The following is a 56,602-nucleotide window of genomic DNA, read 5'->3' on the forward strand; positions in this document are numbered from 1 at the left end:
TCCAGGGAGATCAGGACGTTCGGCGTACGCAGCGCCAGCAGCAGCTCGTGGCCCGGCAGGGTCAGGTGCAGCGGGTCGGAACCGTGGCCGTACAGCACACCCGGAACCTTGTTCTCACGGCGGATGCGGCGAGCCGCACCCTTGCCGAACTCGCTGCGGGACTCAGCGGCGATCTTCACCTCGGACATGTGAATCACTCCTCGTAGTAACTGGGGAACGGACGTGGTCACCCGGCCACGAACGGCCTGCTACGAAGAGCGCGTCGATAACGGACCGCCGTACGCACGCGTACGGCCTCCCTCGCCGAGCAACGCCAGAAGCTTACCCGGACCCGGAGGCCGTACCAAAAGGATCTTCGGCTAGCCGCGACGGCCCGCCCGCAGAAACCTCACTGCTCGTCGAAGAGGCTCGTCACCGAACCGTCCTCGAACACCTCACGCACCGCACGCGCGATCGTCGGAGCGATCGACAGCACCGTGATCTTGTCCTGCTCCCGGCCCAGCTCCGCCGGCGTCGGCAGCGTGTTCGTGAACACGAACTCGCTCACCCGCGAGTTCTTCAGCCGGTCCGCCGCCGGACCCGACAGCACACCGTGCGTCGCCGTCACGATGACATCCTCCGCACCATGCGCGAACAGCGCGTCCGCCGCCGCACAGATCGTGCCACCGGTGTCGATCATGTCGTCCACCAGCACACACACCCGGCCCTCGACCTCACCCACGACCTCGTGGACGGTCACCTGGTTCGCCACGTCCTTGTCCCGGCGCTTGTGCACGATCGCCAGCGGCGCACCCAGCCGGTCGCACCAACGGTCCGCCACCCGCACCCGGCCCGCGTCCGGCGACACCACCGTCAGCTTGTTCCGGTCCACCTGCTCACCCACGTAGTCCGCCAGCAGCGGCAGCGCGAACAGATGGTCCACCGGCCCGTCGAAGAAGCCCTGGATCTGATCCGTGTGCAGATCCACGGTCAGGATCCGGTCGGCACCCGCCGTCTTCATCAGATCCGCGATCAGACGCGCCGAGATCGGTTCACGACCCCGGTGCTTCTTGTCCTGACGCGCGTAACCGTAGAACGGCACGATCACCGTGATGGAGCGGGCCGACGCACGCTTCAGCGCGTCGATCATGATCAGCTGCTCCATGATCCACTTGTTGATCGGAGCCGTGTGGCTCTGGATCAGGAAGCAGTCCGCACCACGCGCCGACTCCTGGTAACGAACGTAGATCTCACCGTTGGCGAAATCGAAGGCCTTCGTCGGGACGACCCCGACACCCAGCTGCTGGGCGACCTCCTCGGCAAGCTCGGGGTGGGCGCGGCCGGAGAAGAACATCATCTTCTTCTCGCCGGTCGTCTTGATCCCGGTCACAGCACAGTCTCCTCAGAGGTTGTCTCAACCCAGCCGACCGCTCGATGGCCTCCCGTCCGAGCGTGAGAGGCCGAATCAGCTGGTAGGGGTGCGGGTGCACACGTGCGGATGTGCACTTATCACGGTACGCCGACTTCGACGCACCCGTTTCCGGTCAGTCCTCGCCACCGCCCTGCCGGGAAGCCTCCTCGGCAGCCCTCGCCGCCGCACTCCCCGGCCGCTTCCGAGCCACCCAACCCTCGATATTCCGCTGCTGACCACGGGCCACGGCCAGCGAACCGGGCGGCACGTCCTTCGTGATCACGGACCCGGCGGCGGTGTACGCCCCGTCCCCGACCGTGACAGGTGCCACAAACATGTTGTCCGAACCCGTACGGCAATGCGACCCGATCGTGGTGTGATGCTTGTCCTGACCGTCGTAGTTCACGAACACACTCGCCGCGCCGATGTTCGTGTGCTCACCGATCGTCGCATCGCCCACGTACGACAGATGCGGCACCTTCGTGCCCTCGCCGATCCGCGCGTTCTTCGTCTCGACGTACGTCCCGATCTTGCCCTTCGCGCCGAGCCGCGTCCCCGGACGCAGATACGCGTACGGCCCCACGCTCGCCTCCGCGCCCACCACCGCGCCGTCCGACACCGTGTTGTCCACCCGCGCCCCCGCGCCCACCTTGGTGTCCCTCAGCCGGCTGTTCGGACCGACCTCCGCACCCTGGGCGAGATGCGTGGCACCCATCAGCTGCGTGCCCGGATGCACCACCGCGTCCTGCTCGAACGTCACCGTCACGTCCACCCACGTGGTCGCCGGGTCCACCACGGTCACACCGTCCAGCATCGCCCGCGTCAGCAGCCGGTCGTTCAGGATCCGGCGCGCCTCGGCCAGCTGCACCCGGTTGTTGATCCCCGCGATCTCCCGGTGATCACCCGCCACCGACGCCCCGACCCGGTGCCCCGCCTCGCGCAGGATCCCCAGCACGTCGGTCAGGTACTCCTCGCCCTGGCTGTTGTTCTTGCGCACCTTCGTCAGCGCGTCCGCCAGCAGCGGGCCGTCGAACGCGAACACCCCGCTGTTGATCTCCCGGATCGCCCGCTGGGCCGCGCTCGCGTCCTTGTGCTCCACGATCGCGGTCACCGCGCCCGTCGCCTCGTCCCGCACGATCCGCCCGTACCCGGTGGCGTCCGGGACCTCGGCGGTCAGCACGGTCACGGCGTTGCCGTCGGCGTGATGGGTCTCGGCGAGCCGCTGGAGGGTCTCGGCGGTGAGCAGCGGGGTGTCCCCGCAGACCACGACGACGGTCCCGGTCACCGCCCCGCCCAGCTCCTCCAGACCCATCCGTACGGCGTGGCCGGTGCCGTTCTGCCGCTCCTGCACGGCGGTGCGCACGGCCGGGTCGGTCTCCGCGAGGTGCGCGGTGACCTGCTCGCGGGCGTGGCCGACGACGACGACCAGGTTCTCGGGCTTCAACTCACGGGCGGCGGCGAGCACATGGCCCACGAGGGAGCGGCCGCAGATCTGGTGCAGCACCTTGGGTGTGGCCGACTTCATACGGGTGCCCTCACCCGCTGCGAGAACGACGACGGCTGCCGGGCGGATGGCACTCACGGTTTGCCCTTCGGCTCTGAGGGTGGGAACAGCCGCAGGATACCGGGGCGGGGTTTGGGGGATATGGGGGCGGGCCCTGACGGGGGTTGCCGGTCAGGACCCGAACCGAGGATTTGTGTGCTGTAGCTCCCGGGAGAGGATTCGAACCCCTATGAGCGGTACCAAAAACCGCCGTCTTGCCCTTAGACGACCCGGGATTACCGTTATGTCCGATTTCCTGGATCGGGGTCGGACACAGCCCCTACTATGCCGTACCAGGCGCCTTCGATGCGACGGTACAGCTCGGCTCCTTGTCGAACTTTGATGCCGAGGCACCCCCGGTAGGCGGCACCGGTGTTCTTGCGGACGGTCGTCGGGTTGTGCTTCTTGAGGATGGTCTGGCCGAAGCGCGCCTTGTCGATGCCGACGAGGTCGGACCAGTAATGCTCGGCTGCGCCGACGTCCGCGGATTGGTGGATCATGACTCGACAGTGCAGCCGGTCGCGGGTCACCTCCAGTAGGTCCAGCCAGGCGAGGAAGACGCGGATGATCCCCGGGTCGCTGTTGACGAACTCCACACTTTCGCGGCGGACATGGGGCTTGTCCTTCGTTCCCTCCGCCCAGTACAGGCCGACACCGAGTAGGAACAGTTCCCGGTCGGAGAGGTGGCCGATGGCGGCTGCCGCCTCTTGTTTGGTTGCCGCCCTCTCTCGGTCCTGGGACGCGCGCAGTCTTGCCAGCCCCGCGTTCATCCGGGCCTGCTGTTCTTCCGGCGTGCGCTTCGGTCCGGGGTGCGGCAGGTCTCGTACCCACAGGGAGATCGAACTCTTGGAGCATCCGAGCTCGGCCTGGATCTCGTTGTAGGTCCAGCCCTGGAGCCGCAGTCCCCGGGCCCGCTCCCGGAGGTCGTCCCTGGCGTTCGGGCGCTTCGTCCAGGCGGGCGGGGGCTCGCCCTTGACCAGTTGGTTGAGGAGGTCGTTGTTGAAGATCTTCAGTTGGTCGCGGATCTGGCGGAGGCTGTGTCCCGCCCGCCGCAGGGCCACCGCCTGTCGTCGTAGCCCCTCGAAGTCGGCGTATTTGCCGTGGGTGTGTGCCATAGGCATACCGTCCGGGCGGAATGAGAGGTTCCGGGGTCGAACGCCGAGGGTTCACCAGTTCGAGGGAAAAGGGGAGGTTTCGATGCCGATCGGTTACGCAGCGTGGTGTGTGGAGGTAGGCGAAAGTCACCGGAAAAGCCGCACCTGCCGCCCGTAGGCTGGACGCATGACCATGACGGGGGAAGAGCACACCAGGGCGCTGACCGGCCCTTGGTGGTGGCCGCGCCGGCGCAGCGCGGTGTTCGACGGCGCGCTGGCGCTGGCGTCCGCGCTGGAGAGCGGCGCGGAGGGGATCGGTTTCGCCCGCGACGCGGGGATCCCGGTCTGGGCGGGTGTCCTGTTCGGTGTGGCGGCCGGCGCGGTGCTGCTGGTGCGGCGCAAGTGGCCGGTCGCCGTGGTGCTGGTGGCGATCGCGGTGATCCCGGCGCAGATGGGTTTCCTGCTGGGCATCGTCGGCCTGTACACGCTGGCCGCGGCGGAGGTGCCGCGGCGGGTGATCGGTGCGCTGGCGGGGATGTCGCTGGCGGGTACGGCGGTGGTGACGTTCGTCCGGGTCCGGCAGGACATGGCGCGGGGCGATCTGACGCTCGGTGACTGGTTCGTGCCGTTCGCCGCGGTGGCGACGGCGCTGGGGCTGACGGCTCCGCCGGTGCTGCTGGGGCTGTATGTGGGCGCGCGGCGGCGGTTGATGGAGAGCCTGCGGGAGCGGGCGGACAGTCTGGAGCGGGAGCTTCAGCTGCTCGCGGAGCGGGCGGAGGAGCGGGCCGAGTGGGCGCGCAGCGAGGAGCGGACGCGGATCGCGCGGGAGATGCATGACGTGGTCGCGCACCGGGTGAGTCTGATGGTGGTGCACGCGGCGGCGGTGCAGGCGGTGGCGCGGAAGGATCCGGAGAAGGCGGTGCGCAATGCCGCGCTGGTGGGGGACATGGGCCGGCAGGCGTTGACGGAGTTGCGGGAGATGCTCGGGGTGCTGCGGGCGGGGGAGGCGGACCAGGGCGCGGGCCGGGCGGCGGCGGGGGTGCCGTTGGCGGCGGTGGGCGAGGCGGCCGCGGCGGCCGCTGCGGCGGCTTCGCGGGTGGTCGAGGAGCCGGGTGAGGGGCCGTGTCTGTCGGAGCTTGAGGAGTTGGTGGGGCAGTCGGCGGCCGCGGGGATGGTGGTGGAGCTGTCGGTGCAGGGGGAGGCGCGGTCGTACGCGCCGGAGGTGGAGCAGACGGCGTACCGGGTGGTGCAGGAGGCGCTGACGAACGTGCACAAGCATGCGGCGGGGGCGAAGACGCATGTGCGGTTGGCGCACCGGGTGTCGGAGATCGCGATGCAGGTGGAGAACGAGCCGCCGGGGGAGCCGGGTTCGGCGTCGGCGGCGGGGTTGCCGTCGGGTGGCAATGGCCTGGTGGGGATGCGGGAGCGGGTGCTGGCGCTGGGCGGGGTGTTCGTGTCGGGTCCGACGGAGGAGGGGGGCTTCCGGGTGTCGGCGGTGATTCCGGCGGCGTAGGGGGCCGTACGGTTCCTCTTCCCGGGGCCCCGCCTTTCTCCGGTCGCCCCAGCCCTTCCCGTGGTCAGCCTGCCGTGAGCCGTACCGGTTCTATTCCGGTGATGAGGGTGGCCAGGGCGTGGTCGATGTCGGGGCCGAGGTACCAGTCGCCGGTGTGGTCGAGGGCGTAGACGCGGCCTTCGGTGTCGATGGCGAGGGCGGCGGCGGTGTCGGTCTCGGTGCCGAGGGGGCAGAGTTCGGTGCCGAGGGCGCGGCCGAGGTCGCCGAGGGTGCGGGCGAGGTGGCGGCCGTGCAGGGGGTCGAGGTGGAGGGTGGCGGGGGCGATCTGGCGTCCGCTGCCGCCGGGGGCGATGTGCAGGCCGCCGAATTCGGCCCAGGCTTCGACGGCGGCGGGGAAGACGGTGTGCCGGTGGCCGGCGGGTGAGGTGTGTTCGCGCAGGGTGTCGGCCCAGATCTCGGCCTGTTTTATGTCCCAGCGTCCGGGTTGCCAGCCGGCGGCGCGCAGGGCGGCGTCGACGGGGACGGGGAAGCGCGTGGTGGAGGTGCGGTCGGGGTGCATCTGCCCTTTGTTCGTCGTGTCGTTGGTCGTGTCGTTCGTCGTGCTGACGGGTGGTGCGGGGTGGCGCGCGGTGGCCGGGTGGTCAGTCCTTGGTGGTGGGGTCGACGACGCGGACGCCGAAGTGGGAGGTGAGGGCGGTGCACGCGCGGCAGGGGGTGGCGAAGCTGCCGTGCAGGGGGTCGCCGTCCTCGCGTATGCGGCGGGCGGTGAGTTTGGCGTGTTTGAGGGCTTTGCGGGCTTCGCCGTTGGTCATGGGTCTGCGGGAGGCGCGTTTGCTGCGGGTGGCGTCGGCGGCGGCGAGGTGCCGGGAGATGAGGATGGTTTCGGCGCAGCGTCCGGTGAAGCGGTCGCGCTGGGCGCTGGGGAGGGTGTCGAGGAAGTCCTGGACGAGGGGGTGCAGGGCGGGGGGTTCCTCGCCGCGGGCGGCGGTGCCGGTGAGGGTGGTGCCGTGGACGGAGAGGGCGGCGGCGACGGTGGGCAGGATGCCGTCGCGGCGTTGCCGGAGGGTGGGTGCGGGGGGTGTGTCGGTGCCGCTCCAGTCGATGCGCGGGTCGCCGGCGCGCACGTCGGTACCTCCGGTCTGCAAGGTGTTCATGTCGGTTTTCCCTCCCCGTGCTGTCCCCCGAAGGACACAGGGTGCCAAATGCCGTGGGTGGTGCGGAAGCTGGGGCGGTGCGACACGCCCGTGATGGGTGGGGTCGGTCACGGTGGGGTGACGGCTGGTCACGGAGGTGGGGGTGGGGGTGGCGGGTGTGGACCGCGGGGGGTGCGGTGGACCGGTGACCGGGGTGCGGGTACCGCTTAGGCTGTCGGCATCCGCGATCGACATCGCCGTTCAGGCCTAAGAGAACGCCTCAGGGGGCAACCGCCATGACGACAGGTCGGCTCGGGCTGGGGGCTCCTCCCGGCCGCCAGGAGGGACAGGCCGTGCCGCCGAACGCGGCGTACGCGGGGCAGGTCGTGCATTTCCCGGATCCGGTGCGGGCGGCGCGGCACCCTGGTGGGGTGCGGGTCGACGAGCGTGGTTTCCCGGATTTCTCGCCGTACGCGCGGGTGGCGGTGGAGATCGCGGAGCCGCCGGAGGGTTTCGGTGTCGACGAGTTGCGGCTGACGGACTATGTGTCGGCGAACGCGGCGCTGGCGGCGGCGGGGCACGAGTGGTGGGACACGGTGCCGGATGTGGCGACGCCGCATGGCTGGACGTGGCATCACGTGGCGGGTACGCGGCGTCTCGAACTGGTGCCGGTCGATGTGAAGGCGCTGCTGCGGCATCACGGCGGGCTGGCGACGGCTCCGGTGGACCACGGCAAGCGGGGGACGCGGCCGTTGCAGGAGACGCGGCCCGCGCATTTCGGTCTGCCGAAGTCGGGGGTGGCGGTGACCGAGGCGCAGGTGCAGGGGGTCGAGGAGGATCTGGGGTACCGGTTGCCGGGTGCCTACCGTGACTTCCTGAAGGCGGCGGGCGGTTGTGCTCCGGTGGGTACGGCGCTCCTCGCCGAGCTGGGGCTGCTGCTGGACCAGCCGTTCTTCACGGTGCGGGACGAGGCCGCGGTCAACGACCTGGTCTATGTGAACAAGTGTCTGCGTGACCATCTGACGAAGGACTACCTCGGGGTGTCGTTCGTGCAGGGCGGGTTGCTCGCGGTGAAGGTGCGGGGCGAGCGGCTCGGTTCGGTGTGGTTCTGCGCGTACGACGATGTGCGGGACGTGGATCCCTCGTGGCCGCCGGCGGAGCGGGTGGAGCGTCTGCTGCTGCCGTGCGGCGACGACTTCGACGCGTTCCTGTCCCGTCTGGCGGGCAGTCCGCCGGAGTTGGAGACGGTGGCGAATCTGATGGTGGACGGCGGTTTCGCGCGGGTCGTCCCGGTGTCTTCCGGCCCGGTGGGGGAGTGAGCTGACGGCGATGGTGACGTACGCGCAGGCGCAGGAGCGCGCCGAGGAGTGGATCAACGGCGATGTGCCCGCGTACCAGCACCGTGAGGTGCGGGTGCGGGAGTTCGAGCTGGGGTTCGTGGTGTGGGGCGAGGACCGGGCGGAGGGGCCGCGGTCGGACGCGGGCGCGCAGCGGCTGGTGATCGCGCGGGACAGCGGTGAGGCCACGTTGTGGCCGGCGCTGCCGGTGGGTGAGGTGATCCGCCGGTACGAGGAGGAGTACGGCGGTTCCGACGGTCCCGTGGACGCGGCGCCGGCGCCGGCGGCGCGGTTGGATCTGAATCAGACGTCGTTCCTGCTGACTCCGCCGGAATGGTTGCAGGAGGCGGCGGACAAGCTGGGGATAGGGGAGCGGCGGCAGGCGTCGGCGGATTCCGGTGCGTCGGACGGCTCCGGTGCGTCGGAGGGTGCCGGGGTGCCGGTCGCGGACGCCGGTGCCGCCGAGGGTGCGGGGCTTTTGGGCGGGGCGGCGGGGACGCCGGCCGGTCCGGTGGCGGCTCCCGCGGCGTCGTCGGCTCCTGCAACTCCTGCAACTCCTACGGCTGCTGCTCTCACGGATCCCTCCGCTCCCGTTCCGGCGGACGTGCCGGTGGGGGCGACTCCGTGGGCGGGTACGGACACGAACGGGGGCGCGGGTGAGGACGACGACCGTTCGGTGCCGTTGCCCGCGACGGTGTTCGCGCCGCCGCTGAGCGGTGCCGACGAGGACGCGCCGCCGGTCTCCGTACCGGACGCGAAGACGGCGCTGATGTCGGGCGGCAGCCAGCTGCCGCGCACGGCGGTCGCACCGGCGCTGGACCTGACGAACGAGCCGGGCGCACCGGGTGGTTCGCCGGTTCCGGGTGGTGCGCCGGGCGCGCCGCTGGGCAGTACGCCGCCTCTGCCGCCTCCGGGCGCCCCACTGGGAAGTACGCCTCCGCCGCCGTCTCCGGGCGCCCGGGCCTACGGCTATCCGCAGGGGCCCGCCGCGCCGGTGCCTGAGGGCAGCACGCCGCCGCCGGCCGCCCCGTCGGGGGGTTATCCGCCGGCGCCGGCGGGACAGGCTGCGCCGGGTTCGCCCGGTGTTCCGGCCGGGCGTCCGCTCGCGCCGAACGCCGGGGACATCGCGGACGCCGCGACGAGCAAGGCGGCGCCGCCGAAGAAGGCGCGCGGCGGGGTGAGTGCGCCGCCTCCGCCGCCGGATGCGCCGGGCGCGCGTCCGGGGAGCGTGCCGCCTCCGCCCGCGCCGGGCGCGTCGCCGGGCGGCGGGTACGTGCCGACGCGTCTCGTGTCCGCGGTCGTCCCGGAGAGCCCGGACAGCCCGGAGAGCGCGGAGGGGCAGGACAGTGCGGCGGGTGTGCCCAGGCCGCCCGCGGCGCCTGCGGGCGACGTACACCACGCGGCCACGATGCTGGCCGGCCCCGGTCCGCTGGGCCCCGGCGTCCCGCAGCCTCCGGCGGCTCCGGGGATGCCGGGTGCGCCGGGTGTTCCGCACGCGCCGGGTATGCCTGGCGCTCCGGGTGCGCAGGGCGGTCCGGGTGGCTCCGGCATGCCCCCCGTCCCCGGCGCGGCCCAGCCCCCGGCGGCCCCCGGCATGCCCCCGGTTCCCGGTGCCCCGCAGCCCCCTGGCGCTCCCGGTATGCCCGGTGCCCCCGTGGCGCCGGGTGCGCGGGGTGCCGTACACCAGGCGGAGACCATGCTGGCGGCGCCTCCCGTGGGCGGGCCCGGTGTGCCCCCGCCCCCGCCGCCGGCCGCGCCCGGTGTTCCGGGCATGCCCGCGGGGGCGCCCGGTGCCCCGCCGCCGGTGGCCCCGCCCCGGCCGGGCGTCCCCGTGCCGGGGCAGCCCGCGGCGTACGGGTATCCGCAGGCCGGGCAGCCGACGGTGGGCCCCGGTTACCAGGCCGTGCTGCGGTACCGGGCGCAGGACGGTTCGGAGCAGCAGCTGATCCGGCGTTCGGCGCCGGGCACGCCACACCCGGAGTGGCAGATCTTCCACGAGCTGCGGTCGATGAACGTGCCGCCGGGCCAGGTGCTGGAGCTGCACACGGAGCTGGAGTCGTGCGAGCTGCCGGGTGCCTACTGTGCGCGGATGATCCGGGAGCAGTGGCCGCAGGCGCGGATCACGAGCATCGCGCCGTACGGCACGGACCACGCGAGCCGGCAGCAGGGGATGGCGCAACTGCTGGCGCACCAGGGTGAGTTGCATCAGGTGGCGGACGGCCCCGCGCGGCCCGCGCCGGTGCGTGCGCCGTTGCCGCCGGTGCAGGCCGCGCCGCCGGTGCCGCCGGAGGCCGCCGGGCAGGAGCTGGCGGCGGCGTTCGGGCCGGGGGTCTTCCGGTTCGAGCAGCAGGCGGTGTCCCGGCAGGGGGTGCCGCCGGTCGTGGCGCACACCCTGGTGGTGGCCGGGCTGCCGGTGGACATGGGCCCGTTCTTCTGGGCGCAGGCGCAGCCGGGCCGTCCGGTGCCGACGCTGGCGGAGCTGGCGGCGGAGCGCGGGGTGCAGCCGGCGGCGGACGCGGGGTCGTACCTGGTGATGGGCACGGACTTCGGCAAGGCGCTGTGTGTGCAGTACGGGACGGCGAACATCGTGGCCGTGCCGGTGGAGGCCGGTCCGGGTGGTGCGCCGGTGCCGCCGCAGTTCGTGAACACCGGGCTGCCGGAGTTCGTGCGCTGCCTTGCGCTGCTGGGCCGGATGTGGCGGCTGCGGTACGGGCTGAACCAGGAGCAGGCGGGCCGCTGGACCGTCGATTTCCAGGCGCAGCTGGCCGCGCTGGACCCGGCGGCGCTGGGTTCGCCGGAGAGCTGGTGGTCGGTGCTGCTGGAGCAGATGTGGGACGGGCTGCTGTAGCCGGGCCCGCGGGAACCCGCCGGGGGTGGTGAACCGCGGCACTCCGCCTGTGACACGGCGGCGGAGTGTCGCGTTATGAACAGTTGAGCCCGATCCGTCACGATGTGCGCGAACTCTGCTGTCGTGCATGTCGGTCGGAGAGGGGTTCCCGAGGTGAGCTGCGCATGGATGCCGCCGAACGGCTTCACGACCGTCCGGGGACGCGGTTACCGGCCCGAGCAGGTCCATGCGTACCTGGAGACGCTGTCCGAGGAGCGGGACGCGGCGTGGGAGCGCGCGGCGCGGCTGACCGTGCTGGCCAAGGACATGGCGGCGGAGGCCGCACGGCTGCGCGAGGTGGTCTCCGGGCTCGGGCCGCAGGAGTACGACTCGCTCGACGAGGGCGCGCGCAGGTTGTTCCAGCTCGCGCTGGAGGAGGCGCGGCAGCTGCGGGAGCGTGCGCGGTGCGAGGCGCGTGAGCTGGTCGCGCGGGCGGCGGCGGACGCGGAGGGCGTGCGCCTGGCCGCGCAGGAGGCGGCGGACTCGGTGCGCGCGGAGGCCGACGAACACGCCCGTCAGGTCCTGCTCGCCGCCCGCGCGGAGGCCGACGAGCTGCGCATCGGCGCGCGGCGGGCGGTGAAGGCGGGCCGCAAGGAGTCCCTGGAGGAGCTGCGCGAGGTACGGCGGCGCACCGGCGACCTGCTGGCCGGGCAGTCCCGCGAACAGGCCGAGCGCTTGGCCGCGGTGGAGCGCGCGGAGGCGGAGGCGGTGGTGGCCGCGGACGCGCGCGAGGCGGGGCTGGTGGCCCTCGCGGAGGAGAAAGTGGCCACTGCGCAGCGGGCGTTGGGGGAGGCGGAGGAGTACGGCCACCGGTGCGAGGAGGAGGCCCGTGCCCGCGCGGCCGCGATCGTCGCCGAGGCCCATGCCCGCGCCGACCTGATCGCCCACGAGACGGAACGGGTCCTGCGCGAACACAGTGCGACCTGGGACGACGTGCAGGCTCACATGGACCATGTGCGCAGCAAGCTGATGGCGCTGACCGGTCAGGCGGTCGTGGAGTAGCGGCCGGGGTGGAGACGGGCCCGCCTGTGGGTGGAGGCGAACCCTGAGAAGGGGGCCGGCCGGGGGTGGGGGTCCCCTAGGGGTATCTCCGTATCAGGGCTCGGGGAGGGGTCGTCCCGGCGGAGGACGAGCCGGGGCAGGGGGCTTCCTTAAGCTGGCTTTACGCCGCTGGGGGGCGGCCGGCCCGAACGGAGGGGTGGGGTTTTCCCCCTGCCGAAGAGGGGGTTGTGCACCAGCGCGCCGCACCCTCCTCGGGCGCGAGACTCATGGACGTAGCCGCGACCACGCATGACGCGGACAGCACCGTGTACGAGGCGGACAGCCCGCCTGCGACGCGGACAGCACCGCTTATCGCGTGGCCGGAACCCGCACGCACCGGAACTCCGGGGCGCCGCACACGCACTTGCCGACCGATATAGGAGACATACCGTGACATCGGCTGTGACCATTCCCAGGCACGGGGGCACTGGAGGGCTGACGGCCGTTGCCGCGCGGGCGCGGCAGGTCGTGAAGGCGTACGGATCCGGGGAGACCCGTGTCGTCGCGCTGGACCACGTCGACGTGGACATCGCCGGCGGCCAGTTCACCGCGATCATGGGCCCCTCGGGGTCCGGCAAGTCCACGCTGATGCACTGCCTCGCGGGCCTGGACACGGTGACGAGCGGTCGGATCCATCTGGCGGACACCGAGATCACCGGCCTGAAGGACAAGAAGCTCACCCAGCTGCGCCGGGACCGGATCGGCTTCATCTTCCAGGCGTTCAACCTGCTGCCGACGCTGAACGCGCTGGAGAACATCACGCTGCCGATGGACATAGCCGGCCGCAAGCCCGACCGCGCCTGGCTCGACCGGGTCGTGGAGACCGTCGGCCTCGCCGGGCGGCTCAAGCACCGGCCGACGCAGCTGTCCGGCGGCCAGCAGCAGCGCGTCGCCGTGGCCCGCGCGCTCGCCGCCCGCCCGGAGATCATCTTCGGTGACGAGCCGACCGGAAACCTGGACTCGCGCGCGGGTGCCGAGGTGCTGGGCTTCCTGCGCCGCTCGGTGGACGAACTCGGCCAGACCATCGTCATGGTGACCCACGACCCGGTGGCCGCCTCGTACGCGGACCGGGTGCTGTATCTGGCCGACGGCCGGATCGTGGACGAGATGTACCAGCCGACGGCCGATCAGGTCCTGGACCGCATGAAGGACTTCGACGCGCGGGGGCGTACGTCATGACCGTGCTGAGAACCTCGATGCGCAACTTCTTCGCGCACAAGGGCCGCATGGCGCTCTCGGCGGTCGCGGTCCTGCTGTCGGTCGCCTTCGTGTGCGGCACGCTGGTGTTCACCGACACCATGAACACCACCTTCGACAAGCTGTTCCAGGCGACCGCCGCGGACGTCACGGTCAGCGCCCGGGGTGCCTCCGACACCGGCCAGACCACCTCCCGCACCGGCAAGCCGCCGGTCATGCCGGCCTCCGTCGTCTCCGCCGTCCAGGGGGCGCGCGGCGTGCGGTCGGCCGAGGGCACGGTGTTCTCCACCTCGGTGACCGTGATCGACGGCAGGAAGGACAAGCTGTCGCCGACCAGCGGCGGCCCGACCATCGTGGGCAGCTGGAACGGCAACGACGCCCGCACCATGGAGATCACCACGGGTACGGCGCCCAAGGGCCCCGGCCAGGTGATGGTCGACAAGGACACCGCCGCCAAGCACCACCTGAGGCTGGGCGACGACATCGGCATGATCTCGGTCGTGGGCACGCACCACGCCCGCGTGTCCGGAATCGTCGCCTTCAAGGTGACCAACCCCGGCGCGGCGGTCTTCTACCTGGACACCAGGACCGCCCAGCGGACCCTGATCGGGCGCACCGGTGTCTACACGGACGTCAATGTCACGGCCGCCCGCGGTGTGACGGATGACCAGCTGAAGAAGGACGTCACGGCCGCCCTCGGCCACGGCTACAAGGTGCGCACCGCCAAGGAGGTCGCCGACGCCAACCAGAAGAGTGTCGAGAGCTTCCTGAACGTCATGAAGTACGCGATGCTCGGCTTCGCCGGGATCGCCTTCCTGGTCGGCATCTTCCTGATCATCAACACCTTCTCCATGCTGGTCGCCCAGCGCACCCGTGAGATCGGTCTGATGCGCGCCATCGGCTCCTCCCGCGAGCAGGTCAACCGCTCGGTGCTGGTCGAGGCGCTGCTGCTCGGGGTGATCGGCTCCGCGCTCGGCGTCGGCGCGGGCGTCGGCATCGCGATCGGCCTGATGAAGCTCATGAGCGGCATGGGCATGGAGCTGTCCACCGACGACCTGACGATCGCCTGGACCACACCGGCGCTCGGCCTGCTGCTGGGTGTCGTGGTCACCGTCCTCGCGGCCTATCTGCCCGCCCGCCGGGCCGGGAAGGTCTCCCCGATGGCGGCCCTGCGCGACGCCGGCACCCCGGCCGACGCGAAGTCCGGCGCGGTGCGCGCCGTGCTCGGTCTGGTGCTCACGGGCGCCGGCGGCTGGAGCCTGTACGCCGCCGCGACCGCCGACGAGGCCAAGCCCGGCTCGGGGCTGCTGGGCCTCGGTGTGCTGCTCACCCTGGTCGGCTTCGTGGTGATCGGCCCGCTGCTCGCCGGTGGTGTGGTCCGGGTCCTCGGCCCGATCATCCTGCGGGTCTTCGGCCCGGTCGGCCGGATGGCGGAGCGCAACGCGCTGCGCAACCCGCGCCGCACCGGTGCCACCGGTGCCGCCCTGATGATCGGCCTCGCCCTGGTGGCCTGCCTGTCCGTGGTCGGCTCCTCGATGGTGGCCTCGGCCACCGACCAGCTGGACAAGACCGTCGGCGCGGACTTCATCGTCCAGGGCGACCAGGAGTTCAGCTTCGTCAAGCCGCAGATGGTGCGGCAGATCAAGGCCACCCCCGGCCTGGAGCGGGTCACCGAGTACAAGCTCCTCGACGCGACGCTGAGCACGCCGGACGGCAAGGTCTCCAAGGGGGAGACGATCAACGCGGCCGACGCCGGCTACGCGAAGGACGTGCGCACCAAGACGGTCGCCGGTGATCTCGCCGACGCCTACCGGCCCGACTCCATGTCCGTCTTCGAGGGCTTCGCCAAGGAGCACGGCATCAAGCTGGGCTCCACGGTCACGGTCGGTTTCAAGGACGGCAGGGCCGCCAGGCTGACGGTCCGCGCCATCACCAGCGACGACGCGGTGATCGACAAGGGGGCGATGTACGCGTCCATCCCGACCGTCGCGAAGTATGTGCCGGCCGACCGGATGCCGCTGGACCAGCTGGTCTTCGCCACCGCCGAGCACGGGAAGGAGGCGGTCGCCTACGCGTCGCTGAAGCGGACGCTGCGCGCCGACCCGGCGCTGACCGTGCGCGACCAGACCGACTACAAGAAGGCGCTCAAGGACCAGATAGGCCAGCTGCTCAACATGATCTACGGCCTGCTGGCCCTGGCGATCATCGTCGCGGTCCTCGGTGTGGTGAACACCCTGGCCCTGTCGGTGGTGGAGCGGACACGGGAGATCGGCCTGATGCGGGCCATCGGCCTCTCCCGCCGCCAGCTGCGGCGCATGATCCGCCTGGAGTCCGTGGTGATCGCCGTCTTCGGCGCCCTGCTCGGCCTGGGCCTCGGCATGGGCTGGGGCGCGACCGCCCAGCAGCTCCTCGCCCTCCAGGGGCTCGACGTGCTGGACATCCCCTGGCCGACGATCATCGCCGTCTTCATCGGCTCCGCCTTCGTGGGCCTGTTCGCCGCCCTCGTCCCGGCCTTCCGCGCGGGCCGCATGAACGTCCTGAACGCCATCGCCACGGACTAGCCGCCGCCGGCCCGGCCGACGACCACCGCATACGGGGGTTGCGGGGGAGCGCCCGGTACCGAGGAGTCCTGAGGACTTCCCGGTACCGGGTGTCCGTCCGTCCGGGATGGCGGGGTTGTCCACAGGCACCGGCGTCAACCCCGGCGGCGACGTAGGCTGGACACCCCCGGTCGCGCCCCGCGCCGGGCCGCTTGCGTTGCCCACCCCGGACGGAAAGCCCCCATGAGCCTGCACGGTCTGCTCGACGCCGTCGTCAAGGACCCCGCCCTCGCGGAAGCGATCACGGCGGCCGCGGACGGCAACCGTACGCACGTCGACCTCGTCGGCCCCCCGGCGGCCCGCCCCTTCGCGGTGGCCGGCCTCGCCCGCGAGAGCGGCCGTACGGTCCTCGCGGTCACGGCGACCGGCCGTGAGGCGGAGGACCTGGCGGCGGCGCTGCGCTCGCTGCTGCCCCCCGAGGGCGTCGTGGAGTACCCCTCCTGGGAGACGCTGCCGCACGAGCGCCTCAGCCCCCGCAGCGACACCGTCGGCCGGCGCCTCGCCGTGCTGCGCCGCCTCGCCCACCCTCGCGCGGACGACCCCGAGACCGGCCCGGTCTCCGTCGTCGTCGCGCCCGTGCGCTCCGTGCTCCAGCCGCAGGTCAAGGGCCTCGGCGACCTGGAGCCTGTGGCCCTGCGCACCGGCCAGAACGCCGATCTGAACGAGGTCGTCCAGGCCCTCGCGGCGGCCGCCTACGCGCGCGTGGAGCTGGTGGAGAAGCGCGGCGAGTTCGCGGTGCGCGGCGGCATCCTGGACGTGTTCCCGCCCACCGAGGAACACCCCCTGCGCATCGAGTTCTGGGGCGACGACGTCGAGGAAATCCGCTACTTCAAGGTCGCCGACCAGCGCTCCCTCGAAATCGCCGAGCACGGCCTGTGGGCGCCGCCCTGCCGCGAGCTGCTGCTCACCGACCAGGTGCGCGAGCGGGCGCGGGCGCTCGCCGAGGAGCACCCGGAGCTGGGCGAACTGCTGAACAAGATCGCCGAGGGCATCGCGGTCGAGGGCATGGAGTCCCTCGCCCCGGTCCTGGTGGACGACATGGAGCTGCTCCTGGACGTGCTCCCCCAGGGTTCGATGGCCGTGGTCTGCGACCCGGAGCGGGTCCGTACCCGCGCCGCCGACCTGGTGGCCACCAGCCAGGAGTTCCTCCAGGCGTCCTGGGCGGCCACGGCGGGCGGCGGCGAAGCCCCGATCGACGTCGACGCGGCCTCCCTGTGGTCCATCGCCGACGTCCGCGACCGGGCGCGCGAGCTGGACATGATGTGGTGGTCCGTCTCGCCCTTCGCCGCCGACGAGGAACTCGACGCGGACACCCTCAAGCTGGGGATGCACGCGCCCGACGCCTACCGCGGTGACACCGCCAGGGCGCTCGCGGACACCAAGGGCTGGCTCGCCGACGGCTGGCGCATGGCGTTCCTCACCGAGGGCCACGGTCCGGCCTCCCGCACCGTCGAGGTGCTCGGCGGCGAGGGCATCGCCGCCCGCCTGGACACCGACCTCGGCGAGCTGAGCCCCTCCGTGGTGCACGTCTCCTGCGGCTCGATCGAGTACGGCCTGGTCGATCCGGGGCTCAAGCTCGCCGTGCTCACCGAGACCGACCTGTCCGGGCAGCGCACCGCGAGCCGCGACGGCGCCCGGATGCCCGCCCGGCGCCGCAAGACCATCGACCCGCTCACCCTGGAGCCGGGCGACTACATCGTCCACGAACAGCACGGCGTGGGCCGCTACATCGAGATGGTGCAGCGCACCGTGCAGGGCGCCACCCGCGAGTACCTGGTCGTGGAGTACGCCCCCGCCAAGCGCGGCCAGCCGGGCGACCGCCTCTACATCCCCACCGACCAGCTGGAGCAGATCACCAAGTACGTCGGCGGCGAGGCGCCCACCCTGCACCGCCTGGGCGGCGCCGACTGGACGAAGACCAAGGCGCGCGCCAAGAAGGCGGTCAAGGAGATCGCCGCCGACCTGATCAAGCTCTACAGCGCCCGCATGGCCGCCCCCGGCCACGCCTTCGGTGCCGACACGCCCTGGCAGCGCGAGCTGGAGGACGCCTTCCCCTACGCCGAGACCCCGGACCAGCTCACCACCATCGCCGAGGTCAAGGAGGACATGGAGAAGTCGATCCCCATGGACCGCCTCGTCTGCGGCGACGTCGGCTACGGCAAGACCGAGATCGCGGTGCGGGCCGCCTTCAAGGCCGTACAGGACGGCAAGCAGGTCGCGGTCCTGGTGCCGACGACGCTGCTGGTGCAGCAGCACTTCGGGACGTTCTCCGAGCGGTACGCGCAGTTCCCGGTCAATGTGCGGGCGCTGTCCCGGTTCCAGACCGACACCGAGGCCAAGGCCGTCCTGGAGGGGCTGCGCGAGGGCGCGGTGGACGTCGTCATCGGCACCCACCGCCTGTTCTCCTCCGAGACCAAGTTCAAGGACCTGGGCCTGGTCATCGTGGACGAGGAGCAGCGCTTCGGCGTCGAGCACAAGGAGCAGCTGAAGAAGCTGCGCGCCAACGTGGACGTGCTCACCATGTCCGCCACCCCCATCCCGCGCACCCTGGAGATGGCGGTCACCGGCATCCGCGAGATGTCGACCATCACCACCCCGCCCGAGGAGCGCCACCCGGTGCTCACCTTCGTGGGGCCGTACGAGGAGAAGCAGATCGGCGCCGCGATCCGCCGTGAACTGCTGCGCGAGGGCCAGGTCTTCTACATCCACAACCGGGTGGAGTCCATCGACCGGGCGGCGGCCCGGCTGCGCGACATCGTGCCCGAGGCCCGTATCGCCACCGCGCACGGGCAGATGTCGGAGGCGGCCCTGGAGCAGGTCGTGGTCGACTTCTGGGAGAAGAAGTTCGACGTGCTCGTCTCCACCACCATCGTGGAGTCCGGCATCGACATCTCCAACGCCAACACCCTGATCGTGGAGCGCGGCGACACCTTCGGCCTCTCCCAGCTGCACCAGCTGCGCGGCCGGGTCGGGCGTGGCCGTGAGCGCGGGTACGCGTACTTCCTGTACCCGCCGGAGAAGCCGCTCACCGAGACGGCCCACGAGCGGCTCGCGACCATCGCCCAGCACACCGAGATGGGCGCGGGCATGTACGTGGCCATGAAGGACCTGGAGATCCGCGGCGCGGGCAACCTGCTCGGCGGCGAGCAGTCCGGGCACATCGCGGGCGTCGGCTTCGACCTGTACGTGCGCATGGTCGGCGAGGCCGTCGCGGACTACCGGCGGCAGCTGGAGAGCGGGGAGCCTTCGGCGGGAGGTGCGGAGGAGGCCCCACTGGAGGTCAAGATCGAGCTGCCCGTCGACGCGCACGTCCCGCACGAGTACGCGCCCGGCGAGCGGCTGCGCCTCCAGGCCTACCGCGCCATCGCCTCCGCCAACTCCGAGGAGGACATCAAGGCCGTCCGCGAGGAACTCACCGACCGCTACGGCAAGCTGCCCGAGCCGGTGGAGAACCTGCTGCTGGTGGCCGGGCTGCGGATGCTGGCGCGGGCCTGCGGCGTCGGCGAGATCGTCCTGCAGGGCACCAATATCCGCTTCGCCCCCGTCGAGCTGCGCGAGTCGCAGGAGCTGCGCCTCAAGCGGCTGTACCCCGGTACGGTCGTCAAGGCGGCCGCGCACCAGCTGCTGGTGCCCCGCCCGAAGACCGCGAAGGTGGGCGGCAAGCCGCTGGTCGGCCGCGAACTGCTCGCCTGGGTGGGGGAATTCCTGGCCTCGGTCCTGGGCTCCTGACCTCGTAGGACCCCAGGGTGTGAGCCGGCGTACGGACGGACGGTCCGTACGCCGGTCTTCGGCCGCCGTGTGCCCCACCTCACGCCCTGCTTGCCCCTGAATCCTCCCTTTGGGACCCATCTGCCGCTCTGGAACGGGCAGTTACCGTAAGGGGCGGAACGATCCGCCCCGCTTCCGAGGGCGGACCCACAGGGCGAGCGAGGGGGGCGCAGCATGACGCGTCTGAAAAGCGGTGCGATCGGTGCGGTGGTGGTGCTGGCCGCGGTGGCCGGCTGCACGTCGGGTCAGGACAAGGGGGCTTCGGGCCCCGAGGAGAGAAGCGGTGGCGGCGCCGCGCTGACCGCGGCCGAGGCGCTGCCCGTCAAGGGCCGTGCCCCGAAGACCGGTTACTCCCGTGAGCGGTTCGGCAGCGCGTGGGCGGACACGGACTCCAACTCCTGCGACACGCGGGACGACATCCTCAAACGCGACCTGAAGGACGTGAAGTTCACCGGCGGCACCTGCAAGGTCTCCTACGGGCTGCTGGACCCGGACCCGTACTCGGGCAAGGAGATCACCTACCGGCGCGGCGCCAGCAAGGTCGACATCGACCATGTCGTCGCCCTCTCGGACGCCTGGCAGAAGGGCGCCAAGTACTGGGACGCGAAGAAGCGGATCGCGCTGGCCAACGACCCGCTCAACCTGATCGCGGTGGACGCGAGCGCCAACCGCGGCAAGGGCGACGGCGACACGGCCACCTGGCTGCCGCCGGACAAGGACTACCGCTGCACCTATGTGGCGACGCAGGTGGCGGTGAAGAAGAAGTACGGCCTGTGGGTCACCTCCGGCGAGAAGGCGGCGATGGAGAAGGTCCTCACCGCCTGCCCGAACCAGAAGCTGCCCTCCGGCGGCAACCCGACCGAGGCCCCGGCCCGCTTCACGGCGCGCTAGACCAGGCCCAAGGCCCGCCGGGACCAGGGGCGTTCGTCAGCGCACGCGCGACGGCGGAGCGGGGCGGCCCGCCTTCTCCCAGCCGACGAAGGTGTTGGTACGGGCGTACACGAACGCCTTGACCGGATCGGCGGAGTACGTCCACGGCACGCTGCCGGCGTACCCGCCGACCGCCCGGAACTGCTCCGCCGCCTCCGCGTACCGCTTCCTCTCGAACAGCATCTTGGCCAGCAGGTGCCGCACCAGGGGCAGCCGGTGGTGCCCGACCGGGACCCGGTCCACGGCGTCCAGGGTGGCGTCGATGGCCGAGTCCACGAACGGCTGGTCGTACACGGGCCCCCTGGCCTCCCGGCAGGCGTGCTCGAACAGCGCGTACAGGCGCAGTACGGGCAGCAGGCTGCCGGGCGGGGCGGTGGCCGCGGCCTGCTCGGCGAACGCGTACATCAGCTCGTGCGAGCCGCGCCATTTGGCGCACCAGTACTGGAGCGCGCTGACATGGGCGCCGAAATGGTGCGGGTCCCGTGCGGTGATCTCGGCCCACAGCGCCCGGAAGTCGTCGTGCGACCAGCCGAGCCCGAGGGCGATGGTGATCTGGGCGATCCACGGGCAGGGGTCCTCGGGAGCCATCCGCGCGGCCTCCCGGCAGGCGGGCAGCGCCTCGGCCAGCAGCCGGTGGAAGCCCTCGAACTGCTCGGCCGTGGTGTGCTTCGCGAGCTGCGCGCCGCGTACCTCGCCCGCGAGGGAGACGAGCGCGTCGGCGTGCACGAGCGCGGCCGACGGGTCGCCGGGGTACTCCGCGCGCCAGGCCCTGAGCCAGGCGTCGTCCCGCACGGCGGCCTTCACCAGGATGCCGAGCCGGTACCAGCGCAGGTCCCCGTCGCGGCCCGCGCCGGCGAGGTAGCCGGCGGCCCGCCGCCAGTCGCCGGCGAGCGCGGCGGCGGCCACCGCGTCGGCCTCCGGGTCGGGGCCCGCGTGCCCCTTGTCGAGCTGTGCGGCGGGCACCAGGCCGTACGCGGCCGCGTCGATGGTGACCGGCGCCTTGGCCCGCTCCTCGGCCTTCTGGGCGCGCGCCTTGCGGGCGTTGCGCGGGATGGTGACGGCCGCGTAGGCGAGGACGCCGACGCCGGCTATGTCGATCAGGACGTTCATGGGCGGGTCTTCCGGGTGATCGTGGCCGCCTGGGGAGGTGGCCGGGGAGAGCGGGGCGAGCGGCCGTCAGGCCGGGGTGTGCGGTGCCGGCCCGGCGCCGTCGCGCGATCCGTGGCCGCTGCCGCGCAGCAGCAGGGTACGCAGGGGCGCGGTCACGGCCGGTTCGGCGACCGCCCGGTCCAGCGCCTTGGGCAGGTCCTCGGTGAACCACACGGGCGCCGACTGCCGCACCGGGGGCCCCGACCAGCACAGCTCCCACCGGCACAGCCCCGTCTCCAGCGCGGCGAGCAGGGCCAGCCGGCGCAGGGCCGAGCGGAAGGCCGTACGGGCGAACTCGCGGGCCGCGCGGCCACTGCTGCCGGCGGCCTGCGCGGATCGCGGCAACCGGGCGGCCAGGTCGTGCAGCAGACCGCGGTCGAGCAGGTCCAGGAGGCGGTGCAGGGCGCCGGCGCCAGGGGCGGTCGCGGCACCGGTCAGCTCGGCCATGGCGGCGAGCAGCGGCTCCACCTCCCGCGCGAAGATCTCCCGGTGTGCCTGGCGGGGCAGTTCGGCCCAGGGAACCCGGCGTCTGGCCAGTGCCTCGGTGCTGAGGGTGGCCTGCTCCAGGTCGGCCAGGAGCCGGTCCGGCGCGCACAGCAGGGCGGCGGCCGGACGATGTACGAGGGCGCGACCGTCGACGGGAAGCGCCGCGAGCGCCCTGACGCGGTCGGCCGTGGGCGGGTGGGAGGCGTACGGGGAGCGTTCCCCGGCGGCCTGTGGCAGCGGTTCGGCTGCCGGCGCCGCCAGTTCCGCGCGCCGGGTGCCGTCCGCGAGCAGCAGGGCGAACCCGCCGTAGAACTGGCCCTCCGGGGGCAGCAGTCCGGCGTCCCAGCCCATCAGGGCGTACTGGTTCAGGTACAGCTCGCCGGCCGCTTCCAGTGCGGGTATGCGGCGCAGGGCGGCTGCGGTGGCGGCCGGTCCGGCGATCCGGGCGGCGACCAGGTCGGCCGCGTACTCCTGGCGGCGGCTGACGGCTTCGGTCAGGCGCAGGCACAGCTTCGTGTACGCGGTGAAGACGAGGGCCAGGTAGTGGTCCGGGCCGCGCGTGCCGGCCCGCTTCAGCGGCGGCGGCCTGCCCTCCGCCCGGCGCCGGGCGGCCTTCGCGGCGAACTCCGCCCGCTCCTCGGCCGCTTCGCGCGCCGCCCGCTCCTCCAGGGTGGCGACGGTGTGCGCCAGCCGGCCGCGCAGCGCCGCCACCAGGTTGCCCAGCCGGGTGTCCTGGTGGGCGTAATGGCCCAGCTCGTGCCCGAGTACGGCGTCCAGCTCGGCCTCGGGCAGGCCCAGCAGCAGGGCCACGCCGAGGAAAAGCCGCCGCTCGCCCGGAATCAGCCCGAGCCACCGGGCGTCCTCCCGCACCATGGCGACGGCGCCCGGCACGATCCGTATCTCCGCGGGCGGCCGGGTGGGCACCTGTCCGGCCAGCTCCCGCACGTGCCGCCACAGCTCCGGCTGCTCCCGCGGTGTCACCGAGAGGCCCGGCGGCCCCGCCCGCTCCTCGCCGGGCCGCCGACTGAGCAGGACGACCCGCAGCACGCACGAGGCGACGGCCAGCGAGCCGAGCCAGCCCTCGACGGTGACCACGGTGAACGTGCCCCGCGCCAGGACGGCATCGAGGACCGCCACGGCGACGAGGAGGAGCAGGGCCAGCAGATAGAACCCGAGCAGCAGGCCGAGGGCGAGCGCGGCACGCGGGGCGGCACCCGGACCGGCGGGACGGGGAGGCATAGGCATTCTTCGCGGAGAACGGCGGACGGTCCTAGGGAACGGCGGACGGTCCTACTTCTTGAGCCCGGCCAGCAGCGTCGTCGTCAGCTTCTTCGCGGAGGCGGCGCCGTTGTCGGTGCCCGCCGTGGACAGCACGGTGACCACGGAGCCGCCGGAGCGGGCCGCGATCAGGGTGGTGCCGTTCTGCCACTTGCCGCTGGTCTGCGTCATCGTGTACGCCTCGTCGCCGAGCCCGGTGGTGGCCTTGCCGGTGACCTTCACCTTGGTGCGCTCGCTGGTGTCCGTGTACGTCGCGCACTCGGCGGCGACGGCCGTGAGCTGCTTCATGACGGCCTTCCCCTGGGCGACGGGAAACTCGTCGATCTCCTGGGCGATCTCCGCGGTCTTCTGTGCGTTCACGTAGTCGTTCTGCGCGAACGCGGAGCTGTCCTCGTATCCGGTCACCTGGATCCAGGACGTGCCCTCCAGCTTGGTGCAGTCGGGCTTGGCGGTCTTCCGGGCGGACGGGGTGAGCAACTGGGCGCCGCTGTCGGCGGTGTTGTCGCCCTCGACGGCGTACCCGGCCGGGAAGGCGGAGGCGGGCGCCAGGAGCTTCTTCAGCTGCGTGCCGGTGCGCAGGCCGGCGTTCGGGTCCTTCGCCGCGGTGCGCTTCGCGCTCGGGGCGGAGGCGTCCGTGGAGCCGCTGGAGCAGGCGGTGAGGGCCAGGGGCAGGGCCGCGGTGACGGCGAGCAGCGTGGCGGCACGGGACGAGAGGCGCATGACAGTCCTTCAGGGCTGATGAACGGAGAAGTGCGTACGGCGCGGGGCGTGCCGTATCGCGTCCGGCACGGAGCCGGACGGGCGTTCGCCTGGTCAATAACAGCAGAGCCTGTGAACCGAGTCAACATCGTTTTCGTGCTTGAGATACGAACACGTCGTGAATGCAGGGATCTTGTGCACGCCGGTATGCTCGGCGCAAACGGGACGAGGGGAGCGGGGCCGGTGCAGGATCAGGCGACAGAGGTGACCGCGGCCGGCATCGCGCGGCTCGCCGGAGTGGGCCGGGCCGCCGTCAGCAACTGGCGCCGCCGGCACGCCGATTTCCCCAAGCCCGTCGGGGGGACCGAGACCAGTCCCTCCTTCGCGCTCGCCGAGGTCGAGGCATGGCTGCGCAAGCAGGGGAAACTGGCCGAAGTCCCGTTGCGTGAAAGGGTCTGGCAGCAGCTCGCGGGGCATCCCGAGGGCCCGCTCACCGCACTGGTGCACGCCGGGTGCGCGCTGCTGCTGATCCACGAGCGGCCCACCGTTTGGCTGGCGGCGAGCGCGGGCTCCGACGAGCGGCTGGCCCGGCTGCTGCCGGGGGCGCTGACGCAGGCGCTGACCCCGCGGCTCGGGGAGCTGACGGGGGCGCTGCTGCCCGGTGTGGGGGCGCCGGATGATGTGAACACGCCGGACGACTCTCAGGCGGCGGACAGGGGGCCCACCGCTGCGGGTGTGAACACCGAGCCGACGACGCCGGGTGTGAATACCACGCCAGGCGGCCCCGACTCTGGGGCGAGTACCGGCGACACCGCCACGCACACCGGCGCTCCCGCGGCGACCACCGGCGCCCCCGCCGCGCACACCGGCACCCCCGCCGCCGACACCCCGCCCCCGCTCCTCCCCTCCGTCCCCCTCCTGCGCGGCGCCGCCGAACTCGCCGCCGAGGCGGGGGCGCGGCAGGCGTTCGAGTTCCTGCTGGGCCGGCACCTGGACGCCAACCCCCGTCAGTACACGCTCACCCCCTCTGAACTCGCCGCCCTCATGGCCGACCTGGCCGGTCCGGCCCGCACCGTCCTGGACCCGGCGTGCGGCACCGGCGCCCTGCTGCGGGCCGTGGACACCCGCCCCGAGCAGTGGCTGTACGCGCAGGACAGCGCCCCCGACCTCGCCGTACTCACCGCGCTGCGGCTCGCGCTGCACTCGCGCGCCGGCGTGCGCACCGCCGCCGGGGACACCCTGCGCGCCGACGCCTTCCCGGAGCTGCGCGCCGACGCCGTGCTGTGCCACCCGCCGTTCAACGAGCGCAACTGGGGCCATGACGAACTCGCCTACGACCCCCGCTGGGAGTACGGCTTCCCGGCCCGCACCGAGTCCGAGCTGGCCTGGGTGCAGCACGCCCTGGCCCGGCTCACCGACGGCGGCACCGCCGTCCTGCTGATGCCCCCGGCCGCCGCCTCCCGCCGCTCCGGCCGCCGGATCCGCGCCGACCTGCTGCGCCGGGGCGCGCTGCGGGCGGTGCTGGCGCTGCCGGTCGGGGCGGCACCGCCGTACAACATCCCCCTCCACCTCTGGGTGCTGCGCCGGCCCGAGCGGAATCCGGCCTCGCCCGAGGTGCTGCTCATGGACACCGGACGGTTCGCCGGGGAAGGGCGTGGCGGCCCGGACTGGGCGGCGGTGCGCGACGCCGTCCTGGACGCCTGGCGCGCCTTCACGCGCGCGGGACGGCTGGCGGAGCGGCCGGGTCTCGCCCGTTCGGTGCCGGTCATCGAACTCCTCGACGACGACGTGGACCTGGCGCCCGCCCGCCATCTGCCGCCGCCCGCCGTGGCCGACGGCGCCGAGCAGCTCGCCGCGGTGCGCGAACGCCTCGGCGAGACCCTGCGCCTGACCGCCGACCTCACCCCGCCGGCCGCCGCGCCGGCCCCGCCCGTGCGCCGGCCGCTCACCACCATCGGCGAACTGGCGCGCGCCGGCGCCCTGGTGATGCGCGCCGGTGGCAACGGCGGCCACGCGCGCCTGCCCGTGCTCACCGACACCGACGTCCTCTCGGCGTCCGCGCCCTCGGGCACGCTGCCGGAGAGCGACGAGGAGGCCGTGCTGACCGAGCCGGGCGACGTCGTCGTACCGGTGCTCGGCGGCGGCTCGGTGGCGCGCGTGATCGAGGAGGCGACCGCGGGCGCCGCCCTGGGGCGCAACCTCGTCCTGCTGCGCCCCGATCCCACGGCGCTCGACCCCTGGTTCCTCGCCGGCTTCCTGCGCGGCACCGCCAACAACCGGCAGGCCAGCAGCTACGCCTCCACCGCCACCCGGCTCGATGTGCGCCGCCTCCAGCTGCCCCGGCTGCCGCTGGCCGAACAGCGGCGCTACGGCGCCCGGTTCCACGCCCTGGACGAGTTCGAGCGGGCGCTGCGCCTCGCGAGCCGGCTCGGCGACCATCTGGTGCGCGGGATGTACGACGGCCTCACGGACGGCACCGTCGCTCCCGACTGAGCGCTGACAACGGTTTGATACACCCCGGATGTGTTGTCGGTGCCGGGCCATATGCTCGATCCACACGTCACTTCCAGGGACTTCGGGCGATCAGGAGCAGCCATGCAGGGCCACGGCCACGGACAGCCGGCCACGAAGCCGCCGCACCCCGCGGTGCTGGTCCTGCTGCGTGTGCTGTTCGTGGCGATCGGCTTCCTCAGCGTCGGCTTCCTGTCCTGGGCGATGCTGCTGCGCCTGGCCGCCGTCACCCGCCGGGTCCTGGACTGGTGGCTGTTCGCGGCCGCGATGACCGCCGATGTCGTCAGCTTCGCCCTGGTGGGCAGCGATCCGTCCGACGACGCGTCAGGCGCCCGCGGCACCGGGGGCATGTGCCTGGTGCTCATCACGCTGGTCGCCGTGACCACGTACTACCTCATCGCGGAGATACGCCATTACGCGCGCCGCCGCGGGGAGTTCGAGGCCCGGCCGATACCGGCGTACGGATATCCGCGCCCGGCGGCCTCGCCCTACCCCACGCCCGCCGCCCCCGTGCTGTCCGGCCTGCCCACCCCGCCCCCGACGGCCCCGCACACCCCCGTCCCCGGCCCGCCGCCGGTCGTCCCGCCCCCGCACCGCCCGGCCCCCGCGCGCATCGACCAGGTACGAGCCGAGCTGGACGAACTCAGCGACTACCTGCGCAAGCACGACGGCCGCCCCGACGAGCGGCACACGGACGGAAGCGGAAGGTGAGCGTGGCGACAGGACGCGTGGTCGCCGACCGCTACGAAATGTCCACCCTGATCGGCCAGGGCGGCATGGGCCAGGTGTGGACGGCGTACGACCGGCGGCTCGACCGGCGCGTGGCCGTGAAGCTGCTGCGCCCCGACAAGGTGGCGGGCCAGGAGGCCGACGAGCTGCGCCGCCGCTTCGAGCGCGAGTGCCGGGTGACCGCACAGGTCGACCACCCCGGCCTGGTCACCGTGCACGACGCGGGCAGCGAGGGCGAGGAGCTGTTCCTCGTCATGCAGTACGTCGACGGCGCCGACCTCGCCGACCACCTCGCCGAGCACGACCCGTACCCCTGGCCGTGGGCGGTCGCGGTGGCCGCGCAGCTGTGCGCCGTGCTCAGCGCCGTACACGCCGTGCCGATCGTGCACCGCGACCTCAAGCCGCGCAATGTGATGGTCAAACAGGACGGCCTGGTCACGGTCCTCGACCTGGGCGTGGCCTCCGTCATGGACACCGACACCACCCGGCTCACCCACACCGGCTCCCCGATCGGCTCGCCCGCCTACATGGCGCCCGAGCAGGCGATGGGCGGCGCGGTCGGCCCGTACACCGACCTGTACGCGCTCGGGGTGCTGCTGCACGAACTGCTCAGCGGGGACGTGCCGTTCACCGGCGCCACCGCGCTCGGCGTGCTGCACCGCCACCTGTACGAGCCGCCGCTGCCCGTGCGCCGGATCCGCCCCGAGGTCCCGGAGGCGTTGGAGACACTGGTGCTGCGCCTGCTCGCCAAGGACCCGCAGCACCGGCCGGCCTCCGCGCAGGAGGTGTACGAGCACCTGGTGCCGCTGCTGCCCGCGCGCGGCGCACCCAGCGGTGCGCCCCTGGACCCCACGCGCCCCTTCCTGCGCCCGCACGCCCCCTGGCCCGACCGCGCCCGCACCCCCGCGCCCCGGCCCGCCCCCGCCGCACCGGCGGCCGGCAAACCCGATGTCGCCGCCGCCGTGGACGAGGTCAAACGCCTGCTGGGAGAGGGCCGTATCACCCAGGCCGTCGACATCCTGGGCGCGATCCTGCCCGCCGCGGCCGAACAGCACGGCGAGCACTCCCCGGTGGTGCGCACCCTGCGCAAGCAGTACGCGGCGACCCTCATGGACGACGGCCAGTACCGGCGCGCGCTGCCCGAACTGCGCCGCCTCGCCGACGAACGCGCCGCCGAGGCCGGCCAGGCCGATCCGGCGTCCCTGCGCTTCCGCTACGAGGCCGCGCAATGCCTCGAACAGCTCGGCGAACCGGCGGCGGCGCTCGCCGAGTACCGCGCCCTGCTGCCGTACTACGAGAACCAGTACGTCTCCGGCGACCCGCGGCAGGCCCACGAGGTGCGCCGGCGCATCGGCCATCTGCTGCTCGCCCTCGGCGACCGGCCCGCCGCACACGACACGCTCGCCCGCCTGGTACTGGACGTGGAACGCCTCGGCGGTCCCGGTCATCCGATGGCCGTCGAGATCCGCCGCACCCTGCACTGGCTGGGCCAGGTGGGCGGCTAGAGTCATCCGGCGGCCTACGGCTGTTCGAACACGGAAATCGCACCGAGGACCATCAGGGGTGGGCACCATGGCCGGACACCGGCAGTCCAGGAAGCGCAGACACATCACCTGGGCGGTGGCGGGCGCCGCCGTCGTCGCCGGGGCCGGCCTCGCCGCGCAGACCTCCATGGCCGCCACCACCTGGCCGGCCCAGAAGACCTTCACCGGCCGGGCGTTCGACACCTGCACCGCGCCCTCGCTGCCCACCATGAAGGCCTGGCACACCGGCTTCTACGGCGCCGCCGCCATCTACGTGGGCGGCAAGAACCGCGGCTGCGCCCAGCCCAGCCTCACCGCGTCCTGGGTGAAGTCCGTCAGCTCCCTCGGCTGGAAGCTCGTCCCGCTCTACGTCGGCGCCCAGCCGCCCTGCCGGTCCGGCGCCAACCCGGAGAAGATGACCGCCGCCAACGCCGCCGTCCTCGGCAAGCAGGACGCCACCGACGCCGTCACCAGGGCCGCCGCCCTCGGCATGAAGGCGGGCAGCCCGGTCTACCTCGACATGGAGGGGTATGACAGCACGAACACGTCGTGCAACACGGCCGTGCTGACGTACGTGCGCGCGTTCGACAAGCAGTTGCACGCCAAGACGTACCGGACCGGGTTCTACGGCTTCACCAGCTCCAGCGCCAAGGCGATCGCCACCGCCTCCGACAAGACGGATCTGCCGGGCAACCTCTGGTACGCGCTGTACGACAAGCAGAACACGACGACCACCGACTGGCCGTGGGGCGCCACGCAGTACACCGGGCACAGCCGCGGCCACCAGTACATGGTCAACAGCAAGGAGACGCACGGCGGCGTGACGCTCACCGTGGACCGCGACGCCTGGGACGGGCCGGTGGCGATCACCGGCTGAGCGGTGAACCCGCGGGGGCGTGCCGGTGCCCGAAGTCGCGGTGAATCGTTGGTCGAATGGGTTGGCCGGAGCAGTGCCACTGCCTACCATCGATCACCGCAAGACTTTGTGCACCGTCGCACAAACTCCCCTTGGAGGTCTCCTTGCACCGCCGCCGTCGCACCGCGCTCGTCCTCACCGCCGCGATCGCCGCCGCGGCCCCCCTCCTGACCGCCTGCGGAAACGACGCGCATCCGGGTGCGGCGGCCGTCGTCGGCGGGCAGCGGATCACCGTCGCGCAGCTGGAGAGCCGGGTCGACGAGGTCCGCGACGCCCAGCGGGCCGCGGTGCCCGACCAGGGCCAGTACCAGCAGGTGGTCGCCCAGACCAGCGGCCTGACCCGCGACACCCTGCACAACATGGTCCTGGACCGGGTGATCCACCGCGCCGCGCGGGACGCCGGCGTCTCGGTCACCCCCAAGGAGGTCCAGCAGCTGCGTGCCGGCCTGGAGCAGCAGGCGGGCGGCTCCAAGGGCCTCCAGAACGCCTGGCTCCAGAAGTACGGCATCGCCCCCGCGCACCTGGACGAGAACCTCCGCCTCCAGCTGGAGGCGCAGAAGCTCGCGGCCCGGCTCGGCACCGACACCAGCCGGCCCGCCTTCTGGAAGGCCCTCGCCAAGGCGTCCGGGGAACTGCACATCGACGTCAACCCGCGCTACGGCACCTGGGACGTGCAAAAGAGCAGCCGGGTGGACGCGAAGACGCCGTGGGTACGGGAGGTCACGTCGGTGTCGGCCGGCACGCCGGTGACGGCGTAGGCGGTGTCGGCGGTGTCGGCGGTCCTGGCGTAGGCGGTGCGACCGCGGGGACCGGCGGCCTGGCAGGCATACGATCACACGACTCCCTCGCCCCTGTGGACAACCGGACCCGCTCGTCGGGGCGGTGGGTTACTTTCGGATCGTGAACGCATCCAACCCCGCCGCCGGCCCCGGCCGCATCGTCCTCCTCACCACCAGCCACCGCGTCGCCCCCGGCCTGCTCTCCTGGCCCGCCTGGCAGGCGCTGCGCGCCGCCGACGCCGTGCTGTGCGCGGACGGCGCCCATCCGCAGCTGCCGTATCTGCGGGAGGCCGGTATAGCGGTGTCCGAGGCGGCGCCCACGGCTCAGGAGCTGGTCGACAGCTGTGCCGGGGGGCGGGCGGTGGTGGTCGTGGCGACGGGTGAGGGGGAGCCCGCCCTCACCGACGGCCTGGCCCGGCTGGCCGGCTCCGGCCGGGTCGCCATGCCCGAGCTGGAGCTGCTGCCCGCCTCGTACGACCTGCCCGGCGCCCGCCTGCTGGACCTCGTCCAGGTCATGGACCGCATCCGCGTCGAGTGCCCCTGGTCCTCCCGGCAGACCCACGAGGGCCTCGCCAAGTACGGCATCGAGGAGGCGTACGAACTGGTCGAGGCGATCGAGACCGGCGACCGTGAGGAGCTGCGCGAGGAGCTGGGCGACGTCCTCCTCCAGGTCGTCTTCCACTCCCGGATCGCCGAGGAGCACCCGCAGACCCCGTTCTCCATCGACGACGTGGCCGGCGGCATCGTCGCCAAGCTCATCCACCGCCACCCCCATGTCTTCGGCGACGCGACGGCACAGACCCCGGAGGACGTCAAGGCGCACTGGCTGCGCACCAAGGCCGAGGAGAAGCGCCGCACCTCCGTCACCGAGGGCATCCCGCTCGGCCAGCCCGGCCTCGCCCTCGCCGCCAAGCTCGCCTCCCGCGCCCGCACCGCCGGCCTCGACGTCCCCCTGCCCCAGGGCGACGACATCGGCTACGCCCTGCTCGCCCTCGCCGCCCGGGCCGAAGCCGCCGGCACGGACCCGGAAACCGCCCTGCGCGCCGCGGCCCGGACGTACCGGGACGCGATACGGAAGGCCGAGGGGCTGCCGGATACCGTCGAGGAGTGACCGACCAGCTTCGCCCCGATGACCCCGCGCCCGCCGCTCCCGAGCTGTTCACCTGGGAGTTCGCGGCCGACCCCTACCCGGCGTACGCATGGCTGCGCGAGCACGCGCCCGTGCGGCGGACGCGGTTGCCCAGCGGGGTGGAGGCATGGCTGGTCACGCGGTACGCGGACGCCCGGCAGGCACTGGCCGACCAGCGGCTGAGCAAGAACCCGGCGCATCACGACGAACCCGAGCACGCCAAGGGCAAGACCGGCATTCCGGGCGAGCGCAAGGCCGAGCTGATGACGCACCTGCTGAACATCGACCCGCCGGACCACACCCGGCTGCGCCGGCTGGTCAGCAAGGCGTTCACCCCCCGCCGGGTCGCCGAGTTCGCGGACCGGGTGCAGGAGCTGACCGACCAGCTCATCGACCGGTTCGCCGAGTGCGGCTGTGCCGACCTCATCCACGAGTTCGCCTTCCCGCTCCCCATCTACGCCATCTGCGACCTGCTCGGCGTCCCGCGCGAGGACCAGGACGACTTCCGGGACTGGGCGGGCATGATGATCCGGCACGGAGGAGGCCCCCGCGGCGGCGTCGCCCGGTCGGTGAAGAAGATGCGCGGCTACCTCGCCGAGCTGATCCACAAGAAGCGCGAGGCGCTGCCCGCCGAGCCCGCGCCAGGCGAGGACCTGATCTCCGGCCTCATCCGCGCCTCGGACCACGGCGAGCACCTCACCGAGAACGAGGCCGCGGCGATGGCCTTCATCCTCCTGTTCGCCGGCTTCGAGACCACCGTCAACCTCATCGGCAACGGCACCTACGCCCTGCTCACCCACCCCGAGCAGCGCCACCGCCTCCAGGCGGCCCTCGCCCGCGGCGACGAGGAACTGCTGGCCACCGGGGTGGAGGAACTGCTGCGCTACGACGGCCCGGTGGAGCTGGCCACCTGGCGGTTCGCCACCGAGCCGCTCACCATCGGCGGACAGCGGATCGAGCCCGGCGACCCGGTGCTCGTCGTCCTGGCCGCCGCCGACCGGGACCCGGAGCGGTTCGAGGACCCGGACACGCTGGACCTCGGCCGCCGGGACAACCAGCACCTCGGGTACGGCCACGGCATCCACTACTGCCTGGGTGCCCCGCTCGCCCGCCTGGAGGGGCAGAAGGCGCTGGCCACGCTGCTGACCCGGCTGCCCGACCTGCGGCTCGCCGCCGACCCGGCCGACCTGCGCTGGCGCGGCGGACTCATCATGCGGGGACTGCGCACCCTCCCGGTGGAGTTCACCCCGCCCGCCCGGTAGTCCAGACCCGCCGAGCAGTCGGGGCGCGCCGAGTAGCCGGGGCCGCGCTCGGGAGCCCCGGCCCGCTCAGTAGTCCAGGCCCGCTCAGTAGTCCAGGCCCGCGAACCAGTCGCCCCGGCCGCCCGGCGTCAGGTCGAGCAGATGCCAGACGGGATTGAGGAGATCGAGGCCGCGCTGGTCGATGTCCTCGGCCATCCGGGGGCGCGCGGAGTAGAAGTGCCGGACCGCGCCGTCCGCGTCCCGGCTGAAGACCGAGACGGTCGAGTCCTGGCCGCCGTCCTCGTCCTCGCTGCCCAGGTCGTACTTGAAGGTGCTGTCCCCGGCGCTGAGCAGCCGCAGCCGGGACCAGCCGCGGGCGCGCGCGTGCCGGCGCAGGTCGGCCGGATCGGCGGCGGCCACCACCACCAGGTCGGCGTTCCGCGCCACATGGTGGGCGACGCCGTCGAAGCCGTCGAGCCACAGGGTGCACATCGGGCAGGGGGAGGTCTGCCGCTTGCCGTACATGAAGTGGTAGACGAGCAGAGGCCGCTGCGGACCGCCGGTGAACAGCTCCCGCAGACGGACCTCGCGCACCGGCGTGTCGCCCGCCTCCAGGTCGGCGGGGCCCTCCAGGAAGACGTAGTCGCCGACCTCGGCCCCCGGCGGCAGCGACCGGCGCAGCGCCGCGACCCGCTCGCGCTGCCGCATCAGCTCGATCTCGGCGCCGCGCAGCTCCTCGCGGGCGGCGAGGTACTCCGCGGACTCACCGTGCAACCGGGTGTGCCGCATCATGTGTCCTCCTGGGTGAACAGCCCCCCGGAATCAGGTCGGTTCCATGGTTCCGGCGCCGCGCGCCCCGGAGCCGAGGCGTCGCCGTGCCCGACGGGTGATGCGGAAGATGACGCAGCGGAGGGACGAACGTTCACCTCTGTGATCTTCGCGTGATCTCCGCGGCATGAACTTGTGACAAGTGATCGTGTGCCGATACCTTCACCCCTCAGCGCGGCGGGCCCGCATCATCCGCCGCGCCGGTCCCCGCCGTCGCTCGAAAGGCTCCCGCATGATCTCCGGGAACGGTCGTCACCGCCGCCCCCGTCAGGCCCCGGCCCTCCTCGTCGCGGCCGGCGTGACCGGCTCCGCCATCGCCATCCCGCTGCTCGGCGCCGCGAGTGCCCACGCGGCCGACGGCACCACCTGGGACAAGGTCGCCAACTGCGAGAGCGGCGGCGCCTGGAGCGCCGACACCGGCAACGGGTACTACGGCGGCCTCCAGATATCCCAGGACGACTGGGCCGCGTACGGCGGGACGCAGTACGCCTCCTCCGCCGACCAGGCCAGCCGCTCGCAGCAGATCGCCGTGGCCGAGAAGATCCTCAAGGACAAGGGCACCACGCCCTGGGCCACCTGCGCCCTGCTGTCCGGACTGACCTCGAACTCCGGTTCGGTGAGCGTCGATCCGGGTGTCGGCGACGGTGACAGCGGCAACGGCAGCGGCCAGACCGGCGGCACGACCGACCCGTCCGGGCTGCCCGACCCCTCTTCCCCGGCCGGCACGCCGAGCGGCGACCAGGACGGCTCCGGCTCCGGTTCCGGTTCCGGCAAGGCGTCCACCGGCTCGTCCGGCTCGTCCGACCCCTCCTCTTCGCCGAGCCACGGCTCAGGCACCGGCGCCGGCTCCGGCAAGCAGACCGGCAAGCACGCGAGCCCGCAGCCGGGCAAGCACACCGGCACGCCCGGCCCGGACCCTGCCGACCCGTCCGGCCCGTCCTCCTCGGACCCCTCCGCCTCCACCCCGCCGTCCGCGCCGGCCCACGGCTCCGGAACGCCGGCACCCTCCACCGGTACCCCCGCCAACCCCCAGCAGGCCGCCGGTACTTGGAACCTGGTCGACACCGGGGCCCTCGGCGGCGGGCGCCACCGCGGTGGCCACGCGGACGAAGGCACGGCAAACGGGCAGAACGGCTCCACCTCGGGCCAGCACGCGACCCACGGGCCGGACAGCTACACCGTCCGCCAGGGCGACTCGCTGAGCGCCATCGCCGACTCCCTTGACGTCGACGGCGGATGGCATGCGCTCTACGCCGCGAACAAGAAGGTCGTGGGCGCCGACCCGAACCACATCACCGCCGGTCAGACCCTGAAAGTCGGTGACGAAACGGGCGCGGGCCAGGGCTAGTTGACGCCCCACTTGATCGCTAAATGTCCGGTTTGGCGAAAGTGTGGGATGAGTCTCAGAAGCCCTGATCGTCTTTGAAATTCCGCGGATCACCTGGCTACGGTCAAGGCCGCTCGTCACCACGAGCCCCGGCGGCCGCAACGCCGAATCCTGCCAGCGGCTGCCCGGGAACAGTCGTCGCGTCAAGCGCCGCAGGCAGGAGCGGGGGACCCAAGGTAGGCGCCGGGCCCGGCAGTTGTTGCCGGACCGGCTTGGGGTGAAGCCACGCCTCCGGAAGGAGGGGTGGCCGGGCAACTCAACCGGCCCGAACCCGACAGCTCACCTCGCAGGCGTCGGTGAGGGGATCGTTCCATGCTGTTTTCCGGCAAGGGCAAGCACCGTCGTCCGTCCAAGGCCGTCCGCGCCGTCACGCTCGCCGGTGTCACCGGTGCCGCCGTGGCCGCTCCGCTGATGGCGGCCGGCAGCGCCTCCGCCGCCACCGCTTCCCAGTGGGACACCGTCGCCCAGTGCGAGTCCGGCGGCAACTGGGCCATCAACACCGGCAACGGTTACTACGGCGGCCTCCAGTTCTCCGCCTCCACCTGGGCCGCGTACGGCGGCACCGCCTACGCGCCGACCGCCGACAAGGCCAGCAAGTCGCAGCAGATCTCCGTCGCCGAGAAGGTCCTGGCCGCGCAGGGCAAGGGCGCCTGGCCGGTCTGCGGCACGGGCCTGACCGGCACCCCGTACAACGGCTCCGCCCCGACGACCACGTCGTCGTCCGGCACCGCCACCCGCTCCACGGACCAGCAGGCCGCCACCCGCTCCACCGAGCGCACCGCCCCGGCCCCGTCCAAGTCCACGAGCACGTCCACCGGCTCGTCCACGGGCAAGACCGTCACCACCCCGACCGGCAAGAAGGTCAAGAAGGGCGACGGCGAGTACAAGGTGGTCACGGGTGACACCCTCAGCTCCATCGCGGCCGCGCACCACGTGGCCGGCGGCTGGAAGAAGCTGTTCGACCTGAACAAGGACATCATCGACAACGCCGACCTGATCTACCCGGGTCAGCAGCTCCACCTGAAGTAACCCGGCCCGGCCACGGCCGCGGCGAGCTCCGCAGGGGGCTCGCCCGGCGGCCCGGCCGCGGGGTGCTTCCCCGGACGCCCGGACCCGGCCGGCGGACCGGGGCGCCCGACTCCGCTCACCCCGCCCGGCTCCGCTCACCCCGCCCGGCTCCGCTCACCCCGCCCGGCTCCGCTCACCGGCCCGGTTCCGCTCACCCGGCCCGACGGGCCCCTCGCAGGGGGTAGCCCCCGACGTCGTACGCCCGGTGTCGTACCCCCGACGCCCTCGACGCCGCGCTCCCGATAGGCCCCGACGGCCCGCCCCCGGTGGCCCCGAGGGGCCTCGCCCCTGGCGACCCGCCCCAACGGTCCAGGGGCCACCCACCCCCGGCGGGTCCCCCGGGCCCCAGGCCCCCCCCGGCGGGCCCCAGGCTCCATGCCCCAGGCCCACCCCCAGCGGGCCCCCAGGCTCCATGCCTCAGGCCCACCCCCGGCGGACCCCACGCCCCATCCCAAGGCGGGTCCCCCAAGCCCCCCCCGGCGGGCCCCCCAAGCCCCCCCCCGGCGGGCCCCCCAAGCCCCAGGCCCCGCCCCCGTCCCCCCAACCCCCCCACCCCGGCGCGATTCCCCCGTTCGCGCAGGGGTGGGGTCTTGCGTTCTGCCAGTCCAGCCGGGCCTCCTCCGGGCCCCCTTTGTTCCGGTGGTGAACAATGGGTACCGTCTGCGTGTCCCCGTCGCTCACCAGACGGTCGGTCGGTGGTCCGCGACGCCGGGACGGTTAGGCTCTAGTCGCAAGGGCGCAGCCGCACGGCCGCCTCCCGCACTTCCAGCGTCACATCCAAGAAGGAGATGCTCGTGCCGTCCATCGACGTCGTCGTAGCCCGGGAAATCCTGGACTCCCGAGGCAACCCCACGGTCGAGGTCGAGGTCGGCCTCGACGATGGCAGCACCGGTCGTGCCGCCGTCCCGTCCGGCGCCTCCACCGGCGCCTTCGAGGCCATCGAGCTGCGCGACGGTGACCCCAACCGCTACCAGGGCAAGGGTGTCGAGAAGGCCGTCCTCGCCGTCATCGAGCAGATCGGCCCGGAGCTGGTCGGCTACGACGCCACCGAGCAGCGTCTGATCGACCAGGCCATGTTCGACCTGGACGCCACCGACAACAAGGGCTCGCTCGGCGCCAACGCCATCCTCGGCGTCTCCCTGGCCGTCGCGCACGCCGCCTCCGAGGCGTCCGACCTGCCCCTCTTCCGCTACCTGGGCGGCCCCAACGCGCACCTGCTGCCGGTGCCGATGATGAACATCCTGAACGGCGGCTCGCACGCCGACTCCAACGTGGACATCCAGGAGTTCATGATCGCCCCGATCGGCGCGGAGTCCTTCTCCGAGGCGCTGCGCTGGGGTGCCGAGGTCTACCACACCCTCAAGAAGGTCCTGAAGGGCAAGGGCCTGGCCACCGGTCTCGGTGACGAGGGCGGCTTCGCCCCGAACCTCGGCTCCAACCGCGAGGCCCTGGACCTGATCCTGGAGGCCATCAAGGAAGCCGGGTACGCGCCCGGCGAGCAGATCGCCCTCGCCCTCGACGTCGCCGCCTCCGAGTTCTACAAGGACGGCAAGTACCTCTTCGAGGGCAAGGAGCGCTCCGCCGCCGAGATGACGGAGTACTACGAGGAGCTGGTGGCGGCCTACCCGCTGGTCTCCATCGAGGACCCGCTGTTCGAGGACGACTGGGCCGGCTGGAAGATCATCACCGACAAGCTCGGCGACAAGGTCCAGCTCGTCGGCGACGACCTGTTCGTCACCAACCCCGAGCGCCTGGCCCGGGGCATCGAGGAGGGCACCGCCAACGCCCTGCTCGTCAAGGTCAACCAGATCGGCTCGCTGACCGAGACCCTGGACGCCGTCGAGCTGGCCCAGCGCAACGGCTTCAAGTGCATGATGTCCCACCGCTCCGGCGAGACCGAGGACGTCACCATCGCCGACCTGGCCGTCGCCACCAACTGCGGCCAGATCAAGACCGGCGCCCCGGCCCGCTCCGAGCGCGTCGCCAAGTACAACCAGCTGCTGCGCATCGAGGAGATCCTGGACGACGCCGCGGTGTACGCCGGCCGCAGCGCCTTCCCGCGCTTCAAGGGCTGAGCCGACCCCGCCGGGCCGCCCGCCGGGCCGCCCCCCGGGCCACCTCTTGGCCAGTCGTACGTACGTCCCCGTACCCGGTCCCGTACCGTGTCCGGGGACGTACGCACGTGTGCGACCGCCGGACAACGGCGTGAAAGGGGAGGCGGAGAGCCGACATGGCCGCAAGGGACCGGGACCGTTTCTCCACCGCGACCAGGCTGCGGCTGCTCGGCGAGCAGACCGCGGCCCGCGTCTACCGCTCGCAGACCAAGCGGCAGGCGCGCCGCTCCCGGCTGACCGGCCGCGCCGCGCTGCTCGCGCTGGTGCTGTGCTCGCTGGTGGTCGCGCTCGCCTACCCGATGCGGCAGTACGTCTCCCAGCGCGCCCAGATCTCCGACCTCCAGCGGCAGCAGGCCGAGGCCCGCGAACGCGTCGAACAACTGCGCGACCTCAAGGCGCGCTGGCAGGACGACGCCTATGCCGAGCAGCAGATCCGCAAACGTCTGCACTATGTGATGCCCGGCGAGACCGGGTACGTGGTGGTCGATCCGGGCGCGGCCCGGCAGTCCCGCACCGATCTCCGGGCCGCCCACCGGCCCTGGTACACCAACATCTGGGACGGGGTCGACAAGTCCGACGCCTCCGCCCAGTGACCGGCCCCCCGCCGGTGACCCACAGAAAGCCACTCTGAAAGCAGTCATGGAAACCCCTCCGCCGCCCACCCCGCGCACCGAGCCCACCGACGCGGACGTCGAGGCCTTCAAGCAGCAGCTCGGCCGTCCCCCGCGGGGCCTGCGCGCCATCGCGCACCGCTGCCCGTGCGGTCAGCCGGACGTCGTGGAGACGGCGCCGCGCCTGCCCGACGGCACGCCCTTCCCGACGCTGTACTACCTGACGTGCCCCAAGGCCGCCTCGGCCATCGGCACGCTGGAGGCGAACGGCGTCATGAAGGAGATGACCGAACGCCTGAAGACCGACCCGGAGCTGGCCGCCGCCTACCGGGCCGCGCACGAGGACTACATCCGGCGCCGGGACGAGATCGAGGTCCTGGCCGGCTTCCCGAGCGCGGGCGGCATGCCGGACCGGGTGAAGTGCCTGCACGTCCTGGTCGGCCACTCGCTGGCCGCGGGCCCCGGCGTCAACCCGCTCGGCGACGAGGCGATCGCGATGCTGCCGGAGTGGTGGCGCAAGGGCGCGTGCGTGACGCTCGCGCAGGACCCGAAGGAGGAGGCGCGGTGACCAGGGTCGCGGCGATCGACTGCGGTACGAACTCCATCCGGCTGCTGGTCGCGGACGCGGACCCGGCGACCGGCGAACTGACCGACCTGGACCGCCGGATGACCATCGTGCGGCTCGGCCAGGGCGTCGACCGCACCGGCAGGCTCGCCCCGGAGGCGCTGGAGCGCACCTTCGCCGCGTGCCGGGAGTACGCCGAGATCATCAAGGAGCACGGCGCCGAGCGGCTGCGCTTCGTCGCCACCTCCGCGTCCCGCGACGCCGAGAACCGCGACGACTTCGTGCGCGGCGTGCTGGACATCCTCGGTGTGGAGCCGGAGGTCATCACCGGCGACCAGGAGGCCGAGTTCTCCTTCACCGGCGCGACCAGGGAGCTGGCGGGCCGTACGGATCTCGCCAGGCCCTATCTGGTGGTGGACATCGGCGGCGGCTCCACCGAGTTCGTCGTCGGCGACGACCGGGTGCGGGCCGCGCGTTCCGTGGACATCGGCTGTGTGCGGATGACCGAACGGCACCTGGTGCACGGCGGCGAGGTCTCCGACCCGCCCACCGGAGAGCAGATCACCGCGATCCGCGCCGACGTCGAGGCCGCGCTGGACCTCGCCGAGCGGACGGTCCCGCTGCGCGAGGCGCGCACCCTGGTCGGTCTGGCCGGCTCGGTCACCACCGTCTCGGCCATCGCCCAGGACCTGCCGGAGTACGACTCCGCGCGCATCCACCACTCCCGGATCCCGTACGCCCGCGTCCGCGAGATCACCGAGCGCCTGCTGCACTCCACACACGCCGAACGCGCCGCCATCCCCTCCATGCATCCGGGGCGCGTCGACGTCATCGGCGCCGGCTCCCTGATCCTCCTCGCGATCATGGAGCGCACGGGCGCCGAGGAGGTCGTCGTCAGCGAACACGACATCCTCGACGGCATCGCCTGGTCTTTGACCTGATCGCCTACAGATCGCGGTACACGTCCCGCCGGTCGCCCACCTTGACGACGAGGATGACGAGTTCACCATCGTCGACCTGGTAGGCGACCCTGTAGCTTCCGACCCGGAGCCGGTAGAGCCCGGACGGGCCGGTGAGCTTCTTGACGTCGGCGTCCTCGCGATACGGGTCGTCACCGAGCACGGTCAGCGCGGTCAGGATGCGCATGGCGTCGGGTCGGCTGACGGCCCGGAGCTGCCGCTGCGCCGCCGTGGTGAATCGGAAGGCGTACTTCACGCCGCCTCGCCGTCCTGCTCGGTGAACAGGTCGGCCAGCAGTTCCGCCATCGTCACGGTGGGGCCGCCCTCGGCCAGGATCGCTTCGGCTTCGCGGGCCAGCATGACGTCAGCCGCTTCCTCCAGCGCTTCGAAGTCCGCGATCGGAACCACTGCCGCCACCGGAGCGCCGTTGCGCGTGATGACGGTAGGAACGCCTTCCTCGGCCCGATTGATGTGGTCGGCAAGGTGCGCGCGGGCTTCCCGTACGGTCACAGTGTTCTCAGTCATGAAGCGAGTGTACGCGTCACCGTGTACACGCCGCGGGGCTTCAGAGTCGCGTGCGCGAGCCCTCCTCGCGAGACCGCCCGGCGCCGCGGGGCCGCCCGTTCTTACCGGCCAGTAGCATCCGCCTGAGCAGGTCCGATAACGTTTGAGCGCCTTCGGGGGGTCCCGCGGGGCCCCTCGTTCACACCCCCGTGGAAACCTTCGTGAAGTTCTTCACAAGGAAATGGGCCCCGATCGTCGCCCGGAGGGGGCCGCTTGGCCCTTCCGGGGGGTCAAAACCCGTTTGAACATGTTCAGATGAGGCGCGCAAAGATGGCCGGAAGGAGGGGTTCCGCGGACCGCTCCGGAGTCCCTACGATCACCTCGCGGGATCGGAGCAGCAGCTCACACGGCCTTGACAACGGTACGAACCGCCTCGCGGTTCCCCCTGCCCGACATGATCTGCGTCACGCGGGCCGCGGAGTTTAGCACAGCCCCTCCAGAAGCTTGTGAAGGGGCGCACGAGGCACCCCCCTTGAGCGGGTGGATACTCGATGCCATGAGCACCACGGAGCGTCCCAGGATCCTCGTAGTAGGCGGTGGGTACGTAGGCCTGTACGCAGCTCGGCGCATTCTCAAGAAGATGCGCTACGGCGAGGCGACCGTCACGGTCGTCGACCCCCGGTCGTACATGACCTACCAGCCCTTCCTCCCCGAAGCCGCCGCCGGCAGCATCTCCCCTCGCCACGTCGTCGTCCCGCTGCGACGCGTGCTGCCGAAGGCGGAGATCCTCACCGGTCGGGTCACCACCATCGACCAGGACCGCAAGGTCGCCACCATCGCCCCCCTCGTGGGCGAGGCGTACGAGCTGCCGTTCGACTACCTGGTCATCGCCATGGGCGCGGTCTCCCGCACCTTCCCGATCCCCGGCCTCGCCGAGCAGGGCATCGGCATGAAGGGCATCGAGGAGTCCATCGGCCTGCGCAACCACGTCCTGGAGCAGCTGGACAAGGCCGACTCCACGACCGACGAGGAGATCCGCCGCAAGGCGCTCACCTTCGTCTTCATCGGCGGTGGCTTCGCGGGCGCGGAGACCATCGGCGAGGTCGAGGACATGGCCCGCGACGCGGCCAAGTACTACAAGAACGTCTCCCGCGAGGACATGCGGTTCGTCCTCGTGGACGCCGCGGACAAGATCCTTCCCGAGGTCGGCCCCAAGCTCGGCCAGTACGGCAAGGAGCACCTGGAGAGCCGGGGCGTGGAGATCTACCTCTCCACCTCGATGGACTCGTGCGTCGACGGCCACGTGGTCCTCAAGAACGGCCTCGAGGTCGACGCCAACACGATCGTGTGGACCGCCGGCGTCAAGCCGAACCCGGCGCTGTCCCGCTTCGGTCTGCCCCTCGGTCCGCGCGGCCACGTCGACTGCGAGCCCACGCTCCAGGTCAAGGGCACCGACTACATCTGGGCCGCGGGCGACAACGCCCAGGTCCCGGACCTGGTCGGCCGCAAGGCGGGCAACGAGAACGCCTGGTGCCCGCCGAACGCCCAGCACGCGCTGCGCCAGGCCAAGGTCCTCGGCGACAACGTGGTCTCCGGCATGCGGGGCTTCCCGCAGAAGGAGTACGAGCACGCCAACAAGGGCGCGGTCGCCGGTCTCGGCCTGCACAAGGGCGTGGCGATGATCGTCCTGGGCAAGACCAAGATCAAGCTCAAGGGCCGTCTCGCCTGGTACATGCACCGTGGCTACCACGGCCTGGCGATGCCGACCTGGAACCGCAAGATCCGCATCTTCGCCGACTGGACGCTGGGCATGTTCCTCAAGCGCGAGGTCGTGTCGCTGGGCGCCATGGAGAACCCCCGCGAGGAGTTCTACGAGGCCGCCAAGCCGGCGCCGGTCGCCGCCGCGAAGACCGAGGCCAAGGCTTCCTGACCACCGGTCAGCCGCCGGTCGCCTGACCACCTGAAGGACCTCCCGCCATCCGTGGTGCGGGAGGTCCTTCGGCGTTCCGGGCGGCCTCCGGCGCGGACCCATCCAGGTGGCTACTGCAACTATTTTGCCCAGTCGTAACTCCTTCGCGGGACTGTGCGGAAGGCTCCACGGTGTTTACGTGGTATCCGGCATCCGGGATCTCGTCTTGGAGGTGTGCGTCATGGCCGACGCCGCGTCGCGGCTGAGCAGTCTTGCCGAGCAGGTACTGGGGGCCCCGCTCCCGGTGCGGCTGCGGGCCTGGGACGGATCGCAGGCCGGGCCCCCGGGCGCTCCCACGCTCGTCGTGCGCAACCGGCGCGCGCTGCGCCGCATCATCTTCAAACCGGGGGAGTTGGGTCTCGCCCGCGCCTGGGTCGCCGGCGACCTGGCCATCGAGGGCGACCTGTACACGGCGCTGGACGCCATGGCGGGACTGATCTGGGAGCGCGGCGAGGACGACCGTACGCTGCTCCAGGCGCTGCGCGACCCCGCCGTACGGGCCGCGGGCCGCGAGCTGCTGAAGCTCGCCGGGCCGCCCATCCCGCCCGCACCCCCCGCGGAGGAGGTCCGCAGGCACCGCCATCTGCACACCCGGCACAGCGACAGACGGGCCATCAGCCACCACTACGACGTCGGCAACGACTTCTACGAGCTGGTCCTCGGCCCCTCGATGGTGTACTCCTGTGCCTACTGGGAGTCCTTCGGCGAGGGTGCCACCCTGGAGGACGCCCAGCGCGACAAGCTCGAACTGGTCTGCCGCAAGCTCGGTCTGCAGGAGGGTCAGCGGCTGCTGGACGTCGGCTGCGGCTGGGGCTCCATGGCCCTGCACGCGGCCCGTGAGCACGGCGTGCGCGTCGTGGGCGTCACCCTCTCCCAGGAGCAGGCCGGCTACGCCCGCAAGCGCATCGCGGACGAGGGCCTGACCGACAGGGTGGAGATCAGGGTCCAGGACTACCGGGACGTCTCCGACGGCCCCTTCGACGCCATCTCCTCCATCGGCATGGCCGAACACGTGGGCGCCGAACGGTATCTGGAGTACGCGCGCCAGTTGTACGGCCTGCTCAAGCCCGGCGGCCGGCTGCTCAACCACCAGATCGCCCGCCGCCCGCAGACCGACGAATCGGCGTACAGCGTCGACGAGTTCATCGACGCCTACGTCTTCCCGGACGGCGAGCTGGCCCCCATCGGCACCACCGTCACCCAGCTGGAGCGCGCCGGCTTCGAGGTGCGCGACGTGGAGGCGCTGCGCGAGCACTACGGCCGCACCCTGCGCCAGTGGGTGGCCAACCTGGAGGCCGGCTGGGACCGCGCGGTCCGGCTGACCAGCCCCGGCCGGGCGCGCGTGTGGCAGCTGTACATGGCCGCCTCCGCGCTCGCCTTCGAGCACAACCGCATCGGCGTCAACCAGGTCCTCGCGGTGCGCACCCCGGTCTCGGGCGCCTCGGTGCTGCCGCCGCGCACCCGCACCTGGCAGGTCTGAACCCGGCGGTACGACGAGGGGCCCCGCTCCGGTGACGGAACGGGGCCCCTGCCGGTGCCGGACGAGCGTGAGGTCGTACAGCATCGTGGCGTACGGCCGTCCGCTACTCGGCCTTGATGGCGGACAGCATGTTCAGCCTGGCCGCGCGGCGGGCCGGCCACAGGGCGGCCAGGATGCCGACCACGCCCGCGAGCAGCAGGAAGACCGCCAGCCGGCCCCAGGGCAGGACCAGTTCGTACGTGGGCATCTTGGTGCCGAGCAGCTCACCGGCCGCCCAGCCGAAGAACACGCCGAGACCGATGCCGAGCACCCCACCGAAGACGGAGATCACCAGGGACTCCAGCCGGACCATCCGCTTGACCGATCGGCGGTCCAGGCCGATCGCGCGGAGCATGCCGATCTCCTGGGAGCGCTCGAACACCGACATCGCCAGGGTGTTGACGACGCCGAGGACCGCGACGATCACCGCCATGCCGAGCAGGCCGTAGACCATGTTCAGCATCATGGTGAAGGCCTGGGCGATGCCGTCGGAGATGTCCTTCTTGTCCTGGATCTTGATCGCCGGGTTGGTGCCCAGGGCGCTGGCCAGCCGGTCCTTGGTCGCGGTCGAGGCGCCGTCCGCCGTCTTGACCATGACCTGCATGTCGGTGGGCCGGCTCAGATGCGGGGTGAGCACCTTGTTGTCGAGCATGATGCCGCGGATCATCTCGTTGCCGTCGTAGATCCCGGCGACCGTGAAGGTGTGCGCCCTGCCGTCCTCGAAGTGGGCGCTGAAGTGCGAGCCGGGCGTCCAGCCGTACTCCTTGGCCTGGTCCTTGTCCACGACGATGCGGTCGCCGCCGACCGTGAAGCTGCCCCGGTCCATCTTCAGGTCCGTCAGTTCGGCGATGGACGCGCCGTCCACGCCGGTCACGAACTCGGTCTTGCCGTCGATCCGGGTCTCGGCGTTGCGCAGCGGGCTGCTGGCGGTGACGCCGTCGGTGGCGGCGATCTTGCGCGCCACGTCCGGGGAGAGCGCGGAGCCGTTCGCCATGGAGACCACGTAGTCGGCGCGGATCGCGGAGGCGGCCATCTTGTCGATGGACGACTGGAGGCTGCCCGCCATCACCGTCATGCCGGTGATCAGGGTCAGGCCGATCATCAGCGCGGAGGCGGTGGCCGCCGTACGGCGCGGGTTGCGCACCGAGTTCTGGCGGGCCAGCTTGCCCGACACGCCGAACGCGCGCAGCAGCGGGGCGGCTGCCGCGATCAGCGGGCGGGACAGCAGCGGGGTCAGCACGAACACACCGATGATCAGCAGGACGGCGCCGAGACCCATCGGGCCCTCCCCGGCGGAGGCCTCCATCGACGTGGCGGCGACGATCACCACGGCACCGGCCGCCGTGAACAGCGCGCCGATCGTGTTGCGCAGCACCAGCGACTTGGTGGTCGCGCGGGCGTGCACGCTGTTCATCGCCGCCACCGGCGGGATCTTGGCGGCGCGGCGGCCGGGCAGCCAGGCGGCGAGCATGGTGACGAGGACGCCGACCGCGAGGGCGGCCACCACGGTCCCCGGACTGATCACGAGCGGCCCGTCGGGCATGCTCGCGCCGAAGGAGCCCACCAGGGCGCGCAGTCCGGCGCCGATGCCGATGCCGGCGACGAGGCCGGCCACACCGGCGACCGCGCCGACCACGAACGCCTCGATCAGCACCGAGCGGGTGACCTGGCGGCGGGAGGCGCCGACCGCCCGCAGCAGGGCCAGCTCCTTGGTGCGCTGGGCGACCAGCATGCTGAAGGTGTTGGCGATGATGAACGTGCCGACGAACAGGGCGATCCCGGCGAAGACCAGCAGGCCCTCCTTCATGCTGCTCATCGAGTCGGCGATGGTCCGCGCCTGGTCGGCGGCGAGCTTGTGGCCGGTGGTGGTCTCCACCTGGTGGGCGGGCAGTGCCTTGTCGAGCGCGTCCTTGAGCGCGGCCTGGGTGGTGCCCGGCTGCGCCTTGACGTCGATCTCGTCGTAGCCCTTCTTGTGGAACAGTTTCTGCGCGGTCGGCGTGTCGAACAGGGCGAGGCTGCCGCCCGCGGTCACGTTGCCGTCGTCGGTGGTGAAGATGCCCGCGACGGTCGGGGTGAGCACGGGACCGTCGACGGAGAGCCGCACGGTGTCGCCGACCTTGTAGCCGGCCCGCTGGGCGGTCTTGGCGTCGAGCAGCACCTCGTGCGCGCCGTGCGGGGCGTGTCCGCTGGTCAGCGGGTACCGGGCGTCCTTGGTGCCCCAGTAGTTGCCGCCGCGGGACTGCCAGTCGCCGCCGACCAGCTTGCCGTGCTTGTCCGCGACGGCGGTGAAGCCGCCGACCACACCGGTGGCGGAGGCGGCGCCGGGCACCCTGGCGGCCTTGTCGAGTACGGCCCGGGTCAGGTCGGGCGTCCGGCCGACCTTGTCGCCCTCTGAGTCCTGGTACTCCGCCGTGACGGCGACGTCGACCTGGTCGAAGCCCTTGGCGGAGCTGTTCTGGTAGGCGTCGGAGATGGTGTTGGTGAAGACGAGCGTCCCGGAGACGAAGGCCACGCCGAGCATCACGGCGAGCACCGTCATCAGCAGCCGGGCCTTGTGCGCGAGGACGTTGCGCAGGGCGGTGCGGAACATCAGCTGGTACGGCCCTTCGCGTCGAACTGCTTCATCGTGTCGAGGACCGAGTCGGCGGTCGGGCCGTACAGCTCGTCCACGATCCGGCCGTCGGCCAGGAAGATCACCCGGTCCGCGTAGGCGGCGGCCACCGGGTCGTGGGTGACCATGACCACGGTCTGGCCCAGCTCGCGCACGGAGTTGCGCAGGAAGCCGAGGACCTCGGCGCCGGAGCGCGAGTCGAGGTTTCCGGTCGGCTCGTCACCGAAGATGATGTCCGGCTTGGAAGCGAGGGCGCGGGCGACGGCGACGCGCTGCTGCTGGCCGCCGGAGAGCTGGGACGGCCGGTGGCTCAGCCGCCCGGACAGGCCCACCATCGAGATGACCTGGTCCAGCCAGGCCTTGTCGGGCTTGCGCCCGGCGATGTCCATCGGGAGGGTGATGTTCTCCAGCGCGGTCAGGGTCGGCAGCAGGTTGAACGCCTGGAAGATGAAGCCGATCTTGTCCCGGCGCAACTTGGTGAGCTGCGTGTCCTTCAGGGAGCCCAGCTCGGTGTCGCCGATGCGCACGGAGCCGGAGGAGAAGGTGTCGAGGCCGGCCACGCAGTGCATCAGGGTGGACTTGCCGGAGCCCGAGGGGCCCATGATCGCGGTGAACTCGGCCTGCCGGAAGTCGACGGAGACCCGGTCCAGGGCGACCACCCGGGTCTCACCCTGCCCGTAGATCTTCGACAGCTCCGTGGCGCGGGCGGCCACGGCGGTGGCCGTGCCTGCGGTGGGTGTGGTGGTCACGGGACGGTGCTCCTCGGGACGATGGGGTCGTGGGGACCGCTCCATCCTCCCGGCGTCCGGAGCGCGGGAAGTCAGCCGCTGTTCCGGTTCACGGGGGCGACTCGGGTCGGACCACGGGGCGCCGCGTCATACCTGGGGAGGACGCCGGACCCTGAGACCGGGGGGAGGGAGCCCGGCGCCGAGAACGGGGGGAGCGCCCTTCTTCAGACGGTGAAATTCCGTCATTCCGCATACACGTGCACGTGCGTCACGTCACGCTATTGGCAAGTGCGGATGGCCAGTTCCGTGGTCTGATGCACCCTCAGACATCAATAAAATAAGACAACATCGGTCCGCCGTTCCGCTGTTCGGGGGAGGCGTCCCGATAGGCTCAAACCCTCGAAGCGGAGCCCATGGCCTGCCCGGATGGTGGAATGCAGACACGGCGAGCTTAAACCTCGCTGCCCCTTCGCGGGCGTGCCGGTTCAAGTCCGGCTCCGGGCACCAACCCTTCCACGCCGCGTGACCGCGGAGACGGCCCTACGGGGCCGTTTTTCGGTCCTCGCGCAGGAGTGCGAAGAGATCACGATGCCCCCCGCTACCCGCCGCGGCACACGCCCGAGAGCCGCCTTGCGCGCGCTCGCCCGCCTCGCTATATGCAGGTCGTCCGCGTCGTTGTACGACGGTCGCTTAACGACGGTCGCTTAACGACGGTCGCCCGCGGGCTCCGGGGCGCCGGTTCGGCGGCGTCGTTCCGGGGCCCGCGGGCGGGGTCCGATGGGTCACTCGGTCCCGTCGGCCACCCAGCTGCCGTGGATGCCGGTCGGCACGCGGCGCGGCATCTCCACGGCGGCCAGCTGCTTCATGTCCCGCGCGTCGAGCACCAGCAGCTCCGAACCATGGTCGCTGCCGTGGGACACCATGGACAGCAGATAACCGGCGTCCTCTTCCGTGCCGTCCTGGGCGGGCACGAACACGGCCTCACCGGGTGAGGTGCCCGCCCCGGTGCCGAACGTCCGGGCCGTGCCCGCGTGGGTGTCGTACTTCAGGAGGGCGTTCTCGGTGACCGTGTAGAGGTAGCGGCTGTACCGCCCGGTCCGTTCGTCGTTGATGGTCGGGATCTCCACGCCCCGCTCGTCCAGCGCCTCCTCGTGCGCCCTGCCCGTGGCGGGGTCGAGCCGCCAGCGGTACACCTGGCCGCCCTGGGTCTCACCGAGCAGCCAGCCCGGATCGGCCAGCGGGTGGTCGACCCGGCCGCCCATCGCCTGCCACATCCGGTCGTAGGAGGACCGGTTGTAGCGCACCGCCTCCAGGACGACCCGGCCGGCGGCGTCCTCATGGGCGTTGCCGACGTGGAAGACGTAGCAGGGGGCGATGTCGGACCAGCGCACCTCGCCCGCGCGGTCGCGGCGCATCAGACCCAGCCGGGCGCCGTAGCCGTCGTCCCAGCGCATCGGCATGGCGCCGCCGGCCTGCCGGAGGTCGAAGAGGACGGGCAGGTCCATCCATATGACGTAGTTCTCGGTGATCGCGAAGTTGCATCATCGTGCCCGCGGGCACGGTGATCTCCTTGCTCTCCACCAGTTCGCCCGCCGCCGACAGCCGGTGGTAGGTGAGGTAGGGAGGGACCGCGCTGTAGCCGAAGAACAGCAGCTCGCCGGTGACCGGGTCCTCCTTGGGGTGGGCGGTCATCGCGGTGGTGAGCCGTCCGCCGAAGTCGCAGGGACCGACCGTCTCCAGCTCGCCGGTGACCTGGTAGGGCAGTCCGTTCTCGACCAGCGCGAACAGCTTGTCGGCGTGCTCGATCACATGGGTGTTCGCGCTCACCGCGGTCAGGTCGAGCGTCCCGTCCGCGCGCTTGTACGGCGCCCCCGAGAACTTGCTCGTCCGCACCCAGCGGTTGCGGTACCACTCGGCGCGCCCGTTGCGCAGCCGGACACCGTGCAGCAGGCCGTTGCCGGTGAACAGGTGGCCGGGGACCTCCCCCGGCCGCGGGTTGGGGCCATTGCGCAGGTAGCGGCCGTTCAGCTCGGGCGGCAGGGTGCCGGTGACCTTCAGGTCGAAGCCGTCGATCTCGTCGGTGACGGGGGCGTAGTGGCCGACGAGGTACGGCGTGCTCGCCTCGGCGGTGTGGTCCGGTGTGGTGGCCATGGTTCCTTCCGTTCGTCCGGTGCGGGTGGTGCGGTGCCCTGGTGTGCCGCGCGGGTCGTCAGACCAGGGAGCTGAGGGAGGCCGACGCGCTGGTGCTGTCGGCGGGGTCGCGGCGCGGAGCCGGCAGGAAGAGGACCGCGAGGAAGGTGGCCCCGGCGCCGATGACGGAGAGCCAGGGCAGGGCGCTGGCGGTACCGGCGGCCTGTGCCTGGTGCAGCCCCTCGCGGAGATGGCCGGTGAAGGCGTCGCTGTAGAGCGTCCCGGCGATGGCCAGGGCGACGGAGCCGCCGATCTGGCGGAAGAAGGTGACGTTGGAGCTGGCGGTGCCGAGGTCGGCAGGGTCGACGTTGGACTGCACGACGATGGTCAGTCCGGACAGCATGGGGCCGATGCCGAGGCCGATCAGCTCCGGGAGGAGGTGGCGGCCCGCACGAAGCCGGACAGTCCGGTCTTCGGGGGCTACGCGCTGGACCTGGGCGTGCGTACGGCCCGGATGATGCGGGACTGGGCGGCCGACACCGCGGCGGAGATCGAACGGCGCGCCGCCGGGGGTCCGGTCAGGTAGCAAGTTCGTCATGGAAGGCGATCACCCGTGGCCGGGACGTACCGCTCCGCGTAGCGTGTGGGTCGACCCGGCAGGGGAAAGATCCTCCTCAGGTAGCATGATCGATCCTTTGCCAATCCATTACGCTTGAGCCAAGGCCGCGCGAGGCGGCCATGGAGGAGTGAGATGAGGAGCAGCAACCCGGTCTTCTCGCGACGGGGCTTCAGCCGCGACCACGGCTACGCCGGCTTCAACACCGCACCGCAGGCCGGGTACGCAGGAGCCGACCCGTACGCGCAGAACCCGTACGCGCAAGGTGCCCAGACCCCGCAGAACCCGTACGCCCACACCGGCTACGGACAGCCGGGCGTCCAGTACGGCGCCCCGCCGCAGGCCCCGGCCGGCACCGGTCGGATGACCATGGACGACGTCGTCGTCCGCTCGGCGATGACGCTCGGTACCGTCGCGCTGGGCGCCGTTCTCGCCTGGGCCCTGCTGCCGGTCTCGCCCACGAGCTACGGCCTGGCCGTCGGCTCCGCGCTGATCGCGTTCGTCCTGGCCATGGTTCAGAACTTCAAGCGCACCCCGGTGCCCGCGCTGATCCTCGGATACGCGGCCTTCGAGGGCGTCTTCCTCGGCGTCATCAGCGAGATGTACAACAGCCGCTGGCAGGGCGCCCCCTTCCAGGCGGTGCTCGGCACCATGGCCGTCACCGGCGCCACCCTCCTCATCTACAAGGCGGGCTGGATCCGCGTCACCGCGCGCTACGCCCGCATCGGCCTCGCCATCGCGATGGCCTTCGTGGCCGTCATGCTGGTCAATCTGCTGCTGGTCGCGTTCGGCGTCGCCGAGGACGGCGGACTGCGCAGTTTCGGCCCGCTCGGCGCGGTCGTCGGCATCATCGCGATCCTGCTCGGCGCGTTCTTCCTGACCCTCGACTTCAAGCAGATCGAGGACGGCATCGCGTACGGCGCGCCGCGCAACGAGTCCTGGCTCGCCGCGTTCGGACTCACCGTCACCCTGGTGTGGATCTACCTGGAGATGCTGCGCCTGGTGGCGATCTTCACCAACAACGACTAGCGACCGACAACGACCGGCGCGCGTACGGCGCGCGGTTCAGGCAAGGGCCCCGGACTCCCCGTCCGGGGCCCTTCGCCGTCCGGGGGCGGGTGGCTCAGAGCAGCTTGCGGGCCGCCCTGCGCAGGTCGTACTCGTGCACGATGGCCTTCGCGTGGCCGTACGCCAGGTCGTACTCGTGCCTCAGCCAGCTGACCTTCTCCTCGAAGCGGAACAGGGCGGGGCCGTTCTCGACGGTGCGCAGCCAGTCGGCGACCTCACGACCGGTGCAGTGCGGGATGCGGGCGAGCATATTGCGATGGGTCTCCTCGGAGAAGACTTGGGACATCGGCACCTCCGGGCGCAAAGGGGATGTAAGCCGGTCCTTCACGTCACCGTGCCCGAGGGTTCGCCGCTTGGCAACAGTGCGGCGCGTTACGCTCGGCGCGTGGTTGATACGACGCCCCTGACCCAAGCAGTGGATCACTTCGCCGACCGGCTGCGTGCCGCGCCGCAGAGCAGGCTCCAGCGCAGCGCCGCAGCGGAGGCGCTGGCGCTGGCCCGCGAGTTGTCCCGGCGGGCGCAGGCGGTGGAGGAGCCGGGCACCGAGCCGCGGGAGATGCCGGACGCGGGGATGTTCGCGGTGGCGGACCAGATCCTGGTGGCCGCGCACGACTTGGCGCTGGTGCTGGAGAGCGACGACGAGGTCGGGGAGGCCGTGCGGTTGGTCGAGGAGGCGCGGGGACGGGCGGGGGTCTGAACGCGCCGTCAGACCAGTGAGGCGCCGCGCGGAGCCGGCGCCTTCGCGCTACAGGGACGCGATGACGCGGTCCGCCAGGATGTAGACCATCTCCCCGCCGCACGCGAAGGTGAGCGTGTAGGCGCCGGAGACGCCCGAACCGCCCAGCAGATAGGGGGCTTCGCCCGCCGCCACGGCCCGCGCGAGGCGCTCGGCCGTCTCCCGGTGACCCGGCGTCATGCACAGCGTGGTGCCGTCGGCGAAGACGTAGACGTCGAGGGTGCCGAGCGGGCCGGGGCGTACGTCGGACAGCTCCACGCGCTCGTCGGCCAGGTGCTCCAGCGCCCCGGCCGTGCGCTCGTGGTCGCCCGCGGCCGACTGGGCCGGGACGAAGTCCGGGTGGGAGGGGTGCCGACGGCGGGCCGCGGCCAGCTCCGGGGACTCGCCGGCGAACTCGTCGGCGTCGGCGGCGGACTCCGCCACCGGCTCCAGGCCCGCGAAGTCGGACTGCCGCGGCAGGAACGGCTCGTGGTCGGACAGGCCGAACACCGAGGGCGCGTCGGAGGCGTCCCGCGCCTCCTGCGCGGCCCAGAAGGCACGCGCCTCCGCGAGCTCCCGCTCCCGCTCCTCCGCGAGCGCCTCGGCCACGGCCGCGCGTATCCGCTCGGTGTCCGAGTGGGTACGGGCGTGCGGCAGCAGCGCGTGCGTCGCCGCGGACTGGTTCTCCGCGAGCTGTGCCTGGAGCTCCGTGAGCTGGCGGCGCAGCTTCAGCACGGTGCGCAGGACGGCGACGCCCACGGCGCCCGTGGCGGCCGTGGTGAGCAGCAGGGCGATCGGCATGGCGCTCACTGACGTACTCCCAGGTTCAAAAGTCGACCCCCGACTTCCTACATCAGCTTGAAGGGCGGACTACCCAACTGTCAGTGCGTAACGTCACGAAACGGACAGTTCTTTGGCTCCGGGGGCCCGCCGGACGGCATGCCGTCCGGTGCTGACCTGCGCCGATGTCCGGGACGGGGGAGATAGGTCACATCCTGGGGGAGATTGGATCACAGAAAGGCCCAGAACCCGGCGGTTTCGCGGGTTCTGGGCCGATCCATGACGTGAAGTGCCCGGTCCGCTACGGACCGTTGGCCGGTCGGTGCGGGCGGGCCGGGTCAGCTGAGGCGCTCGATGACCATCGCCATGCCCTGGCCGCCGCCGACGCACATCGTCTCCAGGCCGAACTGCTTGTCGTGCCACTGGAGGGAGTTGATCAGCGTGCCGGTGATGCGGGCGCCGGTCATGCCGAAGGGGTGGCCGACGGCGATCGCGCCGCCGTTGACGTTCACCTTGTCGAGGTCGAAGCCCAGCTCGCGGTAGGAGGGGATCACCTGGGCGGCGAACGCCTCGTTGATCTCGACCAGGTCGATGTCGTCCGTGGTCAGACCGGCCCGGCGCAGCGCCTGCCGGCTCGCCTCGACCGGGCCGAGGCCCATGATCTCGGGGGACAGGGCGGAGACGCCGGTGGACACGATGCGGGCGAGCGGGGTCAGGCCCAGCTCGCGGGCCTTGGTGTCGCTCATGATGACGAGGGCGGCGGCGCCGTCGTTGAGCGGGCAGCAGTTGCCCGCGGTGACCAGGCCGTCGGGGCGGAAGACCGGCTTCAGGCCGGAGACGCCCTCCATGGTGACGCCGGCGCGCGGGCCGTCGTCCTTGGCGACGACGGTGCCGTCGGGCAGCGTGACCGGGGTGATCTCGCGCTCCCAGAAGCCGGCCTTGATGGCCTCCTCGGCGAGGTTCTGCGAGCGGACGCCGAACTCGTCCATCTCCTGGCGGGTGATGCCCTTCCAGCGGGCCAGGTTCTCGGCGGTCTGGCCCATCGCGATGTACGCGTCCGGCACCAGGCCGTCCTCGCGCGGGTCGTGCCAGGTGGTGCCCTCCTGCTGCGCGACCGCCGCGGTGCGGGCCTCGGCCTCGGCGAAGAACGGGTTGCGGGTGTCCGGGAGGCTGTCGGAGCTGCCCTTGGCGAAGCGGGAGACGGTCTCCACGCCGGCCGAGATGAAGACGTCGCCCTCGCCCGCCTTGATGGCGTGCAGGGCCATCCGGGAGGTCTGGAGGGACGAGGAGCAGTAGCGGGTGATGGTGCAGCCGGGCAGGTGGTCCATGCCCATCTGTACGGCGACGATCCGGCCGAGGTTGTTGCCCTGCTCGCCGCCGGGCAGCCCGCAGCCGAGCATCAGGTCGTCGATGTCCTTCGGGTCCAGCTCGGGGATCTTGGCCAGCGCGGCCTGGATGATCGTGGCGGTGAGGTCGTCGGGGCGCAGATCCTTGAGCGAACCCTTGCCGGCGCGGCCGATGGGGGAGCGGGCGGTCGAGACGATCACGGCTTCGGGCATCGGGGCTCCAGGTGAACGGAATTGTGCAGGGCCGGTCTGGAAGTTACCCGGCCGTAGTTGACAGGTCATCGGTGTCGGGGTGTGACGCTGGCCGCAGTTTCTAAGCGCTTGCTTTGGCGGCGGAGGCGTTGTCACAGTTACGGGTACGAGTACCCACCCGGTCGCTGCCGTCAGGTGTACGGTGCCGCTGCCTCGGCCTCCGGGACCCGGCGGCGGTGGCGCCGCTTGAGCAGCGCCCAGGGGCCGCGCGGTCCCGTCGGCATCGCGGCCGTGACCTCCGTACCGGCCTCCGCCGCCGCCTCGGCCGCCGCGCGCGCCACCGGCAGGAAGCCCTCGCGCCGGGTCAGGTCCGGCCGGTCCTCCTCCGCCGGCCACAGGCCGAGCGCCGCGCACACCGTGGGCAGCACGGCCATCGCCGCGGTCGCGTAACCCTCGGCCGAGGGGTGGTAGTTGTCCGGGCCGAACAGCTCGCGCGGATTGGCCGCGAACTCCGGGCCCAGCAGATCGCCCAGCGAGACCGTGCGCCCGCCCTGCTCCACCACCCCGATCGTCTGCGCCGCCGCCAGCTGCCGCGAGGCCCGCCGTGCCAGCCAGCGCAGCGGCTGCTGCACCGGCTCGATGGTGCCCAGGTCGGGACAGGTGCCGACGACCACCTCCGCGCCGGCCGTGCGCAGCCTGCGCACCGCCGCCGACAGATGCCGCACCGAACGCGTCGGCGGCATCCGGTGCGTCACGTCGTTCGCGCCGATCATGATCACGCAGATGTCCGGGGCGGGCCGGCCGCCGGACAGCACCAGCGCGACCTGCCGGTCCAGGTCGTCGGACTGCGCGCCCGGCAGCGCCACGTTGCGCAGCTCCACCGGGCGTTCCGCGACCGCCGCGAGCCCGGAGGCCAGCAGCGCGCCCGGAGTCTGCCCGGACCGGTGCACCCCCTGCCCCGCGGCCGTGGAGTCGCCGAGCATCACCAGCCGCAGCGGCGGCTCGCCGGGCACGTCGTACACCCGGCCGTACGTCCCCTCCGCGCCCGGTACCCGCTCGCCGGTGCCGTTGCCCACATGGCGCCGGGCCAGCCGCACCTCGGCGAGCAGCAGGCCGACCGCGGCCGCTCCGATCAGCCCGGCCCCGCCCCCGCCGTACGCCGCCCCAGCCGCGATGCGCCGGGCCACCCGCGCCCTCGACATGTTCGTCATGCGTGGCCGCCACCTCCTCGTAGCCGTACACCCACTCCTTGCCCCGTACAGGGCGTGCGCCAATCTCGACGGGGAGTGAACGACCGCCCGAGGCGGGCCGGGGGCCGTAGGCTGACGGCACCACTACGACCACTTTTTTGCAGCGACCGGAGACAACGGTGCGATTCCACGACTCGATGATCAGCCTCGTCGGCGACACCCCGCTGGTGAAGCTCAACAACGTGACCAAGGGCATCCAGGCGACCGTCCTGGCCAAGGTGGAGTACTTCAATCCGGGCGGCTCCGTGAAGGACCGCATCGCCCTGCGCATGATCGAGGCCGCCGAGGAGAGCGGGGAGCTGAAGCCCGGCGGCACCATCGTGGAGCCCACCAGCGGCAACACCGGTGTGGGGCTGGCGATCGTGGCCCAGCAGAAGGGCTACAAGTGCATCTTCGTGTGCCCCGACAAGGTGAGCACCGACAAGATCAACGTACTGCGTGCCTACGGAGCCGAGGTCGTCGTCTGCCCGACCGCCGTGGACCCCGAGCACCCGGACTCGTACTACAACGTCTCCGACCGCCTGGTGCGCGAGACCCCCGGCGCCTGGAAGCCCGACCAGTACTCCAACCCGAACAACCCGCTGTCGCACTACCACTCCACGGGCCCGGAGCTGTGGGACCAGACCGAGGGGAAGATCACCCACTTCGTGGCGGGCGTCGGCACCGGCGGCACCATCTCCGGCACCGGCCGCTACCTGAAGGACGCCAGCGACGGCAAGGTCAAGGTCATCGGCGCCGACCCGGAGGGCTCCGTCTACTCGGGCGGCTC

General features: G+C 72.1%; 47 protein-coding genes, 2 tRNA genes, 1 pseudogene and 1 riboswitch (2 of these 51 running past the window's edge). Of the genes and pseudogenes, 28 read left to right on the forward strand and 22 right to left on the reverse strand.

What is annotated here, in order from left to right; all coding sequences use genetic code 11:
• The 5 genes from ACE4Q9_RS19790 to ACE4Q9_RS19810 all read right to left on the reverse strand — a co-directional run.
• Positions 1-188, reverse strand: the 5' end (the start) of a protein-coding gene (locus tag ACE4Q9_RS19790) for a 50S ribosomal protein L25/general stress protein Ctc (protein ID WP_397985558.1). 409 nt of this gene lie to the left of the window's left edge; 188 of the gene's 597 nt are visible here — the first part of the coding sequence; it begins with the start codon at positions 186-188; its stop codon lies off the left edge, out of view.
• A 200-nt stretch (positions 189-388) separates the two neighbouring features.
• A complete protein-coding gene (locus ACE4Q9_RS19795; protein ID WP_046427674.1) occupies positions 389-1,369 on the reverse strand; it encodes a ribose-phosphate diphosphokinase in 981 nt (326 codons plus the stop codon).
• Positions 1,370-1,523: 154 nt separating this feature from the next.
• The gene (gene glmU, locus ACE4Q9_RS19800; RefSeq protein ID WP_397985559.1) at positions 1,524-2,972 is read right to left on the reverse strand and encodes a bifunctional UDP-N-acetylglucosamine diphosphorylase/glucosamine-1-phosphate N-acetyltransferase GlmU; all 1,449 of its coding nucleotides are present in this window, start codon (positions 2,970-2,972) and stop codon (positions 1,524-1,526) included.
• Between the two features lie 126 nt (positions 2,973-3,098).
• A tRNA-Gln gene (locus ACE4Q9_RS19805) sits at positions 3,099-3,169 on the reverse strand.
• A 6-nt stretch (positions 3,170-3,175) separates the two neighbouring features.
• Entirely contained in the window at positions 3,176-4,048 is an 873-nt protein-coding gene (locus ACE4Q9_RS19810) for a hypothetical protein (protein ID WP_397985560.1), read from the reverse strand.
• A gap of 166 nt (positions 4,049-4,214) precedes the next feature.
• Here ACE4Q9_RS19810 and ACE4Q9_RS19815 point away from each other — a divergent pair, with 166 nt between their 5' ends.
• Complete coding sequence (locus tag ACE4Q9_RS19815) at positions 4,215-5,540, forward strand: sensor histidine kinase (protein ID WP_397985561.1); 1,326 nt, start codon at positions 4,215-4,217, stop codon at positions 5,538-5,540.
• A gap of 64 nt (positions 5,541-5,604) precedes the next feature.
• Here the strand turns inward: ACE4Q9_RS19815 and ACE4Q9_RS19820 are convergent, their stop codons facing one another.
• Positions 5,605-6,099 carry an SUKH-3 domain-containing protein gene (locus ACE4Q9_RS19820; RefSeq protein WP_397985562.1) on the reverse strand — a complete coding sequence of 165 codons (495 nt, stop codon included), beginning with the start codon at positions 6,097-6,099 and terminating at the stop codon, positions 5,605-5,607.
• Positions 6,100-6,181: 82 nt separating this feature from the next.
• Positions 6,182-6,694, reverse strand: a complete 513-nt coding sequence (locus ACE4Q9_RS19825; RefSeq protein ID WP_397985563.1) for a YwqJ-related putative deaminase — start codon at positions 6,692-6,694, stop codon at positions 6,182-6,184.
• Between the two features lie 275 nt (positions 6,695-6,969).
• Between ACE4Q9_RS19825 and ACE4Q9_RS19830 the strand changes: the two genes are divergently transcribed.
• From ACE4Q9_RS19830 to ACE4Q9_RS19860, 7 genes are all read left to right on the forward strand, one after another.
• Positions 6,970-7,992 carry an SMI1/KNR4 family protein gene (locus tag ACE4Q9_RS19830; RefSeq protein ID WP_397985564.1) on the forward strand — a complete coding sequence of 341 codons (1,023 nt, stop codon included), beginning with the start codon at positions 6,970-6,972 and terminating at the stop codon, positions 7,990-7,992.
• Positions 7,993-8,002: 10 nt separating this feature from the next.
• Positions 8,003-10,858, forward strand: a complete 2,856-nt coding sequence (locus ACE4Q9_RS19835) for an SUKH-4 family immunity protein (RefSeq protein WP_397985565.1) — start codon at positions 8,003-8,005, stop codon at positions 10,856-10,858.
• Positions 10,859-11,011: 153 nt separating this feature from the next.
• Positions 11,012-11,899 carry a DivIVA domain-containing protein gene (locus ACE4Q9_RS19840; protein ID WP_397985566.1) on the forward strand — a complete coding sequence of 296 codons (888 nt, stop codon included), beginning with the start codon at positions 11,012-11,014 and terminating at the stop codon, positions 11,897-11,899.
• 429 nt (positions 11,900-12,328) lie between these two features.
• On the forward strand, positions 12,329-13,117 hold the full coding sequence (locus ACE4Q9_RS19845) for an ABC transporter ATP-binding protein (protein ID WP_397985567.1): 789 nt from the start codon (positions 12,329-12,331) through the stop codon (positions 13,115-13,117).
• Positions 13,114-15,696 (forward strand): ABC transporter permease, encoded by a 2,583-nt coding sequence (locus ACE4Q9_RS19850; RefSeq protein ID WP_397985568.1) that lies wholly within the window; start codon positions 13,114-13,116, stop codon positions 15,694-15,696. Before ACE4Q9_RS19845 ends, ACE4Q9_RS19850 begins: the two co-directional genes overlap by 4 nt.
• Positions 15,697-15,918: 222 nt before the next feature.
• Complete coding sequence (gene mfd / locus ACE4Q9_RS19855; protein ID WP_397985569.1) at positions 15,919-19,464, forward strand: transcription-repair coupling factor; 3,546 nt, start codon at positions 15,919-15,921, stop codon at positions 19,462-19,464.
• 213 nt (positions 19,465-19,677) lie between these two features.
• A complete protein-coding gene (locus ACE4Q9_RS19860) occupies positions 19,678-20,394 on the forward strand; it encodes an HNH endonuclease family protein (protein WP_397985570.1) in 717 nt (238 codons plus the stop codon).
• A gap of 36 nt (positions 20,395-20,430) precedes the next feature.
• Here ACE4Q9_RS19860 and ACE4Q9_RS19865 read toward each other — a convergent pair whose 3' ends face one another.
• The 3 genes from ACE4Q9_RS19865 to ACE4Q9_RS19875 form a co-directional block, all read right to left on the reverse strand.
• Positions 20,431-21,543, reverse strand: a complete 1,113-nt coding sequence (locus tag ACE4Q9_RS19865) for a hypothetical protein (RefSeq protein ID WP_397985571.1) — start codon at positions 21,541-21,543, stop codon at positions 20,431-20,433.
• A gap of 66 nt (positions 21,544-21,609) precedes the next feature.
• A complete protein-coding gene (locus ACE4Q9_RS19870) occupies positions 21,610-23,307 on the reverse strand; it encodes a M48 family metalloprotease (protein WP_397985572.1) in 1,698 nt (565 codons plus the stop codon).
• Between the two features lie 51 nt (positions 23,308-23,358).
• Positions 23,359-24,066, reverse strand: a complete 708-nt coding sequence (locus tag ACE4Q9_RS19875; RefSeq protein WP_397985573.1) for a hypothetical protein — start codon at positions 24,064-24,066, stop codon at positions 23,359-23,361.
• Positions 24,067-24,288: 222 nt separating this feature from the next.
• Between ACE4Q9_RS19875 and ACE4Q9_RS19880 the strand changes: the two genes are divergently transcribed.
• From ACE4Q9_RS19880 to ACE4Q9_RS19910, 7 genes are all read left to right on the forward strand, one after another.
• The gene (locus ACE4Q9_RS19880; RefSeq protein ID WP_397985574.1) at positions 24,289-26,538 is read left to right on the forward strand and encodes an N-6 DNA methylase; all 2,250 of its coding nucleotides are present in this window, start codon (positions 24,289-24,291) and stop codon (positions 26,536-26,538) included.
• Between the two features lie 102 nt (positions 26,539-26,640).
• Positions 26,641-27,267, forward strand: a complete 627-nt coding sequence (locus ACE4Q9_RS19885) for a hypothetical protein (RefSeq protein ID WP_397985575.1) — start codon at positions 26,641-26,643, stop codon at positions 27,265-27,267.
• A gap of 38 nt (positions 27,268-27,305) precedes the next feature.
• Complete coding sequence (locus ACE4Q9_RS19890; RefSeq protein ID WP_397987269.1) at positions 27,306-28,790, forward strand: protein kinase; 1,485 nt, start codon at positions 27,306-27,308, stop codon at positions 28,788-28,790.
• A gap of 67 nt (positions 28,791-28,857) precedes the next feature.
• Positions 28,858-29,685, forward strand: coding sequence for a glycoside hydrolase domain-containing protein (locus ACE4Q9_RS19895; RefSeq protein WP_397985576.1), 828 nt, complete (start codon positions 28,858-28,860; stop codon positions 29,683-29,685).
• A 143-nt stretch (positions 29,686-29,828) separates the two neighbouring features.
• Positions 29,829-30,482 carry a SurA N-terminal domain-containing protein gene (locus ACE4Q9_RS19900; protein ID WP_397985577.1) on the forward strand — a complete coding sequence of 218 codons (654 nt, stop codon included), beginning with the start codon at positions 29,829-29,831 and terminating at the stop codon, positions 30,480-30,482.
• 142 nt (positions 30,483-30,624) lie between these two features.
• Positions 30,625-31,614, forward strand: a complete 990-nt coding sequence (locus tag ACE4Q9_RS19905; protein ID WP_397985578.1) for a nucleoside triphosphate pyrophosphohydrolase — start codon at positions 30,625-30,627, stop codon at positions 31,612-31,614.
• The gene (locus ACE4Q9_RS19910; RefSeq protein WP_397985579.1) at positions 31,611-32,894 is read left to right on the forward strand and encodes a cytochrome P450; all 1,284 of its coding nucleotides are present in this window, start codon (positions 31,611-31,613) and stop codon (positions 32,892-32,894) included. Before ACE4Q9_RS19905 ends, ACE4Q9_RS19910 begins: the two co-directional genes overlap by 4 nt.
• An 84-nt stretch (positions 32,895-32,978) precedes the next feature.
• Here ACE4Q9_RS19910 and ACE4Q9_RS19915 read toward each other — a convergent pair whose 3' ends face one another.
• Positions 32,979-33,665 (reverse strand): DUF899 family protein, encoded by a 687-nt coding sequence (locus ACE4Q9_RS19915; RefSeq protein ID WP_397985580.1) that lies wholly within the window; start codon positions 33,663-33,665, stop codon positions 32,979-32,981.
• A 268-nt stretch (positions 33,666-33,933) separates the two neighbouring features.
• Between ACE4Q9_RS19915 and ACE4Q9_RS19920 the strand changes: the two genes are divergently transcribed.
• From ACE4Q9_RS19920 to ACE4Q9_RS19945, 6 genes are all read left to right on the forward strand, one after another.
• Positions 33,934-35,049 carry a transglycosylase family protein gene (locus ACE4Q9_RS19920; RefSeq protein WP_397985581.1) on the forward strand — a complete coding sequence of 372 codons (1,116 nt, stop codon included), beginning with the start codon at positions 33,934-33,936 and terminating at the stop codon, positions 35,047-35,049.
• Between the two features lie 177 nt (positions 35,050-35,226).
• A riboswitch (cyclic di-AMP (ydaO/yuaA leader) is annotated at positions 35,227-35,396 on the forward strand.
• A 4-nt stretch (positions 35,397-35,400) separates the two neighbouring features.
• Positions 35,401-36,117, forward strand: a complete 717-nt coding sequence (locus ACE4Q9_RS19925) for a transglycosylase family protein (RefSeq protein ID WP_397985582.1) — start codon at positions 35,401-35,403, stop codon at positions 36,115-36,117.
• 827 nt (positions 36,118-36,944) lie between these two features.
• Entirely contained in the window at positions 36,945-38,231 is a 1,287-nt protein-coding gene (gene eno / locus ACE4Q9_RS19930; RefSeq protein WP_397985583.1) for a phosphopyruvate hydratase, read from the forward strand.
• 155 nt (positions 38,232-38,386) lie between these two features.
• Entirely contained in the window at positions 38,387-38,863 is a 477-nt protein-coding gene (locus ACE4Q9_RS19935; protein WP_397985584.1) for a septum formation initiator family protein, read from the forward strand.
• Between the two features lie 46 nt (positions 38,864-38,909).
• On the forward strand, positions 38,910-39,449 hold the full coding sequence (locus tag ACE4Q9_RS19940; protein WP_397985585.1) for a DUF501 domain-containing protein: 540 nt from the start codon (positions 38,910-38,912) through the stop codon (positions 39,447-39,449).
• Positions 39,446-40,387 carry an exopolyphosphatase gene (locus tag ACE4Q9_RS19945; RefSeq protein ID WP_397985586.1) on the forward strand — a complete coding sequence of 314 codons (942 nt, stop codon included), beginning with the start codon at positions 39,446-39,448 and terminating at the stop codon, positions 40,385-40,387. The genes ACE4Q9_RS19940 and ACE4Q9_RS19945 overlap by 4 nt, the downstream gene beginning before the upstream one ends.
• A gap of 4 nt (positions 40,388-40,391) precedes the next feature.
• On the opposite strand, the gene ACE4Q9_RS19950 is transcribed toward ACE4Q9_RS19945, so the two are convergent.
• Both ACE4Q9_RS19950 and ACE4Q9_RS19955 read right to left on the reverse strand, forming a co-directional pair.
• Positions 40,392-40,661 (reverse strand): type II toxin-antitoxin system RelE/ParE family toxin, encoded by a 270-nt coding sequence (locus tag ACE4Q9_RS19950; RefSeq protein WP_397985587.1) that lies wholly within the window; start codon positions 40,659-40,661, stop codon positions 40,392-40,394.
• A complete protein-coding gene (locus ACE4Q9_RS19955; protein WP_397985588.1) occupies positions 40,658-40,930 on the reverse strand; it encodes a type II toxin-antitoxin system Phd/YefM family antitoxin in 273 nt (90 codons plus the stop codon). The genes ACE4Q9_RS19950 and ACE4Q9_RS19955 overlap by 4 nt, the downstream gene beginning before the upstream one ends.
• Positions 40,931-41,465: 535 nt before the next feature.
• Here ACE4Q9_RS19955 and ACE4Q9_RS19960 point away from each other — a divergent pair.
• Positions 41,466-42,839, forward strand: coding sequence for an NAD(P)/FAD-dependent oxidoreductase (locus ACE4Q9_RS19960; protein ID WP_397985589.1), 1,374 nt, complete (start codon positions 41,466-41,468; stop codon positions 42,837-42,839).
• 220 nt (positions 42,840-43,059) lie between these two features.
• Positions 43,060-44,358, forward strand: a complete 1,299-nt coding sequence (locus tag ACE4Q9_RS19965; protein ID WP_397985590.1) for a class I SAM-dependent methyltransferase — start codon at positions 43,060-43,062, stop codon at positions 44,356-44,358.
• Between the two features lie 103 nt (positions 44,359-44,461).
• Here ACE4Q9_RS19965 and ACE4Q9_RS19970 read toward each other — a convergent pair whose 3' ends face one another.
• Positions 44,462-46,987: an ABC transporter permease gene (locus ACE4Q9_RS19970; RefSeq protein ID WP_397985591.1), complete on the reverse strand. Its 2,526-nt coding sequence runs from the start codon at positions 46,985-46,987 to the stop codon at positions 44,462-44,464.
• Positions 46,987-47,757, reverse strand: a complete 771-nt coding sequence (locus ACE4Q9_RS19975) for an ABC transporter ATP-binding protein (RefSeq protein ID WP_397985592.1) — start codon at positions 47,755-47,757, stop codon at positions 46,987-46,989. The genes ACE4Q9_RS19970 and ACE4Q9_RS19975 overlap by 1 nt, the downstream gene beginning before the upstream one ends.
• Before the next feature lie 399 nt (positions 47,758-48,156).
• Here ACE4Q9_RS19975 and ACE4Q9_RS19980 point away from each other — a divergent pair.
• A tRNA-Leu gene (locus ACE4Q9_RS19980) sits at positions 48,157-48,243 on the forward strand.
• Between the two features lie 275 nt (positions 48,244-48,518).
• On the opposite strand, the gene ACE4Q9_RS19985 is transcribed toward ACE4Q9_RS19980, so the two are convergent.
• From ACE4Q9_RS19985 to ACE4Q9_RS19995, 3 genes and pseudogenes are all read right to left on the reverse strand, one after another.
• Positions 48,519-49,241: a carotenoid oxygenase family protein gene (locus ACE4Q9_RS19985; RefSeq protein ID WP_397985593.1), complete on the reverse strand. Its 723-nt coding sequence runs from the start codon at positions 49,239-49,241 to the stop codon at positions 48,519-48,521.
• Between the two features lie 94 nt (positions 49,242-49,335).
• Positions 49,336-49,887 (reverse strand): annotated as a pseudogene (locus ACE4Q9_RS19990) (carotenoid oxygenase family protein); the annotation flags it as partial.
• A 58-nt stretch (positions 49,888-49,945) separates the two neighbouring features.
• Complete coding sequence (locus ACE4Q9_RS19995; protein WP_397985594.1) at positions 49,946-50,269, reverse strand: hypothetical protein; 324 nt, start codon at positions 50,267-50,269, stop codon at positions 49,946-49,948.
• 36 nt (positions 50,270-50,305) lie between these two features.
• On the opposite strand from ACE4Q9_RS19995, the gene ACE4Q9_RS20000 reads away from it, so the two are divergent.
• Both ACE4Q9_RS20000 and ACE4Q9_RS20005 read left to right on the forward strand, forming a co-directional pair.
• On the forward strand, positions 50,306-50,452 hold the full coding sequence (locus tag ACE4Q9_RS20000) for a hypothetical protein (RefSeq protein ID WP_397985595.1): 147 nt from the start codon (positions 50,306-50,308) through the stop codon (positions 50,450-50,452).
• 165 nt (positions 50,453-50,617) lie between these two features.
• Entirely contained in the window at positions 50,618-51,511 is an 894-nt protein-coding gene (locus ACE4Q9_RS20005) for a Bax inhibitor-1/YccA family protein (protein WP_397985596.1), read from the forward strand.
• A gap of 94 nt (positions 51,512-51,605) precedes the next feature.
• Here the strand turns inward: ACE4Q9_RS20005 and ACE4Q9_RS20010 are convergent, their stop codons facing one another.
• Positions 51,606-51,836, reverse strand: a complete 231-nt coding sequence (locus tag ACE4Q9_RS20010; protein ID WP_397985597.1) for a DUF4287 domain-containing protein — start codon at positions 51,834-51,836, stop codon at positions 51,606-51,608.
• Between the two features lie 99 nt (positions 51,837-51,935).
• Here ACE4Q9_RS20010 and ACE4Q9_RS20015 point away from each other — a divergent pair, with 99 nt between their 5' ends.
• Positions 51,936-52,247, forward strand: coding sequence for a hypothetical protein (locus ACE4Q9_RS20015; RefSeq protein ID WP_397985598.1), 312 nt, complete (start codon positions 51,936-51,938; stop codon positions 52,245-52,247).
• A gap of 48 nt (positions 52,248-52,295) precedes the next feature.
• Here ACE4Q9_RS20015 and ACE4Q9_RS20020 read toward each other — a convergent pair whose 3' ends face one another.
• The 3 genes from ACE4Q9_RS20020 to ACE4Q9_RS20030 all read right to left on the reverse strand — a co-directional run bounded on the left by ACE4Q9_RS20020 (position 52,296) and on the right by ACE4Q9_RS20030 (position 55,794).
• The gene (locus ACE4Q9_RS20020; RefSeq protein WP_397985599.1) at positions 52,296-53,075 is read right to left on the reverse strand and encodes a hypothetical protein; all 780 of its coding nucleotides are present in this window, start codon (positions 53,073-53,075) and stop codon (positions 52,296-52,298) included.
• Between the two features lie 308 nt (positions 53,076-53,383).
• Complete coding sequence (locus tag ACE4Q9_RS20025) at positions 53,384-54,604, reverse strand: acetyl-CoA C-acetyltransferase (protein ID WP_397985600.1); 1,221 nt, start codon at positions 54,602-54,604, stop codon at positions 53,384-53,386.
• A 170-nt stretch (positions 54,605-54,774) separates the two neighbouring features.
• A complete protein-coding gene (locus tag ACE4Q9_RS20030) occupies positions 54,775-55,794 on the reverse strand; it encodes an SGNH/GDSL hydrolase family protein (RefSeq protein WP_397985601.1) in 1,020 nt (339 codons plus the stop codon).
• A 158-nt stretch (positions 55,795-55,952) separates the two neighbouring features.
• Here ACE4Q9_RS20030 and ACE4Q9_RS20035 point away from each other — a divergent pair, with 158 nt between their 5' ends.
• Positions 55,953-56,602, forward strand: partial view of a cystathionine beta-synthase gene (locus ACE4Q9_RS20035; protein WP_397985602.1) — the 5' end (the start) only. The gene runs 742 nt beyond the window's last position; only the first 650 of its 1,392 coding nucleotides appear in the window; its start codon is at positions 55,953-55,955; its stop codon lies off the right edge, out of view.

It is taken from the genome of Streptomyces sp. AM6-12, from assembly GCF_044327085.1.
Taxonomy (GTDB): Bacteria; Actinomycetota; Actinomycetes; order Streptomycetales; family Streptomycetaceae; genus Streptomyces.

Excerpts from the sequence above, each read along its gene's own strand:
- ACE4Q9_RS20025 (WP_397985600.1), bottom strand. The coding sequence starts at position 54,604 with ATGCCCGAAGCCGTGATCGTCTCGACCGCCCGCTCCCCCATCGGCCGC.
- ACE4Q9_RS19870 (WP_397985572.1), bottom strand. The coding sequence starts at position 23,307 with ATGCCTCCCCGTCCCGCCGGTCCGGGTGCCGCCCCGCGTGCCGCGCTC.
- ACE4Q9_RS19825 (WP_397985563.1), bottom strand. The coding sequence starts at position 6,694 with ATGAACACCTTGCAGACCGGAGGTACCGACGTGCGCGCCGGCGACCCG.
- ACE4Q9_RS19890 (WP_397987269.1), top strand. The coding sequence starts at position 27,306 with ATGTCCACCCTGATCGGCCAGGGCGGCATGGGCCAGGTGTGGACGGCG.
- ACE4Q9_RS20030 (WP_397985601.1), bottom strand. The coding sequence starts at position 55,794 with ATGACGAACATGTCGAGGGCGCGGGTGGCCCGGCGCATCGCGGCTGGG.
- ACE4Q9_RS20005 (WP_397985596.1), top strand. The coding sequence starts at position 50,618 with ATGAGGAGCAGCAACCCGGTCTTCTCGCGACGGGGCTTCAGCCGCGAC.
- ACE4Q9_RS19915 (WP_397985580.1), bottom strand. The coding sequence starts at position 33,665 with ATGATGCGGCACACCCGGTTGCACGGTGAGTCCGCGGAGTACCTCGCC.
- ACE4Q9_RS19815 (WP_397985561.1), top strand. The coding sequence starts at position 4,215 with ATGACCATGACGGGGGAAGAGCACACCAGGGCGCTGACCGGCCCTTGG.
- ACE4Q9_RS19955 (WP_397985588.1), bottom strand. The coding sequence starts at position 40,930 with ATGACTGAGAACACTGTGACCGTACGGGAAGCCCGCGCGCACCTTGCC.
- ACE4Q9_RS19965 (WP_397985590.1), top strand. The coding sequence starts at position 43,060 with ATGGCCGACGCCGCGTCGCGGCTGAGCAGTCTTGCCGAGCAGGTACTG.
- ACE4Q9_RS19835 (WP_397985565.1), top strand. The coding sequence starts at position 8,003 with ATGGTGACGTACGCGCAGGCGCAGGAGCGCGCCGAGGAGTGGATCAAC.
- ACE4Q9_RS19850 (WP_397985568.1), top strand. The coding sequence starts at position 13,114 with ATGACCGTGCTGAGAACCTCGATGCGCAACTTCTTCGCGCACAAGGGC.
- ACE4Q9_RS19865 (WP_397985571.1), bottom strand. The coding sequence starts at position 21,543 with ATGAACGTCCTGATCGACATAGCCGGCGTCGGCGTCCTCGCCTACGCG.
- ACE4Q9_RS19995 (WP_397985594.1), bottom strand. The coding sequence starts at position 50,269 with ATGCTGTCCGGACTGACCATCGTCGTGCAGTCCAACGTCGACCCTGCC.
- ACE4Q9_RS19940 (WP_397985585.1), top strand. The coding sequence starts at position 38,910 with ATGGAAACCCCTCCGCCGCCCACCCCGCGCACCGAGCCCACCGACGCG.
- ACE4Q9_RS19895 (WP_397985576.1), top strand. The coding sequence starts at position 28,858 with ATGGCCGGACACCGGCAGTCCAGGAAGCGCAGACACATCACCTGGGCG.
- ACE4Q9_RS19860 (WP_397985570.1), top strand. The coding sequence starts at position 19,678 with ATGACGCGTCTGAAAAGCGGTGCGATCGGTGCGGTGGTGGTGCTGGCC.
- ACE4Q9_RS19875 (WP_397985573.1), bottom strand. The coding sequence starts at position 24,066 with ATGCGCCTCTCGTCCCGTGCCGCCACGCTGCTCGCCGTCACCGCGGCC.
- ACE4Q9_RS19925 (WP_397985582.1), top strand. The coding sequence starts at position 35,401 with ATGCTGTTTTCCGGCAAGGGCAAGCACCGTCGTCCGTCCAAGGCCGTC.
- ACE4Q9_RS19970 (WP_397985591.1), bottom strand. The coding sequence starts at position 46,987 with ATGTTCCGCACCGCCCTGCGCAACGTCCTCGCGCACAAGGCCCGGCTG.
- ACE4Q9_RS19985 (WP_397985593.1), bottom strand. The coding sequence starts at position 49,241 with ATGGACCTGCCCGTCCTCTTCGACCTCCGGCAGGCCGGCGGCGCCATG.
- ACE4Q9_RS19935 (WP_397985584.1), top strand. The coding sequence starts at position 38,387 with ATGGCCGCAAGGGACCGGGACCGTTTCTCCACCGCGACCAGGCTGCGG.
- ACE4Q9_RS19820 (WP_397985562.1), bottom strand. The coding sequence starts at position 6,099 with ATGCACCCCGACCGCACCTCCACCACGCGCTTCCCCGTCCCCGTCGAC.
- ACE4Q9_RS19960 (WP_397985589.1), top strand. The coding sequence starts at position 41,466 with ATGAGCACCACGGAGCGTCCCAGGATCCTCGTAGTAGGCGGTGGGTAC.
- ACE4Q9_RS19885 (WP_397985575.1), top strand. The coding sequence starts at position 26,641 with ATGCAGGGCCACGGCCACGGACAGCCGGCCACGAAGCCGCCGCACCCC.
- ACE4Q9_RS20010 (WP_397985597.1), bottom strand. The coding sequence starts at position 51,836 with ATGTCCCAAGTCTTCTCCGAGGAGACCCATCGCAATATGCTCGCCCGC.
- ACE4Q9_RS19810 (WP_397985560.1), bottom strand. The coding sequence starts at position 4,048 with ATGGCACACACCCACGGCAAATACGCCGACTTCGAGGGGCTACGACGA.
- ACE4Q9_RS19830 (WP_397985564.1), top strand. The coding sequence starts at position 6,970 with ATGACGACAGGTCGGCTCGGGCTGGGGGCTCCTCCCGGCCGCCAGGAG.
- eno (WP_397985583.1), top strand. The coding sequence starts at position 36,945 with ATGCTCGTGCCGTCCATCGACGTCGTCGTAGCCCGGGAAATCCTGGAC.
- mfd (WP_397985569.1), top strand. The coding sequence starts at position 15,919 with ATGAGCCTGCACGGTCTGCTCGACGCCGTCGTCAAGGACCCCGCCCTC.
- ACE4Q9_RS19920 (WP_397985581.1), top strand. The coding sequence starts at position 33,934 with ATGATCTCCGGGAACGGTCGTCACCGCCGCCCCCGTCAGGCCCCGGCC.